The 56,989-nt window shown below is 50.8% G+C and carries 54 protein-coding genes, 1 tRNA gene and 3 pseudogenes (1 of these 58 cut by a window edge); 28 read left to right on the top strand and 30 right to left on the bottom strand.

What is annotated here, in order from left to right; translation table 11 throughout:
* Positions 1–138, bottom strand: part of the annotated coding region (locus tag HMPREF1028_RS07045) for an IS5/IS1182 family transposase (protein ID WP_009312135.1) (this coding region is incomplete at its 3' end). 263 nt of the annotated region lie to the left of the window's left edge; 138 of its 401 annotated nt are in view.
* Positions 139–220: 82 nt separating this feature from the next.
* Positions 221–1,393, bottom strand: a complete 1,173-nt coding sequence (locus HMPREF1028_RS07040; RefSeq protein ID WP_009312134.1) for an alpha-hydroxy acid oxidase — start codon at positions 1,391–1,393, stop codon at positions 221–223.
* A gap of 352 nt (positions 1,394–1,745) precedes the next feature.
* Between HMPREF1028_RS07040 and iscR the strand changes: the two genes are divergently transcribed.
* From iscR to iscA, 8 genes are all read left to right on the top strand, one after another.
* On the top strand, positions 1,746–2,192 hold the full coding sequence (iscR, locus tag HMPREF1028_RS07035; RefSeq protein ID WP_003764827.1) for a Fe-S cluster assembly transcriptional regulator IscR: 447 nt from the start codon (positions 1,746–1,748) through the stop codon (positions 2,190–2,192).
* A gap of 29 nt (positions 2,193–2,221) precedes the next feature.
* Positions 2,222–3,436: an IscS subfamily cysteine desulfurase gene (locus tag HMPREF1028_RS07030; RefSeq protein ID WP_009312133.1), complete on the top strand. Its 1,215-nt coding sequence runs from the start codon at positions 2,222–2,224 to the stop codon at positions 3,434–3,436.
* A 73-nt stretch (positions 3,437–3,509) separates the two neighbouring features.
* On the top strand, positions 3,510–3,965 hold the full coding sequence (locus tag HMPREF1028_RS07025; RefSeq protein WP_009312132.1) for a hypothetical protein: 456 nt from the start codon (positions 3,510–3,512) through the stop codon (positions 3,963–3,965).
* A 161-nt stretch (positions 3,966–4,126) separates the two neighbouring features.
* Positions 4,127–4,732, top strand: a complete 606-nt coding sequence (locus tag HMPREF1028_RS07020; RefSeq protein WP_036529409.1) for a hypothetical protein — start codon at positions 4,127–4,129, stop codon at positions 4,730–4,732.
* A gap of 177 nt (positions 4,733–4,909) precedes the next feature.
* A complete protein-coding gene (locus tag HMPREF1028_RS15710) occupies positions 4,910–5,038 on the top strand; it encodes a hypothetical protein (protein ID WP_002234986.1) in 129 nt (42 codons plus the stop codon).
* Positions 5,039–5,107: 69 nt separating this feature from the next.
* On the top strand, positions 5,108–5,494 hold the full coding sequence (gene iscU / locus HMPREF1028_RS07015) for a Fe-S cluster assembly scaffold IscU (protein ID WP_003674559.1): 387 nt from the start codon (positions 5,108–5,110) through the stop codon (positions 5,492–5,494).
* A gap of 266 nt (positions 5,495–5,760) precedes the next feature.
* The gene (locus tag HMPREF1028_RS07010) at positions 5,761–6,009 is read left to right on the top strand and encodes a recombinase RecA (RefSeq protein WP_003779183.1); all 249 of its coding nucleotides are present in this window, start codon (positions 5,761–5,763) and stop codon (positions 6,007–6,009) included.
* A gap of 672 nt (positions 6,010–6,681) precedes the next feature.
* Positions 6,682–7,002: an iron-sulfur cluster assembly protein IscA gene (iscA, locus tag HMPREF1028_RS07005; protein WP_009312130.1), complete on the top strand. Its 321-nt coding sequence runs from the start codon at positions 6,682–6,684 to the stop codon at positions 7,000–7,002.
* Here iscA and HMPREF1028_RS13565 read toward each other — a convergent pair.
* Complete coding sequence (locus HMPREF1028_RS13565; RefSeq protein WP_009312129.1) at positions 6,962–7,183, bottom strand: alternative ribosome-rescue factor A; 222 nt, start codon at positions 7,181–7,183, stop codon at positions 6,962–6,964. The two genes, iscA and HMPREF1028_RS13565, sit on opposite strands and share 41 nt — an antisense overlap.
* Before the next feature lie 82 nt (positions 7,184–7,265).
* Here HMPREF1028_RS13565 and hscB point away from each other — a divergent pair, with 82 nt between their 5' ends.
* Positions 7,266–7,772 (top strand): Fe-S protein assembly co-chaperone HscB, encoded by a 507-nt coding sequence (hscB, locus tag HMPREF1028_RS07000; protein WP_009312128.1) that lies wholly within the window; start codon positions 7,266–7,268, stop codon positions 7,770–7,772.
* A 109-nt stretch (positions 7,773–7,881) separates the two neighbouring features.
* Here the strand turns inward: hscB and waaF are convergent, their stop codons facing one another.
* Both waaF and HMPREF1028_RS15505 read right to left on the bottom strand, forming a co-directional pair.
* Positions 7,882–8,907 carry a lipopolysaccharide heptosyltransferase II gene (gene waaF / locus HMPREF1028_RS06995; protein WP_009312127.1) on the bottom strand — a complete coding sequence of 342 codons (1,026 nt, stop codon included), beginning with the start codon at positions 8,905–8,907 and terminating at the stop codon, positions 7,882–7,884.
* Between the two features lie 271 nt (positions 8,908–9,178).
* A pseudogene (locus tag HMPREF1028_RS15505) lies at positions 9,179–9,241 on the bottom strand (transposase); the annotation flags it as partial.
* A gap of 47 nt (positions 9,242–9,288) precedes the next feature.
* On the opposite strand from HMPREF1028_RS15505, the gene HMPREF1028_RS06990 reads away from it, so the two are divergent.
* On the top strand, positions 9,289–9,717 hold the full coding sequence (locus HMPREF1028_RS06990; protein ID WP_036529403.1) for a hypothetical protein: 429 nt from the start codon (positions 9,289–9,291) through the stop codon (positions 9,715–9,717).
* Positions 9,718–9,724: 7 nt separating this feature from the next.
* Here the strand turns inward: HMPREF1028_RS06990 and HMPREF1028_RS14690 are convergent.
* The 11 genes and pseudogenes from HMPREF1028_RS14690 to HMPREF1028_RS06945 form a co-directional block, all read right to left on the bottom strand.
* A pseudogene (locus tag HMPREF1028_RS14690) lies at positions 9,725–9,830 on the bottom strand (IS5/IS1182 family transposase); the annotation flags it as partial.
* Between the two features lie 94 nt (positions 9,831–9,924).
* The gene (locus HMPREF1028_RS06985) at positions 9,925–10,389 is read right to left on the bottom strand and encodes a low molecular weight protein-tyrosine-phosphatase (RefSeq protein ID WP_009312125.1); all 465 of its coding nucleotides are present in this window, start codon (positions 10,387–10,389) and stop codon (positions 9,925–9,927) included.
* Positions 10,390–10,396: 7 nt separating this feature from the next.
* Positions 10,397–11,497: a hypothetical protein gene (locus HMPREF1028_RS06980; RefSeq protein ID WP_009312124.1), complete on the bottom strand. Its 1,101-nt coding sequence runs from the start codon at positions 11,495–11,497 to the stop codon at positions 10,397–10,399.
* A gap of 156 nt (positions 11,498–11,653) precedes the next feature.
* The gene (locus tag HMPREF1028_RS06975; RefSeq protein ID WP_009312123.1) at positions 11,654–12,514 is read right to left on the bottom strand and encodes an ABC transporter ATP-binding protein; all 861 of its coding nucleotides are present in this window, start codon (positions 12,512–12,514) and stop codon (positions 11,654–11,656) included.
* Positions 12,501–13,364, bottom strand: a complete 864-nt coding sequence (locus HMPREF1028_RS06970; RefSeq protein ID WP_009312122.1) for an SDR family oxidoreductase — start codon at positions 13,362–13,364, stop codon at positions 12,501–12,503. Before HMPREF1028_RS06970 ends, HMPREF1028_RS06975 begins: the two co-directional genes overlap by 14 nt.
* Before the next feature lie 211 nt (positions 13,365–13,575).
* The gene (locus HMPREF1028_RS06965; RefSeq protein WP_009312121.1) at positions 13,576–14,865 is read right to left on the bottom strand and encodes a ferric reductase-like transmembrane domain-containing protein; all 1,290 of its coding nucleotides are present in this window, start codon (positions 14,863–14,865) and stop codon (positions 13,576–13,578) included.
* 154 nt (positions 14,866–15,019) lie between these two features.
* Positions 15,020–16,099, bottom strand: a complete 1,080-nt coding sequence (locus HMPREF1028_RS06960) for a hypothetical protein (RefSeq protein WP_009312120.1) — start codon at positions 16,097–16,099, stop codon at positions 15,020–15,022.
* 21 nt (positions 16,100–16,120) lie between these two features.
* A complete protein-coding gene (locus HMPREF1028_RS06955) occupies positions 16,121–16,567 on the bottom strand; it encodes a hypothetical protein (RefSeq protein ID WP_009312119.1) in 447 nt (148 codons plus the stop codon).
* 15 nt (positions 16,568–16,582) lie between these two features.
* Positions 16,583–16,693, bottom strand: a pseudogene (locus tag HMPREF1028_RS14685) (IS5/IS1182 family transposase); the annotation flags it as partial.
* 58 nt (positions 16,694–16,751) lie between these two features.
* The gene (gene tehA, locus HMPREF1028_RS06950; RefSeq protein ID WP_009312118.1) at positions 16,752–17,693 is read right to left on the bottom strand and encodes a dicarboxylate transporter/tellurite-resistance protein TehA; all 942 of its coding nucleotides are present in this window, start codon (positions 17,691–17,693) and stop codon (positions 16,752–16,754) included.
* 383 nt (positions 17,694–18,076) lie between these two features.
* Positions 18,077–18,982 (bottom strand): LysR family transcriptional regulator, encoded by a 906-nt coding sequence (locus HMPREF1028_RS06945; protein WP_009312117.1) that lies wholly within the window; start codon positions 18,980–18,982, stop codon positions 18,077–18,079.
* Positions 18,983–19,147: 165 nt separating this feature from the next.
* Between HMPREF1028_RS06945 and HMPREF1028_RS06940 the strand changes: the two genes are divergently transcribed.
* Positions 19,148–20,296 carry an alpha/beta hydrolase gene (locus HMPREF1028_RS06940; protein ID WP_009312116.1) on the top strand — a complete coding sequence of 383 codons (1,149 nt, stop codon included), beginning with the start codon at positions 19,148–19,150 and terminating at the stop codon, positions 20,294–20,296.
* Between the two features lie 133 nt (positions 20,297–20,429).
* Here the strand turns inward: HMPREF1028_RS06940 and HMPREF1028_RS06935 are convergent, their stop codons facing one another.
* From HMPREF1028_RS06935 to tgt, 8 genes are all read right to left on the bottom strand, one after another.
* Positions 20,430–21,179 carry a class I SAM-dependent methyltransferase gene (locus tag HMPREF1028_RS06935; RefSeq protein ID WP_009312115.1) on the bottom strand — a complete coding sequence of 250 codons (750 nt, stop codon included), beginning with the start codon at positions 21,177–21,179 and terminating at the stop codon, positions 20,430–20,432.
* A 220-nt stretch (positions 21,180–21,399) separates the two neighbouring features.
* Positions 21,400–21,648, bottom strand: coding sequence for a CsbD family protein (locus HMPREF1028_RS06930; RefSeq protein ID WP_009312114.1), 249 nt, complete (start codon positions 21,646–21,648; stop codon positions 21,400–21,402).
* 128 nt (positions 21,649–21,776) lie between these two features.
* On the bottom strand, positions 21,777–23,306 hold the full coding sequence (locus tag HMPREF1028_RS06925) for an ABC transporter permease/substrate-binding protein (protein WP_009312113.1): 1,530 nt from the start codon (positions 23,304–23,306) through the stop codon (positions 21,777–21,779).
* Between the two features lie 112 nt (positions 23,307–23,418).
* Positions 23,419–25,137 carry an arginine--tRNA ligase gene (argS, locus tag HMPREF1028_RS06920; protein ID WP_009312112.1) on the bottom strand — a complete coding sequence of 573 codons (1,719 nt, stop codon included), beginning with the start codon at positions 25,135–25,137 and terminating at the stop codon, positions 23,419–23,421.
* 141 nt (positions 25,138–25,278) lie between these two features.
* Positions 25,279–25,959 carry an excalibur calcium-binding domain-containing protein gene (locus HMPREF1028_RS06915; RefSeq protein ID WP_003757775.1) on the bottom strand — a complete coding sequence of 227 codons (681 nt, stop codon included), beginning with the start codon at positions 25,957–25,959 and terminating at the stop codon, positions 25,279–25,281.
* Positions 25,960–26,163: 204 nt separating this feature from the next.
* Entirely contained in the window at positions 26,164–26,901 is a 738-nt protein-coding gene (locus HMPREF1028_RS06910) for a toxin-antitoxin system YwqK family antitoxin (RefSeq protein ID WP_003757777.1), read from the bottom strand.
* 446 nt (positions 26,902–27,347) lie between these two features.
* Positions 27,348–28,247 carry a 50S ribosomal protein L3 N(5)-glutamine methyltransferase gene (prmB, locus tag HMPREF1028_RS06905; protein WP_009312111.1) on the bottom strand — a complete coding sequence of 300 codons (900 nt, stop codon included), beginning with the start codon at positions 28,245–28,247 and terminating at the stop codon, positions 27,348–27,350.
* 115 nt (positions 28,248–28,362) lie between these two features.
* Entirely contained in the window at positions 28,363–29,478 is a 1,116-nt protein-coding gene (gene tgt / locus HMPREF1028_RS06900) for a tRNA guanosine(34) transglycosylase Tgt (RefSeq protein ID WP_009312110.1), read from the bottom strand.
* Between the two features lie 256 nt (positions 29,479–29,734).
* On the opposite strand from tgt, the gene HMPREF1028_RS06895 reads away from it, so the two are divergent.
* The 9 genes from HMPREF1028_RS06895 to HMPREF1028_RS06855 all read left to right on the top strand — a co-directional run bounded on the left by HMPREF1028_RS06895 (position 29,735) and on the right by HMPREF1028_RS06855 (position 37,434).
* A tRNA-Val gene (locus HMPREF1028_RS06895) sits at positions 29,735–29,811 on the top strand.
* A gap of 53 nt (positions 29,812–29,864) precedes the next feature.
* Complete coding sequence (gene thrS, locus HMPREF1028_RS06890) at positions 29,865–31,778, top strand: threonine--tRNA ligase (RefSeq protein WP_009312109.1); 1,914 nt, start codon at positions 29,865–29,867, stop codon at positions 31,776–31,778.
* Positions 31,779–31,795: 17 nt separating this feature from the next.
* Entirely contained in the window at positions 31,796–32,317 is a 522-nt protein-coding gene (gene infC / locus HMPREF1028_RS06885; protein ID WP_074895063.1) for a translation initiation factor IF-3, read from the top strand.
* Between the two features lie 146 nt (positions 32,318–32,463).
* Complete coding sequence (gene rpmI, locus HMPREF1028_RS06880) at positions 32,464–32,661, top strand: 50S ribosomal protein L35 (RefSeq protein ID WP_002232040.1); 198 nt, start codon at positions 32,464–32,466, stop codon at positions 32,659–32,661.
* A gap of 12 nt (positions 32,662–32,673) precedes the next feature.
* Complete coding sequence (gene rplT, locus HMPREF1028_RS06875) at positions 32,674–33,033, top strand: 50S ribosomal protein L20 (protein WP_002214103.1); 360 nt, start codon at positions 32,674–32,676, stop codon at positions 33,031–33,033.
* A 247-nt stretch (positions 33,034–33,280) separates the two neighbouring features.
* Positions 33,281–34,273, top strand: a complete 993-nt coding sequence (gene pheS / locus HMPREF1028_RS06870; RefSeq protein WP_036529398.1) for a phenylalanine--tRNA ligase subunit alpha — start codon at positions 33,281–33,283, stop codon at positions 34,271–34,273.
* A gap of 123 nt (positions 34,274–34,396) precedes the next feature.
* On the top strand, positions 34,397–36,760 hold the full coding sequence (gene pheT / locus HMPREF1028_RS06865; protein ID WP_009312107.1) for a phenylalanine--tRNA ligase subunit beta: 2,364 nt from the start codon (positions 34,397–34,399) through the stop codon (positions 36,758–36,760).
* A 73-nt stretch (positions 36,761–36,833) separates the two neighbouring features.
* On the top strand, positions 36,834–37,136 hold the full coding sequence (locus HMPREF1028_RS06860) for an integration host factor subunit alpha (protein WP_003675494.1): 303 nt from the start codon (positions 36,834–36,836) through the stop codon (positions 37,134–37,136).
* Positions 37,120–37,434 carry a hypothetical protein gene (locus tag HMPREF1028_RS06855; RefSeq protein WP_009312106.1) on the top strand — a complete coding sequence of 105 codons (315 nt, stop codon included), beginning with the start codon at positions 37,120–37,122 and terminating at the stop codon, positions 37,432–37,434. Before HMPREF1028_RS06860 ends, HMPREF1028_RS06855 begins: the two co-directional genes overlap by 17 nt.
* 469 nt (positions 37,435–37,903) lie before the next feature.
* Here the strand turns inward: HMPREF1028_RS06855 and HMPREF1028_RS06850 are convergent, their stop codons facing one another.
* The 3 genes from HMPREF1028_RS06850 to HMPREF1028_RS06840 all read right to left on the bottom strand — a co-directional run bounded on the left by HMPREF1028_RS06850 (position 37,904) and on the right by HMPREF1028_RS06840 (position 40,680).
* Positions 37,904–38,272, bottom strand: a complete 369-nt coding sequence (locus tag HMPREF1028_RS06850; RefSeq protein ID WP_009312105.1) for a hypothetical protein — start codon at positions 38,270–38,272, stop codon at positions 37,904–37,906.
* 199 nt (positions 38,273–38,471) lie between these two features.
* Positions 38,472–38,843 (bottom strand): hypothetical protein, encoded by a 372-nt coding sequence (locus tag HMPREF1028_RS06845; protein ID WP_036529395.1) that lies wholly within the window; start codon positions 38,841–38,843, stop codon positions 38,472–38,474.
* A 400-nt stretch (positions 38,844–39,243) separates the two neighbouring features.
* Positions 39,244–40,680, bottom strand: a complete 1,437-nt coding sequence (locus HMPREF1028_RS06840; RefSeq protein WP_009312104.1) for an NAD-dependent succinate-semialdehyde dehydrogenase — start codon at positions 40,678–40,680, stop codon at positions 39,244–39,246.
* Positions 40,681–41,180: 500 nt separating this feature from the next.
* Between HMPREF1028_RS06840 and HMPREF1028_RS06835 the strand changes: the two genes are divergently transcribed.
* The 5 genes from HMPREF1028_RS06835 to rpoD all read left to right on the top strand — a co-directional run bounded on the left by HMPREF1028_RS06835 (position 41,181) and on the right by rpoD (position 51,498).
* Positions 41,181–44,450 (top strand): TonB-dependent receptor, encoded by a 3,270-nt coding sequence (locus HMPREF1028_RS06835; protein WP_009312103.1) that lies wholly within the window; start codon positions 41,181–41,183, stop codon positions 44,448–44,450.
* A 200-nt stretch (positions 44,451–44,650) separates the two neighbouring features.
* Entirely contained in the window at positions 44,651–45,535 is an 885-nt protein-coding gene (locus tag HMPREF1028_RS06830) for a Slam-dependent surface lipoprotein (RefSeq protein WP_009312102.1), read from the top strand.
* A gap of 325 nt (positions 45,536–45,860) precedes the next feature.
* The gene (locus HMPREF1028_RS06825; RefSeq protein ID WP_009312101.1) at positions 45,861–47,327 is read left to right on the top strand and encodes a surface lipoprotein assembly modifier; all 1,467 of its coding nucleotides are present in this window, start codon (positions 45,861–45,863) and stop codon (positions 47,325–47,327) included.
* A 225-nt stretch (positions 47,328–47,552) separates the two neighbouring features.
* A complete protein-coding gene (dnaG, locus tag HMPREF1028_RS06820; RefSeq protein ID WP_009312100.1) occupies positions 47,553–49,325 on the top strand; it encodes a DNA primase in 1,773 nt (590 codons plus the stop codon).
* Positions 49,326–49,548: 223 nt separating this feature from the next.
* Positions 49,549–51,498, top strand: a complete 1,950-nt coding sequence (gene rpoD / locus HMPREF1028_RS06815) for an RNA polymerase sigma factor RpoD (RefSeq protein ID WP_009312099.1) — start codon at positions 49,549–49,551, stop codon at positions 51,496–51,498.
* A 667-nt stretch (positions 51,499–52,165) separates the two neighbouring features.
* Here the strand turns inward: rpoD and HMPREF1028_RS06810 are convergent.
* Positions 52,166–52,717: an NAD(P)H-dependent oxidoreductase gene (locus tag HMPREF1028_RS06810; protein ID WP_009312098.1), complete on the bottom strand. Its 552-nt coding sequence runs from the start codon at positions 52,715–52,717 to the stop codon at positions 52,166–52,168.
* A 93-nt stretch (positions 52,718–52,810) separates the two neighbouring features.
* On the opposite strand from HMPREF1028_RS06810, the gene HMPREF1028_RS06805 reads away from it, so the two are divergent.
* Positions 52,811–53,185 carry a helix-turn-helix domain-containing protein gene (locus HMPREF1028_RS06805; RefSeq protein ID WP_009312096.1) on the top strand — a complete coding sequence of 125 codons (375 nt, stop codon included), beginning with the start codon at positions 52,811–52,813 and terminating at the stop codon, positions 53,183–53,185.
* Between the two features lie 265 nt (positions 53,186–53,450).
* Here the strand turns inward: HMPREF1028_RS06805 and truB are convergent, their stop codons facing one another.
* Both truB and rbfA read right to left on the bottom strand, forming a co-directional pair.
* Positions 53,451–54,365, bottom strand: coding sequence for a tRNA pseudouridine(55) synthase TruB (gene truB, locus HMPREF1028_RS06800; RefSeq protein ID WP_009312094.1), 915 nt, complete (start codon positions 54,363–54,365; stop codon positions 53,451–53,453).
* A 106-nt stretch (positions 54,366–54,471) separates the two neighbouring features.
* Positions 54,472–54,843 carry a 30S ribosome-binding factor RbfA gene (rbfA, locus tag HMPREF1028_RS06795; protein WP_003685554.1) on the bottom strand — a complete coding sequence of 124 codons (372 nt, stop codon included), beginning with the start codon at positions 54,841–54,843 and terminating at the stop codon, positions 54,472–54,474.
* Between the two features lie 118 nt (positions 54,844–54,961).
* Here rbfA and HMPREF1028_RS06790 point away from each other — a divergent pair, with 118 nt between their 5' ends.
* Positions 54,962–56,002 carry a Gfo/Idh/MocA family oxidoreductase gene (locus tag HMPREF1028_RS06790; RefSeq protein WP_009312090.1) on the top strand — a complete coding sequence of 347 codons (1,041 nt, stop codon included), beginning with the start codon at positions 54,962–54,964 and terminating at the stop codon, positions 56,000–56,002.
* A 162-nt stretch (positions 56,003–56,164) separates the two neighbouring features.
* A complete protein-coding gene (gene upp, locus HMPREF1028_RS06785; protein WP_003744890.1) occupies positions 56,165–56,791 on the top strand; it encodes a uracil phosphoribosyltransferase in 627 nt (208 codons plus the stop codon).
* Positions 56,792–56,989 lie beyond the last annotated feature (198 nt).

The raw sequence follows: 56,989 nt of genomic DNA, 5'->3' as shown, positions 1-56,989 counted from the left end.
GAGGTAACGGGTTCTTTGACGATTCAGGTATTGTTCGATCGGTTGCCAATCAATCACCTGATCCAACTTCAATAGCGGGAAGCGGTCGATGTGTTTGGCGATCATGGCTTGTGCGGTTTGCCGGAAGAAGGTGCTCATGAGAAATCCCCTAAATGTCTTGATGGGAATTTAGGGGATTTTGGGGAATTTTGCAAAGGTCTCGACCTTTTTGTATGAAACATCAGAATTTGTCATCAGGCCAGCGCGTGCTTTGTAGGATGCTGGCGTCGACGTCCTGAATATTGCGGTGACCGGTAAACGCCATGGATATGTCCATTTCCTTATACAGGATTTCCAGCGCGCGGGTAACGCCTTCTTCGCCGTATGCGCCCAAGCCGTAGAGGAACGCGCGGCCTATCATCGTGCCTTTCGCGCCCAAGGCCCATGCTTTGAGGATGTCCTGACCGCTGCGGATACCGCTGTCCATCCAGACTTCGATGTCGCTGCCGACTGCGCTGACGATGTCGGGCAAGGCTTTGATGGAGGATACGGTATCGTCGAGCTGGCGGCCGCCGTGGTTGGAAACGACCAATGCGTCCGCGCCGCTTTTCGCTGCTTTTTCCGCATCTTCAGGTTCCATAATCCCTTTGATAATCAGCTTGCCGCCCCACAAATCTTTAATTCGGGCAACATCGTCCCAGCTCAGGCGCGGGTCGAATTGTTCGGAAGTCCACGAAGACAGCGAAGACAAATCGCCGACGTTTTTGGCGTGTCCGACGATATTGCGGAACGTGCGGCGTTCCGTGTTCAGCATTTTCATGCACCATTCGGGCTTGGTCGCCAGATTGATTAAATTGGCGATGGTCGGTTTCGGCGGCGCGGACAGGCCATTTTTGATGTCTTTGTGGCGTTGCCCCAAAACCTGCAAATCGGCGGTCAATACCAATGCCGAACACTTGGCATCTTTCGCGCGCTTAATCAGGTTTTCCATAAACTCGCGGTCGCGCATCACATAAAGCTGAAACCAAAACGGCGCGCTGGTGTTTTCGGCAACGTCTTCAATCGAGCAGATGGACATGGTCGAGAGCGTAAAAGGAATGCCAAACTTCTCCGCCGCACGCGCCGCCAAAATTTCGCCGTCGGCGTGTGCCATGCCGGTAAAGCCCGTCGGCGCAATCGCCACCGGCATCTTCACATCCTGACCGATCATTTTAGTCTCTAAACTGCGGCCTTCCATATTGACCAATACCTTTTGGCGGAAGCGGATGTCTTTGAAATCCGAAGTGTTTTCGCGGTAGGTGGTTTCCGTCCAAGAACCTGAATCGATGTAATCGTAAAACATGCGCGGCATCTTGCGCTTGGCGACAAGGCGCAGGTCTTCGATACAGGTCATTTTGCTCAAATCGCGTTTCATTGTTGATTGCCTCTGTTAAGGGGTTGCTTATGGCTTGGGTCGTCTGAAACGGGCAGGGCGGTTTCAGACGACCTTTTGCAATACCATAATGATTTAGTATGAATTAGATAATCTATATCAATCGCAATTATAAAGCAAATGGTTTTAACCCCGCCAAAAGCAGGGTAATAGCACTTTTCAGACGACCTCGGATTCAAGTTTCAGATAAAAAAAGAGAAATCTTCAGGCAGATAAAAATCCATTCGCCCAGCCATTTAAACAAACAATCGGAAGACGCCCGAATATACTTGACTGAATCACTCAGATATTAGACAATCGCACCACTATAAAAAAGCCGACACAGGCACCTACCATGAGACTGACCACAAAAGGGCGTTTTGCCGTTACTGCCATGATCGATTTGGCGATGAACGCGCAAACCGGCGCTGTCAAACTCAGCGCCATCAGCGAACGCCAAAGCATTTCGCTTTCCTATCTCGAACAACTATTCAGCAAACTGCGGCGCGCCGGGCTGGTCGAAAGCCTACGCGGCCCCGGCGGCGGCTACATCCTCGCCGCCCCTCCCGCACAAATCAATATCGCCCAAATCATTTCCGCCGCCGAAGACAAGCTGGACGCCACCCAATGCAGCAGCAAAGCCAACTGCCACCACGGTGCGCCTTGCCTGACGCACGACCTTTGGGAAAACCTGAACAAAACCATCAACGATTACCTCAGCAGCGTTACCCTACAAAGCATCATCGAACAGAAAAACAGCGATGACGGCAGCCACGTCATCCAATTTACACATATCCATTAAGTACATTACAGAAAAAGAAAGAGCAAACCATGACCGTCAAAACCCCCGTTTATCTCGACTACGCCGCCACCACTCCTGTTGACAAACGCGTTGCCGAAAAAATGATTCCCTATCTGACCGAAACCTTCGGCAACCCCGCCTCCAACAGCCACGCATTCGGCTGGGAAGCAGAAGAAGCTGTCGAAAAAGCCCGCGCCGACATCGCCGCCCTGATTAACGCCGATCCCAAAGAAATCGTCTTCACCAGTGGCGCGACCGAGTCCGACAACCTCGCCATCAAAGGCGCGGCAAACTTCTACAAAACCAAAGGCAAACACCTCATCACCGTCAAAACCGAACACAAAGCCGTGCTCGACACCATGCGCGAACTCGAACGCCAAGGCTTTGAAGTAACTTACCTCGGCGTACAAGAAAACGGTTTGATTGATTTGGAAGAACTCAAAGCCGCCATCCGCGACGACACCATCCTGATTTCCGTAATGTGGGTGAACAACGAAATCGGCGTCGTGCAAGATATTCCCGCCATCGGCGAAATCTGCCGCGAACGCAAAATCATTTTCCACGTCGATGCCGCCCAAGCCTGCGGCAAAGTGCCTGTCGATGTCGAAGCCGCCAAAATCGACCTGCTGTCCATGTCCGGCCACAAAGTGTACGGCCCCAAAGGCATCGGCGCACTGTACGTCCGCCGCAAACCCCGCGTCCGCCTCGAAGCCCAAATGCACGGCGGCGGACACGAACGCGGCTTCCGCAGCGGCACCCTGCCGACCCACCAAATCGTCGGCATGGGCGAAGCCTTCCGCATCGCCAAAGAAGAACTCGAGCAAGACATGGCGCACTACCGCAAACTGCGCGACATCTTCCTCAAAGGCATCGAAGGCATCGAAGAAGTCTATATCAACGGCGACCTCGAACACCGCGCCCCGAACAATCTGAACGTCAGCTTCAACTTCGTCGAAGGCGAAAGCCTGATTATGGCGGTAAAAGAACTCGCCGTATCCAGCGGCTCCGCCTGCACCTCCGCTTCGCTCGAACCCAGCTACGTCCTGCGCGCGCTCGGCCGCAACGACGAACTGGCGCACTCATCCCTGCGCATCACCTTCGGCCGCATGACCACCGAAGAAGAAGTACAGTTTGCCGCAGAACTGATCAAATCCAAAATCGGCAAACTGCGCGAACTGTCGCCACTGTGGGAAATGTTCAAAGACGGGATTGATTTGAACTCGATTGAATGGGCGGCGCATTGATTTAGTGGTTTTCAGGCTGCCTAGAATCAATTAATTAGCCTACAATTAATTTTCATGTAATTTGGAGTGAATAATGCAAACTTACGACTTATATAAACTACCAAGAAAAAATAATTTTCCTAGTGATATGTATATGTGGATAGCTCATAGGAGCAGTTTAATAGATTTGGACATAAATAAAGCTAACTCATGGGTTAAAGGCAATGATTTGTCCAATGCGATACATATAGCTATTTATGCTAATGAAGATCATATTTCTTCTTTACAAAAATCTCTTGAGAATTTTGCTACTAAAAAAGAATTTGCACATATATGGAATGGCAGCTCTCAGTCTTTACATCCCTTTTCTCAGAATTCCCCATTAAAAATATATGGTGGGGAATTTTCTCAAGGTATTCCATTCAATAAGATAATAAGTGATCCTTTTAATGTGGGAGTTGATGTTATTAAAAGTAATATTGAGACGATCACAAATGGTGAAATGTTAGGAAGTTTGCAATTAGGTAGTGTACGTACTGTAAGTATTTAACTTGCAAAAGCAGCAAGTGTAGGTTGGGTTGAAAACCAATAAGCCTATCAATCTGCCCGAAATGTTGGGTAACAACCCAACCTACTTAATAAATAGAAAAAGGTCGTCTGAAAATCCCCAAAGACCTTATCAGACGACCTTCTTCCAGAAAAATACTAAAAATGACTATAAAAAATAAAACACGCTACTTACTTTCTTGTCTGATGCTATGTTCTGCCCCGCTGGTTTCAGCACAGACACAACCCGATTGGTCAACTATATTTAAATCATTTGAAAATGGCTGCCAATTCGATAAACGTTTGGTAAACCTGTTGGAGTCATTTAGTGATGTAAGCCACGACTGGAGTGATAAGGACTCTAAATATCAAAACCTGCGGTTGAATTATCCCAATAGAGTCAATCTGTCAAAGGCTTACCGTGATCTTGCGCACCCGCCGATGACTTTGCACCGCGCAGAGTTTAGTGAAGATGGAGAACAGTTCATTCTTGATCAAACCCGTTTGAAACTCAGCGGTACTTACTATGGCTTGCCTGTGGTTCATATCAGCCAGACATTCCAATTAGAAACTGCAGGTTACAGCTACACCCGTTTGTTGTTGGATGTACCGCCGGAACAGGCACGCAAAGTGTTAAAAGGCAAGTACCGCCCTGTTCGAAAATACAGTTTGATTTTAGAAGAATACGAAACCCTGCAAGCAAAACTGAAACCGATTAATGTTAACGGGAAAACACAAACAATTTTGGAATGTGCTTTTGTAAATGGCTGATGAAAAATTGTAATAGCAAGCGTAGGTTGGGTTGAAAACCCAACAAGCCTATCAATCTACCCGAAATGTTGGGTTTAATAACCCAACCTACCTATAAATAAAAAGGTCGTCTGAAATCCATAAAAGACCTTTTCAGACGACCTAAAAGCCACCACATTAAAATCAAGGATACAACCCATGAACGAACAAGATTTAGATTTGGACAATCTCGATAACCTGCTTGAAGATTTTGACGGCGTTACCGTGGAAGGCGGCGTCGATTCGGAAAACGATGACGGCTGCGAAGGCGGCGCGTGCAAAATCTAAACTTCAGGCCGTTTGAAAATCGGCAAACAAACCACTGAAACCATTAAAAAACATTAAGGAAACCACATCATGGCATACAGCGATAAAGTAATTGACCACTATGAAAACCCCCGCAACGTCGGTACTTTCGACAAAAACGACGAGTCTGTCGGCACCGGTATGGTCGGCGCGCCGGCCTGCGGCGACGTCATGCGCCTGCAAATCAAAGTGAACGACGAAGGCATCATCGAAGATGCGAAATTTAAAACTTACGGCTGCGGCTCCGCCATCGCTTCGTCCAGCCTGATTACCGAGTGGGTCAAAGGCAAAAGCCTGGATGACGCGCTGGCAATCAAAAACAGCGAAATTGCTGAAGAATTGGAACTGCCGCCTGTGAAAATCCACTGCTCCATTTTGGCTGAAGATGCGGTAAAAGCGGCTGTTGCCGACTACCGCAAACGTCAGGAAAACAAATAATCCGATTAGTGGGTGCTTTGTCGGTAGACATTCATAGGACTCCTGAAAGTCTTAGGGTTTCCGGAAAAAGTAAACTCGAAGGCTTGTTCCCTTCTCACTCAGAGGAGGAAGACAAGGACACAGAAACCTAATCCTTTTAAAGTTGCCGCCAAATTTGGGACTACCTGCCAATCTATCCCCTCTCCCTGCGGGAGAGGGTTAGGGAGAGGGCGATAAGCCATAGGCTTATATTTAGTCGATACGTCTGCAAAATCGAAGGAGACGAAATGCCTTTTACCGATGAAGAAGCCCAATCCCTGCTTGCCGTCAAAGGCATAGGTAAAACCGTATTGCAGCGTTTGCAGCAAATGGGTTTGGATGATGTTGCCACGCTGGCGGCAGCGGATTTGGACGATGTTTTGGAACAGGGCGCGAAATTGACCGGCTCGACCTGTTGGAAAAACAGTCCGCAGGCTCGGGCAGCCATGCAGGCTGCCGTTGCTTGGGCGCAGCAGCGACAGGCAACGGAAAATTGAACAAGGTTAGATAAATGGGTAAATGCGGTATCGCGAAAATACTGTTTTACGCATATAGTTTGATACTGCTGGTCGGATATGCTTTATTTGCGGTGGTGAATTACTATCCTCCTGCACAAAGCATTGTTTTAAAAGAAGGTGCACGGGTAAAATTATCCTATGTTGCGCTCCAAAACAGTCAACCGCCCCTTATCACGATTGAGCGTGAATCCGGGCAGGCGAAACTGCATGCGGCAAGTGTGGAATCCTCGCCTGACGACATTACTTATCAGGTCTATACGCTACAAAGCACAAGCAAAAGAACAGCACATGCGCGGCGGCGGATAGATATCCGCTGTTTGGACTGCGCGGATACGCCGATTGGGTTAAACCATATCGAAGTGGAAATCTTGTCTTTGCGTCCTGAGATACGGGGCGAAATTGCACGGGTATATTTAGCCTCTCGGACTGGATTGGATTCTGCATTTCGTACGCCGCTTAACCGTGGATTGGACAGGCAGTATTTATGGCTGGCTCAGTCTGTTAGCACTCTTCCCCGTTTGGCTGGGTGTTTGGCTGATTTGGGCTGTGTTGCTGTATCGTCAGCGGCGCCGCAGGTTGCCAAAAAGTTAACTCAAGTTTCAGACGACCTGAAAACAAGTATTTTCAATCTATATAAAAAGGACAAATATTTTGATTACCATCACAGAAAACGCAGCCAAATACATCAACAACTACCTGACCAAGCGCGGCAAAGGCTTGGGCGTGCGCTTGGGTGTGAAAACCAGCGGCTGCTCGGGCATGGCATACAACCTTGAATTTGTCGATGAAGCGAACGAGGACGACTTGGTTTTCGAAGAACACGGCGCGCGCGTTTATATCGACCCGAAAAGCTTGGTTTATCTGGACGGCACGCAAGTCGATTACACCAAAGAAGGCTTGCAGGAAGGTTTCAAATTTGAAAACCCGAATGTCAAAGACTCTTGCGGCTGTGGCGAGAGCTTCCACGTTTAAGATATAAAAACGGCGGGACAGTATCAAAACCGTCCCGCCATTTTTTCGCTTCCTGTCTGTTGTAGCTGCCTTTGCCTTTTCTTTTCCGTTCGACCTTGTGTCGGAATAAATCGGATTTCACTAAGGCTTTTAAGGCATTGTCGCGTATTTTGCCTTTATTGTGTTGCACTTTACTGCTCATATTCAGTCCTTTTGGTTAAGAATCAGCGGATTATAAGGCAAAATCAGGTTTCTGCCGAAAATTTCACATTAATTATCCCGCCATGTCCCAATATTTCACACTCTTCCAGCTTGAACCCGCTTTCGATATCGACGCCGAAAGCTTGGAGCAAACCTACCGCGCTTTGGCTGCCCGTTTCCATCCCGATAAATTCGCTTCAGCCTCCGCTTTTGAGCAAAAGCAGGCAGTGATGATGTCTTCCACCATCAACGATGCCTACCGTACCTTGAAAAATCCCATTGACCGCGCCGCGTATCTGCTGAAAACGTTGGGCATAGACGCCGATGCGCCGGAGCATACCTCTTTTGCTCCTGAATTTCTCATGCAGCAAATGGAATGGCGCGAAACGCTGATGGATGCGCAAATGGAGCAAAACAACGAAGCCCTGCGCGCGTTGGATCAAGAAATCAGCCGCGAGCAAGACAAGCTGTATCAAGATTTGCGGACGGCCTTTGCAGCGAAAGACCACGAATCCGCCGCCCAATGGGTGCGCCACGGCAGGTTTTTAAACAAACTGCGCAACGAAATCGCCACCGCGTTGCAAGATTAAATACCCAGATTTTGAGCATCTGAAAGGTCGTCTGAAAACCGGAATAAGGTTTCAGACGACCTTTTGTCGTATGGTTTTGTTGCAGATTTAGAATTTGTCGGTTGATGGCTTATTCAGATTCCGTTTGCGCCAATTCCTCCGCTGCTTTTTGAACCATGTCCGGCGTGAGTTTGTTCAGGCAGTCGGTGTGTCCCAACGGGCATTCGCGTTTGAAGCAGGGCGAGCATTCGAGGTGCAGGCTGACGATTTTGGCTTTTTGGCTCAAGGGTGGGGTGTGATCGGGGCTGGACGAGCCGTAGGCAGCGACGAGTTTGCGGTCGAGGGCGGCGGCGAGGTGCATCAGGCCGCTGTCGTTGCAGACGACGGTGTCGGCGCAGGAGAGCAGGTCAATCGCTTCGGAAAGGTTGGTTTTGCCGCAAAGGTTGGTACAGAGGTCGTCTGAAAGTCGGTTGATTTCTTCGGCGATGTCGAAATCTTTTTGCGAGCCGAACAGCCAAACCTGCCAGCCTTCCGCCAGATAGCGGCGGCCGAGTTCAGCGAAATGGCGCGCGGGCCAGCGTTTGGCGGGGCCGTATTCCGCGCCCGGACAGAAGGCGAGAACGGGTTTGTCGGTGTTCAATCCGTATTTGGCAAGCGCGGCGGCGCGGCTTTCGGGGGAAATGGTGAAACGCGGGTTATCGGAATGTCCGTTAAAGTCCGCCTGCGTCGGGTGGGCGAGGGCGGTGTAGCGGTCGACCATCAGGGGCAGGGCGGCTTTGTCGAGTTTGCGGATGTCGTTCAATAAAAAATAACGCGATTCGCCGACGTAGCCGGTGCGCTGCTTGATGCCGGTGGCGAAGGCGATGAGGGCGGATTTGAGCGAACCGGGCAGGACGATGACTTGGTCGTAACCCTGTTTGCCCAGTTCGCGCCCGATGCGCCAGCGTTTTTTCAGCTCCAACGCGCCGTGTCCGAACGGGTTTTCAATAACGCGGCTGATTTCGGGCATGCGCTCGAATACCGCCATCGACCATTTGGGCGCAAATGCGTCTATGGTGCAACCGGGATGGAGTTCGTGCAGGCGGCGGTAAAGCGGCTGGGTCATGACGCAATCGCCGATCCAGCTCGGGGTGATGATGAGGATTTTTTTGGACATGGTGGTAGGGTAGGTTTGTATTGCGCGATATTGTATAGGAAACCAAGGCGCATGGGGTTGGCGAGTGCGGTTTGATGGTGTTGTTGTGCAAAAGACCGAGGGGTCGTCTGAAAAGGCAGGTTGAAATCAGTGGCGTCATGTTGACTGAATAAGGGTTTTGAATAAAAATCGAACCCTTATAGTGGATTAACTTTAAACCGGTACGGCGTTGCCTCGCCTTAGCTCAAAGAGAACGATTCTCTAAGGTGCTGAAGCACCAAGTGAATCGGTTCCGTACTATCTGTACTGTCTGCGGCTTCGTCGCCTTGTCCTGATTTAAATTTAATCCACTATAATATCAATGGGCTTGAAAGTGCCGCTCTGAGGAGGTTTGGACGTATCGTGTTTTTTCAATTTCAAAACAGGCAACAGCGGATTTTTTCTTTGTTGAGCGCGGCTGTTGTGATTGTCATCGTTATGACCTTATGGTCTTATGCTTGGGCGCAATATTTTGATTTAGGGGCGAATGAACCGAAGGAGGCGCTTGAGATGGCCGGGTTTGGTTTGTTGGTGCAATTTTTCCTATGCCTGCCTTATCTTTATTTCAAGAGATATATTCTTACCACTCTTTTGGCGACATCGATTCTTAATGGCGCCTATTTGTTTTTGTATTGGAGCAATTCGACGCCGCTTTGCTGCGGTGATATGGGGCAAGGCTTGATGTCTATGCTGTTTATGTTTGTTTCGGGTGTATATTTCGTTGTCTCCTGTTTGGTGATTATTGCGTGTTTGCATGCTAAAAAGGTCAGGAAAATCGGACAGCCCTCATAATTCGGCATAGATATAGTGGATTAACTTTAAACCAGTACGGCGTTGCCTTGCCGTACTATCTGTACTGTCTGCGGCTTCGTCGCCTTGTCCTGATTTAAATTTAATCCACTATAAAGATAGGGAAAAAGGTCGTCTGAAACCCAAATTTGAGGTTTCAGACGACCTTTTTTACTGCGTTGCGTTCAACTTTAAACGCTGTCAACCGATTCAAACCAAACCCAGCTTTTTCAGCAGCGCGGTGCTGCCTGCATCCACAAGCCTGAAGGTTTCGTCAAAGTCGCCGGTGTACCACGGGTCGGGGACGTGGCGGTAGCCGCTTTCGGGGATGAGGTCGGTGAGTTTGAAGATTTTGTCGGGGTGTTTGCCGAACATTTTTTCCAGTTCGGCAAGGTTGTTGTCGTCCATGGCGATGATGAAGTCGAATTCATCGAAATCTTCGGAACGCACTTTGCTGCTGGTAAAACCTTGGTAGTCGATGCCGTGGGCGGCGAGGATTTTGCGCGTGCCTTGGTGCATGTTTTCGCCGTCGTGCCAGCCGGATGTGCCAGCGCTGTCGGTGCGGACGCGGTGGGCTACGCCTGCTTCGCGGGCGCGGTGGCGCAGGACGTATTCCGCCATGGGGGAGCGGCAGATGTTGCCGAGGCAGACGAAGAGTACGGAATGGTTTTTCATAGGCGGTTTAGGCGTGTTCGGAGAAGAATGGGTTGTGTCCGTCCAGGGACAGGGATTGCGCGTAGGTCGGCAGGTCGGCATTTTCCGGCAAAACGTCGTGCAGAATGCGGATATGCTCGACGCGGCATTCTGCCATCAGGTCGAGGAAGTTGTGTTGGATGACGGCGATGTTGTCGGAAGACGAAAGGTTCCACACGAACACTTGCGGGACGACTTCAAACGCGCTGTCGGTCGCGTTGAAGCCGAACAGAATCTGTCCGCCCACCCTTGCGGCGATGACGACGCCGACGCGCGGACTCTGCATACGGATGGCGCGGATGGCGTTGGTGGCGAACACGTCCATCGCCATGCGCTGACGGGTGTGGCTGCCGTCGGTCAGGGCTTGGAGCGGGGTGTTCGGAGACAGCGGGTTAGTGAAGAGGGTAACGCCGACTGCGGCAAGGCTTTCCTGCCAAACCTGCATCAGCGGCAGGCCAGCCTGTTGCAGGTTGACGCCCAAGGCGGTTTGCAGGTTTTTGTCGCCGTAGCCCAGCGCGTAAACGACGTGGACGGACTGCCCTTCGGGGCAGATCAGCGGTTTGTCTTCAAAGGTTTGCAGGAACGCGGCGGCGGATTCGCTGTTTTGTTTCGCATTCCACCACTGTTCGGGCGTGATGCCGCTTAGGTCGTCTGAATGAGCGAGGAAGGGCAGCCATTGGGTGTTTTGCGTTAAAGCGCGCAAGTGGGGATAGTTGGACAGGCAGGCGGTCAGTGCTTCGGTAGGCAGCGTCAGGGGCAGCGTGCGCTCCTGTTTGCAGCCGGCGACGATGACGACGGGCAGGGCAAACCATTGGGCTTCGTCGTCGTTTTCGGCGGATAAGACTTGGTTGATACTCTGCATCAGCGCGTTGTAAGTCTCTACATCGGGCGCCATGGTCATGGCGACGGACAAGTTGACGTAGTAGTTTTGATGAAGCTGGCTGCGGATTTCGGTTTGCAACTGCCCCACGGCGATCTTGCGGGTCGCGGCGGTCGTGCCGTGTGCGAGCAGGGAGGCGTTTATCAGTAAATGGTTTTTAACCGGAGTCTGCGGATAAGGGCGTGTGTCGTGGAGGATGAAGGTATTCATATGGATATAAATCGGTGGTTGTCCGGACAGCTCGGATTATAACAATATCAGGATACGGATTGGGAAAAGGTCGTCTGAAAACGACGTTTCGGCAGCGTTCAAACAAATATCGCAAGCTGCCTCAAACCATTTTTACGTTTTCAGACGACCCTTTTTCTAATTTTCTTCGCTTCCTTCTTTTGCCCAGTGTTCCCTTACCCGCGCTTTGCCGTCCGCGTCCAAACGGCGGTAAAGGTTGATAACTTCGTCAGCAGAGGCGGTATTTTCGGACTGAGCCGCGCCGAACAGGGAGCGCACATAATCATCCGCCGGATGGTTTTGAATATCCTGCGGCGTATCGACCTGCACCAGCCTGCCTTGTTGCATCACGCCGATGCGGCAGGCGAGCTTGGCGGCTTCGTTCATGTCGTGGGTAACGAAAACGATGGTGGTGCCGAGTTTTTTATGAATCAGGGAAACCGTTTCCTGAAGGGAAGCCCGGGCGAGCGGGTCGAGGGCGGAAAAGGGTTCGTCCATCAACAAGATGTCGGGTTTGGCGGCGATGGCGCGCAGGATGCCGATGCGCTGCTGTTCGCCTCCGGAGAGTTCGTGCGGATAGCGGTTTAGGTAGGTTTCGGGCGGCATGCCGACCAGCTCGAGCAGTTCGTTCACGCGCGATGTGCGCTTCGGTTTGTCCCAGCCCAAAATGTCGGGCATCAGCTCGATGTTTTGCCGCACGGTCATGGTGGGGAACAGGGCGATTTGTTGCAGCACATAACCGATGCGGTGGCGCAGCCCGCGGATGTCGTAATCTTTGATACGCCTGCCGTTGAAATAAACATCGCCGTCGGTCGGCTCGGTCAATGCATTAATCATGCGCAGCGTAGTGGATTTGCCGCTGCCCGAACCGCCCACCAACACGAAAAACTCGCCTTGGTAAATGGTGAGGTTCAGTTCGTTCACGGCGGTGTGGCTGTCGTAGCGTTTGCTGACGTTTTTGAATTCGATTAAGGGGGTGTTGTGTTCAGGCTGCATCATAAATGTCCTTTACAACTTCGACAAAGCGGCGCGGCTCACGTTCCAACAATTTCGGCAGGTCGTCTGAAACGGCGGCAAGTTCGCCTTTGGCAATGGCGGTGTAGGTGGAAACCCATGCTTCAATCTGCCAGTCGGGCGCGTCAGGGTACGCGGCTTTGCGGCTGGCGAAGGCTTCTTCTAGGGTTTCGTTGTGGTAGAGGTGTGGTTTGCCGGTAATTTCGGTTAGGACGGCGGCTATTTCAGCGAAGTTTAATGATTGGGAACCTGTCAGCGTGTAGGTCTGATTGTCGTGGCGGTGGTTGTCGCATGCGATGTCGGCGATGACGTTTGCCGCCGCTTGGGCGACATCGCGCTGCGAAACGCAGGCAACGCGCCCGTCGTCGGCTGGGCCTGCGATGATGCCGTCTGCGTTGGCAATCGTTGCCATCATCTCACTGTAAAAATTGTCGCGCAGAAAGGTGTAGCGCATATTGGTTTGTCGGATCGCATTTTCAGTAACCGCATGGGTGCGCGCCAGTGTGAAGGTGCTGTCCAACGCCGCCTGTGCAAAAGAGAGATAAACCATATGTTGCACGCCCGCTTCCGAAGCAGCCTGCACCAAAGTCAAATGCTCTTGTTCGCGCGTCGGGCTCTCGGCAGCGGACACCATAAACAGCACCTCCACCCCGTTTAACGCCTGCTTGGCAAGCTCCAAATCGTCATAGGCAAACCGCCGCGCTTCGCAGTTCGGCAGGGCGGGCGCTTTGGTGGGGTTGCGCAGCGGCAGAATCAGCGGCAGTCCGCGTGTGTTCAGATGACGGGCGACCATGCCTCCGATGTTGCCGCTGGCGCCGGTGATGGCGATGTTCATGGGGAACTCCTTGGGAAGTGGAGGAAAATAATAGGGGAAGGGTAGCTGAAAAAGTGGCTTTAGGGTAGACGGATTTTCAGACGACCTTTTAGAAGTAGTAAAGGTCGTCTGAAAAGCAAAAAACAGTCCACAACTTCGTTTTGAAGGTGTGGACTATTTTGTTTGGGCTAGGTTAGGGCTGTATTTCACGCTGCCCTATATTTGCAACTGTTTAGCGGAATTCGAAGAATTCCAAATGTTGCGACCGCGTTTTCAGGCTGCCTGAGATGCTGCGAGTGAAATTGCGGCTGCCGCAGAGCCACAGGCTGCGGTTTGCGCTATCGCGGACGGTTTGACCGATATGTTCGGCGCTGAGCCTTTGGGTTTCGGAAGGGATATAGTGGAAATTGACATTGGCTTGTTGCGCTAAATTTTGCCAGTGGGCTAATGTTTCGGCAGGCAGGTTTCTATCGGCATGGAACCAGTCTGTCGGCTGGGTGGCGGGCTGTTTGGCCAGTTCATTGAGTCGTGCGAGAAATGGGGTAAAACCGATACCGTTGCTGACCCAGATTTGCGCTTGTCCATCGGAAAAGTCGAATCGTCCGTATGCGCCGTCGATTTGCACGGTGTCGCCGATATTCAGGCGCTGCGGCAGGCGGCGGGTGTAGTCGCCCAAGTCTTTGATCACGAGCGTGAGCTGTTGGTTATCAGGCTGCCAGTCGGAGGCGATGGTAAAGGGGTGGCTTTCTCCGTGTGCGCGTAAAAAGAGGAATTGTCCTGCGCGGTGTCCTTGCCATTTTGGGGCATTCAGGGTCAGGGAAAGTAGGTTGCCGTTTTGATTTAGGGAGGATACGGTGGCGTTTTGCGGATTGCCGATGCGCTTGAACAGGGCAATCAGCGAGCAGGCGATGCCTGCAAGTAAGGCTGCGATGAGCAGCCATCCCAGCGGTTGCGACCAATAGGCAAAATTTGCCAGTACGATGGTGTGCCACACGAGCGCGAGATAAACGGGGACGATAAGTATGTGGAGTTTGGCAAACCAGCGGTAGGGTATACGTTTGATGAGGGCGGCGACAAGCAGGACGAGGGCGACATAAAAAGCAATTTCGCCAACTTCTTCGGCAAAGTGGCGTTGGGTAGCCAGCCAATCTTTTAACGTCAATATTTCCTGCATCGGCGGGCGTGGCGGACGTTTTCCGTCAATCAGACCAAGTTCGATAAGCCATTTGGGGAATTGTTTGCAGGTCCAATGCAGGATGCTGCCTGAAAGGGCAATGATGCCGAGCCATTTATGCAGGCGGTACATTTTGTCCAGCCCGCCAAGCGGGGTTTCCAGTATTTTGGGGCGCACGGCAAGTATCAGGCAGGCACTCATGGCCAGTATGCTGATGGTGCCGGTTAGTTGTAGCAATAGGTTGCGTACGGGAAATACGCCCCACTGGTCTGGAAATGATGTAGCAAGCAGCCATAAAGCGAATATGCCGCCGAAAAATATGGCTAAGGTAAATTTAATGTTTTTCATGGTAGTGGTCCTTACGGATGGGAATATGAAGCGGTCTGCGCCGTTTGTGGGGATTGTATGTGGGGAAAATTAGGTGGAAATTATTGGTGTGGGTCAGGGTGGGAAGGGTTTACCTGTTGAGGTCGTCTGAAAAGTTTAAAACAACCTGACCTTTTCAGACGACCTGAAAAGCAGCAACCCGTTTCATTGGCCATGATTCCGTTGTCCAAACGCGTTCAAATTCTTCGGCGAAACCGTGTTGTGCGGCGTAGGTTTGCAATTGTTGCAGCCAGGTTTTCGGGGCGATGTCGGCGGCGGCGCGGGTGGTGTGCAGCAGGTAGGGGCGGGTATCGAAAGCTTGGACGATGTGTTGGCTGACGGCGTTTAGGGCTTGGGGATTGTGGTCGGTTTGTCGGGCAATTTTTTCGTATTGCGACAGGGCGGCGGTTTTTGCGGTTTCGTGTTCAGCGACGGTTTGGGGGCTGTGTCGGGCGGTGGTAGCTTGGATGGTAATCAGGGGCAGCAGTTGCCCTTCGGTAAGCGCGGCAGCGAGGCGCAGGTGTCCGTCTAAAATCAGCCAGCGGTCGGACAGGGCGGTGAGTTCGTACACCAAGACGGGCGGTAGTTGGTTTTGCCGTGCACGTTTGCGCCAATATTTCAGACGGCCGTCTTCGGCGTGGTGGATTTTCAGGGCAATGAAGCGTTCGGCTTGGGTATAAAAATTGTTGTCCAGCGCGTCGAAACGGCTGCCTGAAAACAGCCATTGGGCGTAGTTTTCGTCGGTTTCAGGCTGCCCTACGGCGGTGTCGTGCCAGCATTCGCCCCATTGCGGCGGCAGGGGTTGGGCGGGGCGGTAGTCGAAGTGCCATTCGCCGATGCCGAGCAGCCCTGCGTTGTGGGTGGCGAGTTGTTCGATGAAATATTTGTTCCAAAACAGGCCTCGCTTTGCGGCGGGTTGGCGGGCGATGTGTTCGTTTACGCGGCTGCCGATGTGCCCGACGGGCTGGTATGTCTGCCAGCTTTCGGCGTAGCTGCGGATGAGGTAAACGTCGTATAAATCGTGGCTGAAGAACGACCAGAACACGGGTTCATCGTTGTAAGTCAGGCTGAGGCTGATACCGTCGGGTGTGTGGAGTTTCAGACGACCTTGCGTTTGACGGTCGATATGCAGGGCAAGGCTGTTTGGGGAGGTGGGATGGTGGGTCAGGCTGCCGCTGTATTGTTCCAGCGCGGCGGTTAGCGATCGGTAGTGCATGGGGTGTCCTTTGTAAGGCGTTCAGCGATAACTGATGACAATCATCGTACTGCCGTCTTTATTGTGGTAATACGCGCCCGCATTGCCCCAGGTGAATTGACGGCATTTGCCGGATAACGATGCTTTAATGGAACAAGGGGCATCGCCCAGTTGTTTATCCAGCCATCGATCAAACTGTTTTCTACGTTGCAATTCGTGCTTCTCCGACCATGCTGCCCAGCTATTGTCCTCGCCTATCGGGCAGAAGAATATGGATAAGCGCTCCAGCCGTTGCTGCTCGAATTGGACGGTAAGGGTGTATTGTTCGGACTGTTTGGTAAATGACAAACTGAAAAAGGTTATTCCCGCTTGCAGATGATTCGGGCTGGATTTTGGGAAGGATGCAATCCAGTCATCAAGCGTGGTGAGTGCGCCAATAATGTTGCCGTCCGGTAGGGTGATGCTGCCGTTTTCAGGGTTTATCTTCATCGGTTTGAATTCTCAAATGTATAGTGGATTAACTTTAAACCAGTACGGCGTTACCTCGCCTTGCCGTACTATCTGTACTGTCTGCGGCTTCGTCGCCTTGTCCTGATTTAAATTTAATCCACTATAGTTTTCAGACGACCTAAGGCCATGTTCGTTTTATCACGCCTTTAAGCCGCACGATTTTTCATTTCACCCACAACCGTCCCTGTCTCGCTAAATTCAAAGTCGCCAGCAACAGTAACATCACCAAGCCGGAGCCTGCGGTGGCGAGGAAATAGCCTAAAAACAGTAAACGCTGTTCGGCGATCAAATGGAAGCCGCAGCCTGTCATTGCCGCCAAACCGAATGAGAAACCCCAAAAGCTGGGGCTGAAACCCTGTTCCAGCATCCAAGGCAGAAGGCGCAGCAGCAACAGGAATTGCAGGCAGCCGTAGCCGATTAAAAGCAGCGAGAAGGTATCGATGTGCCCGCCCGATACGGCAAAATAGGTGCCACAGCCGACAAAAGCGGGCGCAAGTTGAATGCCGACAATACCGCGCACAGGGGCGTTGACGGGTGTACCGGTGCGCAAACGGCTCAATATGGCGGCTTCCAAGCTAAGCCATGAAAACAGTCCCGCGCCCAAAAACAGCCAAGCGTAATCCGATAAACCCAATGCCGCCATTGCGGTCGCGCTGACAAAATTGGTGGCAACGGTGGGCAGGTAAACAATCGGCGTGGTGGCATCAAGGGTATGGACGCCGCGCCACAAGCCGCCTGCACGGTACATGGCAAATGCTAACTGTCCCGCCGTTCCCAGCAAAATCAACCCTTTTGCCAGTAGCGTTTGATAGGGTGAGGCTGCCAAACCCGCCAGCATCGTGGTAATCGGAATCGCACTGATGAAACAGCATTGCACCAAATCCTGCAAATCCTGCAAAAATTCGGGGCGGAAAAAACGGATTTTGATGATGTAGGCAATGACCAGCAGCAGCCAAAGCGCAAAGGCGGCAGCTAACAGCGTTTCCGCAGCCCAAGTCGGCAAAAGCCCGATATGCGCGCCGTAACGCCACGACAAACCGAGCGCGAAAAGCCCCAACGGCATGCTGAAATAGCTGAGGGGGACGGGAAATTTTTTGGTACTCATATTGTGATGTGTGTTTTAAGGAAAGGCGGTAGTATAGCCGATTCAAATCGGTAAGCGCAGCTTGGGTTGAGGCCCGATAAAGACGTTAAATCTGTCTGAAGTATCGGGTTTCAGCATGAGCCGTATCAGGTAGGGATATGCTGATGTTTGAGTTTATAAATTCGGCTTTCAGACGACCTGAAAGTAAGCGGAAACAGACAATATAGTGGATTAACTTTAAATCAGGACAAGGCGACGAAGCCGCAGACAGTACAGATAGTACGGAACCGATTCACTTGGTGCTTCAGCACCTTAGAGAATCGTTCTCTTTGAGCTAAGGCGAGGCAACGCCGTACTGGTTTAAAGTTAATCCACTATAAATGTCGCTTGAGCCTTCTTGGTTATCAGGCAGCCTCTTTATCATACATTTCCCGCAACACCTCCGTCAGCCAGTCGAACACCTTTAATACGCGCCCGGAAGTTACTGTGCGTTGCGGGCGGTAGATGTAGAGTTGCCACGAGCGGCGCGGGATTTCGGGAAAGAGTTCTAGCAGTTCGCCGTTTTGCAGGTGGATTAGGCACAGATGTTCCGGGATATAGGCGGCAACGCTGCCTGCCAGTGCGGCGGCGAGTTCGTTGGCAGGGTCGTCTGTGATGAAACGGATGTTTTTTGGAAAAACGTGCATTTCTGCGTTGAGCGGCCAGCCCCACGGGCGGTTGGTGTTGGCGTTAATGAGCGACGATGCGGGGAAACGGCCGGTTAATTCGTCTAGGTTTTGCGGCGTGCCGTGGCGGGCGAGATAGGCGGGGGAGGCGACGATTTTGTCGGTGGTGTCGCAGATTTTGCGGACAATCATCAAATCTTCTGCCTGTGTCCCGATGCGGATGCCGATGTCGAGTTGGTTTTCCACCGCGTTAAGTTTGGCGTCGTTGCTGCGCCAATCGATATAAAGTTCGGGATAGTCGGCGCATTTTTCCAGCAGGCGGGCGAGTATGCGGCCGTTATCGTTCCACTGCGGTACGGTAATGCGGACGATGCCGCGTATCTCGTCTTTTTCTTTGGCGGCAGAAAACAGGTTTTCGCTGTCGGCAAGGAGCTGCTGGGCGCGCGGCAGGAAGGCTGCGCCAAACTCGGTCAGGTGGATATTGCGTGTGTTGCGGGTAAAAAGCTGTTCGCCGAGGTGTTGTTCCAATTCGGCAATCACGCGCGTTACCACCTGCGGCGAAACGGACAGGCGCAGCGCGGTTTCGCGGAATTGCAGGGTCTCGGCGGCGGAGCAGAAGTATTTTAGGGCGTTAAGTTTGTCCATTTTGATTTCAAGAGATTGGTTCAGGTCGTCTGAAAACCTTTTCAGGCAGCCTGCACCTTAATTGTTCCATATTCTAGAATTAACAATTCAGATTTTATTCATTGTTTGCCAAACAGTCCATCCCTATAATGCACTCATTCGATAAACAAATCACAGAGCAACCCCATGAAAAATCAAGTTAAAAAATCATTCCTGAAAACTGCTGCCGCAGCCGCCGTTGCATTGACTTTGTCCGGCTCTGCGCTGGCAGATGTGTCCATTACCCCGATGAAAGGAGTTCAAACTATGCAGCTTACCCAAGAATGGGACAAAATTTTCCCCCAGTCCAATAAAGTGGAACACCACAAAGTAACATTCAAAAACCGCTACGGCATCACATTGGTTGGCGATTTGTATGTGCCGAAAAACATCCGTTCAGGCCAGAAACTGCCCGCAATTGCGGTAGCCGGTGCGTTCGGTGCGGTGAAGGAGCAATCCAGCGGTCTATATGCCCAAGCGATGGCAGAACGCGGTTTTGTAACCTTGGCATTTGACGGTTCGTTCACCGGCGAATCGGGCGGCGAGCCGCGCAATATCGCATCGCCCGAAATCAATACCGAAGACTTTTCCGCTGCCGTTGATTTCCTCGGCCTGCAAAACTTCGTGAACCGCGAACAAATAGGCATCTTGGGCATTTGCGGTTGGGGCGGCATGGCGTTGAACGCCGCTGTGGGCGATACCCGCATCAAAGCCGTCGCCACCAGCACCATGTACGACATGACCCGCGTGATGGCCAACGGCTACGAAATCAACATGAAGCAGAACGCACAAGGCGGCTACGACCGCGCCCAGCCGCAAATGGATGCCGAAGCGCGCTACCAAACGAAAGTACAACTGAACAACGGCCGCTGGGAAGCAGCGCAAAACGGTTACGCCACTCTTGCGCCCGCCAACAATCTTGACCCCAAAGACATTACCGCCGACACGCCGAAATTTATCGCCGAATACGCCGATTTCTACCGCACCAAACGCGGCTTCCATCCCCGCGCGGTAAACTCCAATCCGCAAGGTTCTTGGGCGACCACCGTGCCGCTGGCGTTCATCAATATGCCCATCCTGCAACGTGCCGGCGAATTGCGCACCCCCGCTTTAATTGTACACGGTGAAAAAGCACACTCACGCTACTTCAGCGAAGACGCGTTCAAATCTCTGGGCAGCAAAAACAAAGAGCTATACATCGTGCCGGGTGCGAACCACACGGATTTGTATGACAACACCCGAGGCAAGATTCCGTTTGATAAGTTTGAGCAGTTCTTTAAAGCAAATCTGCATTAAGGTCGTCTGAAAGGCTACCTGAGAGCGTAAAAGCAGCCTGCACTTTTTTGTAACGAGTGCAGGCTGCTTTTTATTTTTCAGACGACCTTTTCAGATTTCGAGGTCGTCTGAAAAAGCAAATGCGGCGGCTGTATCAAACAGGTTTGCGGAAGGTAATGCAGTAAAAGCGGTTGTTCCACAGCAGCCGCGTTTTCTTTTCCTGCACGGTTTCGGGGATGCAGTTTTCGATTTGTGTCAGATCGAAATCGGTGTCTTGGAAGTAGTTCCGCGTGAATAGGCTTTTTTTGTATTGTTGTTGGATGAAGTCGGTGGTTTCGTCTGCAATCATGATTTTGGTGCCGGGCTTGGCGACGCGCAGCATTTCGTTGATGGCTCTTTGCTTGTCGCTGAAAAAATTGATGCCGCCCACATGGAATACGACGTCGAACATATTGTCGGCAAAGGGTAAGTCTTCGGCGTTGCAGTGTACCAAATCCAAGCCTGCCGCTTTTTTCCGCCATACGTTGCGGCAGCGTTCCAACATGCCGAGCGATAGGTCAGCGCCGGTTAAATCCAGCGCGGCGGGGTCGATGTCGGCGGGCAGGTGGTTTAAATCGGTACCTGTGCCGATGGAGACGTAGAGCGCGGTGCAATCCTGCCGCCATTCCAGTTCGTCCATCAGGCTGCGCCGTGTCTCGTTGATGCTGTTGCCGTATCTGAGGCGGGCTATCCAGCGTTCGCCGAAATCGTACCAACGGGCGAGGCGGTTGTACATGTTCATGTATTTGGCGTTGTCGCCCGTTACGTTGTCGGAGTCGAGGCACAACAAGATGCCGTCTTGTTCGGGCGGAAGCGGGTTTTGTAAGGCGGGTTTGAGCTTTTGGATGAGCTTGGCGGAAGGCATGGTGCTTCTCCTGTTGAGGGTTGAGCGATGCGTATCTTGAGTCGGGATTCGACAAGGCCGTTAAAACATTGGATTCATCTGTCCAACTTATCCGGCGGGGTCGTCTGAAAGCTTGATTGTGGTGAACAGGCAATTTTAGGGTGGCTGCGCTGTCTGAAATAAAGGCCGTCTGAAATCGTGTTTCAAACGGCCTTTTGACATAGTTTAAGACAAGAGGGGATTAGAACTTGCTTTTGATGTCGTCAATCAGGTTTTCGGCTTTTTCTTTTGCCTCGCTAACCAGATGTTCTGCTTCTTCTTTGCCTTTTTTCAATACGTCGCTTGCTTTTTCCTCAATGTCGGCGGCAACTTCTTTGACTTTGCCGATGCCTTGTTGGATCACGCCTTCTGCTTGGAGTTTGGGATCGTCTAAGAGTTCTCCGGCTTTCTCTTTTACATTACCGCTGATTTGGTCTAATTTACCGCTCATGGTTTATTTCCTTGATGTTTATGTTGATCGAGAACCCACTATAGTCTAATCGGGAGCGTGTTGCAACTTGAGAGGTCGTCTGAAAATCTGTTTCAACAAAATGAAAACCGTTTTTCAGACGACCTGAATCATTTGCCCTTATCGTTTATCAAACCGTTTTTCTGTAAATAATCCCGCGCTACGTCCGCCGGTTTTTCTCCGCCCACTTTCACGCGGTAGTTCATTTCGGTCATTTCGGCTTCGCTGATTCTGCCTGCCAGTTTGTTCAATGCGTTCACGATGTCGGGATGCTGTTCGGCAAACTCGGTTTTCATCAGCGGCGCGCCTTGGTAGGAGGGAAAAAGGGCGATGTCGTCTGAAAGGACGGCGAGGCGGTATTGTTTGAGGTCGCTGTCGGTGGAATAGGCCTCGACGAGGTCGATTTTGCCGTTTAGGAGGGCGGTGTAGCGCAGGGCGGGTTCGAGCGTCGAGAGGTGGCTAAATTGTATACCGTGTTGTTGCAAACCTTTGTAGCCGTCGGCGCGGTCGGTAAATTCGAGGGTAAAACCGGCGCGGATTTGGTTTTGCACGCGTTTGAGGTCGGATATTTTGTGCAGGTTGTGCGCGGCGGCGTAGTCCTGGCTGACGGCGAGGGCGTAGGTGTTTTGGTATGCCATCGGCGGCAGAAATGTCAGCCGGTGTTGTCGGGCGAGCAGGTCTTTGGCGGTTTGGTAGGTCTGTTCGGGAGAAAGGCGGCGGTTTTGCTGTTCGGCAGGGACTTTGACCAGACTTTCGAGGACGGTACCGGTAAATTCGGGGTAGATGTCGATTTCGCTGCTGTTTAATGCGTTGAACAGGAATGAAGTTTTGCCGAAATTGGGTTTGAGCATCACTTGCGCGCGCGGATTATTTTCTTCAATCAACTGTTTGTACATATTGATGAGAATGTCGGGTTCGCTGCCGAGCTTGCCTGCGATGGTGATTTTTTGTGCGGATGGGTTCGTTTGAAAAATTGGTGCCAAACCAATGGCGATAAGGATGGCAAGCAGGGCGGCGGTAATCGGCATTTTGTGTTTCGATTTTTGCAGTATGCCGATGCCGCCGCTGACCAATACGGCGAGCAGGGCGGACAGCAGCGCGCCGGTAAACGTCATCGCCATGTTGTTGCGGTCGATGCCGAGCAAAATCAGGTTGCCCAAGCCGCCTGCGCCGATAAGCGCGGCGAGTGTTGCCGTGCCGATAATCAATACGGACGCGGTACGGATGCCGGAAATCATGGCGGGCAGCGCCATCGGCAATTCAATGCGCCACAACGCCTGCCATCGGGACAAGCCGAACGCGGTGTGCGCTTCTTTGATGGCGGGGTCGATTTGGCTCAAACCGAGATAGGTGTTCTGAAAAATCGGCAACAGGGCGTAGAGCGTCAGCGCAATCAAAACCGGCGGCGAACCGATGCCGACAAAGGGAATCAGCAAGCCGAGCAGCGCGAGGGACGGGATAGTTTGCAGGATATTGGTTACCTGCAAAACGCCTTCCGCCCAACGCCGTTTGTCCGCCAGCCACACGGCGAGCGGCACGGCCAGCGCAACGGCGCAAAGCAGGGCAATCAGGGAGAGGCGGAGGTGTTCAAGCGTCGCCTGCCACAGTTCGGCTGGCGGGACGGGGAGGAAATCGGGCATAAAGAATTGTCGGAATTGAAAATATTTCCGACAGTATAGCGTAAGGGGCAAAGAAGAGAAAAAGGTCGTCTGAAAATCCGTTTTCAGACGACCTTGGCTTATGGAAAATGCCTTACATCACGTCCAACACATCAATGCCCAGCAAATCCAAGCCTTGTTTCAGCGTGTCGCCGGTGAGCTTCGCCAGTTGCAGGCGGCTGTTGCGGGTTGCGCCTTCGGCTTTGAGTATCGGGCAGGCTTCGTAGAAGCGGCTGAACAGGGTGGCGGTTTGGTAGAGGTAGGCGGCGAGGTAGTGCGGATACGCCGTGTCCGCCACGCTTTGCAGCACGTCTTCGAATTTCAGAAGCTCGGCGGCAAGCTGTTTTTCCAGCGGTTCGGTCAAAACGGTGGGTGCGGTTGCATCCCATTCGCCGGCTTTGCGGAATACGCTCTGTACGCGGGTGTAGGCGTATTGCAGGTAGGGGGCGGTGTTGCCTTCAAACGAGAGCATGGCGTCCCAGTCGAACACATAATCGCTGGTGCGGTTTTTGCTCAAATCAGCGTATTTGACTGCGCCGATGCCGACGGTTTTGCCGATTTTAGCGGCTTCGTCCGCGCCCAATTCGGGATTTTTTTCTTTCACCAAAGCGGTGGCGCGCTCGACGGCTTCGGTCAGCAGGTCAACCAGTTTTACGGTGTCGCCGCTGCGCGTTTTGAACGGTTTGCCGTCTTTGCCCATCATGGTGCCGAAGCCGATAAACTCGGCTTTTGCATCTTCCGGCAGATAGCCTGCTTTGCGGGAAGTGGTGAAAAGTTGTTCGAAGTGCAGGGCTTGGCGGTGGTCGACGACGTAGAGCAGGCGGTCGGCTTTCAGACGACCTATGCGGTAGCGCAGGCACGCCAAATCGGTGGAGGCGTAGAGGAAGCCGCCACCTTGTTTTTGCACGATAAATGCGGCGGGTTCGCCTTCTTTGTTTTTAAACTCGTCCAAGAACACGACTTTCGCGCCGTCGTCTTCGACCGCCAGACCTTTTTGAACCAAATCATCGACCACGGGCTGCAAATCGTCGTTGTATTTCGATTCGCCCGCCACGTCTTCGGGGCGCAGCTTCAAGCCCAGCGTGTCGTAAACGGCTTGGGCGTGCGAGAGCGAAATATCGACAAACTGTTTCCACAACGCCAACACGGTTTCATCGCCGCCTTGCAGCTTCACAACGTATTCGCGCGCGGTGTCGGCAAAGGCGGGGTCTTCGTCAAAGCGCACTTTGGCGGCGCGGTAAAACTGCTCCAAATCCGCCAACTCAAACGCGGCATTATCTTTTTGCTGCTCAACCAAATAAGCAACCAACATGCCGAATTGCGTACCCCAGTCGCCGACGTGGTTTTGGCGGATGACGGTGTTGCCCATAAATTCCAATACGCGCGAAATGCTGTCGCCGATGATGCTGGAACGCAGATGGCCGACGTGCATTTCCTTTGCCAGATTGGGCGAGGAATAGTCGATGACGACGGTTTGCGGTTTGTCGGTTTCCGCTATGCCGAAACGCGTGTCATTCAAAGCCGCATGAATGTTCTGGGCGAGAAATTCGGGGCGCAGACGCAGGTTGATAAAGCCGGGGCCGGCCACTTCCGCGCTTTCAATCACGGCGTTGTCCGCCAATGCTTCGACGACCTTTTGCGCCAATTCGCGCGGATTTTGTTTGGCTTTTTTCGCCGCACCCATCACGCCGTTGATTTGGAAATCGCCGTGTTCGGCGTTTTTGGTCGGCTGCAAAACAACGGGGCTGTCGGCGATGCCTGCGGCGGCAAAGGCGGCGGTGGCTTCGCGTTCGACGGTTTGATGTAGGTTCATGAAGATCGGTCTTTCGGTTAAATTCAAATCAGGCGGTATTTTAAAAGAATTTGGGGTGTTGAAACAGGGCTAAGGTGAAAGGTCGTCTGAAAACCTTGGATTTGGGTTTTCAGACGACCTTTTGCGCAGAGAAGAGATAGGTTAATGCCAACGGCTGTCGTTTTCACATGGAATGCCGTCATGATCACCGTCCATTTTGGTATTCGGACAGAATTTAACGAAGAATTCTGCCTCACTTAAGGAAGTCATTTGGGAACAATATTGACGACCATCGCATTTGAATTCGTTTTTTGATGTTGAAGAGACAGAGGAGTGATCAGATTTTTGGGTGTCCGTAGATTTATGTTTAGCATTTGTACGACCACGGCTGTTGACCGCATCCAACCACTCTTCGCGTTCGGCTTTTATTTTGGCTGCAACTTCTTCCACCATCGTCTTCGGCGGTGCGGCCGCTGCCGCTTGTGCCTGTTGCTGGTATTTCTGCCAGTAATCCCAGCCGAACCATCCGCCGGCGGCAAGCAGGGCGATGATGGGGATAATCAGCAAGAGCTTGGAAAAGGTTTTTTTATACGGCTCAGGTTCGGTGTCGAAAAAGTCGAATTCATCGACACAGTCAAGGGAGAAGCAGATATTTTCGGCTTCGTCGCGTCCGCGTCTGCCTTTGACAATGTCGAATGAGACGCGTTGGCCTTCGGCAGGCGGACGTGTCAGTGTGGTAAAGGCGGAAAGCGGGGCGAACACTTCTGTACCCATGCTTTCTTCGCGGATGGCTCCAAATTGGCGGTTGTCATTCCAGCGTGTAATCGTACCGTAATAGCGCATATTTTTATGTAATTTGAATAGTTGTTGTTTGGGTTGTATTTTAAACGAAATCTGTAAAGGAACAAGGGGAGCGGTTGATATTTAAATGTAAATTCTATGCCATCGGGAACGGCAGGTTTCAGACGACCCCTGTCAGGCCGGCATGATTCGGTAAGGAGAGTGATGTTTTAAACAAAAAAGGAAACATATCGTTTCCCTTTTCTGTTATTCAATAACGTAACCTTCTTTATCCCAATTTGTCTTTTTCACTATTTGGTCGTTGGCGTAAACCGTTTCGGACTTTTTGGCTCCGTCGTCATACCATTCCAAGACAACGCCGTTGCGTTTGCCGTTGGTAATGGTAATTTCAGAAAGGGCGCGGCCGTTTTCGTCCCAACTCATGATTTCGGTCGGTTTGTCGTTGACCATGGTCATTTCGGTTTTCGGGCTGCCGTTGGGATACCATTGCTTCCAGTAGCCGTTTGCCTTGTCGTGTTTGAACTGGATTTCGCTTTCTTTCGTGCCGTTGCGGTAATAGCGTGAGCCGACGCCTTCGCTCAAGCCGTTCAGATAGGGCATGACTGCCGATTTTTTACCGTTGGGGTACCAGTTGGTCCATTCGCCGTTCGGCTTGCCGTTGCGGTAGCTGCCGATCATTTTCTTTTGCCCGTTGAAATGCCAGAGTGTCAAAGTACCGTTGTTGAGGACGGGAACGAAGGTTTTGATCTGCGCCGCCGGTATTTCATACGGGTCGGAATATTTTTTCATGGACGGATAGTAAAAGTCCTGCACTTGCGCTACGCCGGATTCGACGGTGTATTGGCGGACGTAAGCTACCGATGACATTGTGGCGGTAATTTTGCCGTTTTGATTGAAATAAACGGAATGGGTTTGTGCCGAAGCTTGAAGCGACGCGCCAAGCAGGATGCAGGCGGTCAGGCTGTTTGTCCAAAAGTGGTTCATTGTCTGGTTGTTCCGATGTGGCGGAGATGTAAATAATAGGTATTTAGTTGAGTCGTCAAGTCGATAATATTTGAATAAAGCATATTCCGGCTGTTATTCGTCATTATAATCCATCAGGTCATGCGGGTTAAATATAATATTTTTATGAATGCTTATTTAAATACAGACAATAAATATAAGAAATGGTTCCGATTGGAATATTGATTTTGTGTGTAGGGAGGTCGTCTGAAAACAGATTAAACGGATATGTTCAACGTTAATAATATAGTGGATTAACTTTAAACCAGTACGGCGTTGCCTCGCCTTGCCGTACTGTCTGCGGCTTCGTCGCCTTGTCCTGATTTAAAGTTAATCCACTATAATGGTTTGGGGCGAGCACAATCATGAAAATACGGCCGAAAACCTATATGCAGAAGATTTTCGGCCGTATCAAAATCAGCAAGGGATTATTCCAATCCCAGCAATTGCTCTCGGGTCAGCAAGAATACGAATCCGTCGCCGCCGCTGGTTTCCAGCCAAGTGAACGGCAGCTCGGGATAGGCGGCTTCCAATACGTCGCGGTTGTGTCCGATTTCGACCAACAATACGCCTTTGGGATTGAGGTATTTGGCGGCGTGCAGCAGGATTTGACGGGTGGCGTCCAAACCGTCTTCGCCGCTGCCCAAGGCGAGTTCGGGTTCGTGCAGGTATTCGTCTGGCAGCATATCGACTGATTCGGCATCGACATAGGGCGGGTTGGAAACGATCAGGTCGTATGTGCCTTCCAAACCTTCGAACAAATCGGTGTGAATCAGGTTGATGCGCTCTTCCAATCCATAATCTTCGATGTTGATGGCGGCTACTTCCAGCGCATCCAAGCTCAAATCGACGGCGTCAATTTCAGCGGCGGGGTAGTGGTGTGCCATTTGAATGGCGAGGCAGCCGCTGCCGGTACACAAATCCAATGCGCGGTGAACCAATTCGGGGTGTTCTATCCATGGGGTAAGGCTGTCGCCGAGCAGTTCGTAAATAAACGAACGCGGTACGATAACGCGTTCGTCAACATAAAAATCGAAATCGCCTTGCCATGCCTGATGTGTGAGGTAGGCTGCGGGGATGTGTTCGACTGCGCGGCGTTCCAGTACTGCCAACACTTCTTCTTTCTCGCTTTGCAGCAGCTTGGCGTCAAGGTAAGGTTCCAGCGTGTCCAGCGGTAGGTTGAGGGTGTGCAGGATGAGGTAGGCGGCTTCGTCGTGCGCGTTGTCCGAGCCATGCCCGAAAAACAAACCGGCATCGTTGAAACGGCTGACGGCGAAACGCAGGATGTCGCGGACGGTGGTCAATTCTTGGGCTGCTTGGGTAAACATATCGCACTCTCAAATAATGTAAATTAATGTTTGCATTATAACAGCAAGGTCGTCTGAAAACGGTGTTTACTTGAATATAACGTTTTCAGACGACCTCGATAAACATGGTTCAATCTCAATCCACCCCGCGAGCGCGGTTTTCATGGAATTGCGCCTGCCAATCGGCAAATTTCCCTTGCTCGATGGCTTCGCGCATTTCCGCCATGATGACTTGGTAGAAATGCAGGTTGTGGATGGTGTTGAGTTGCGCGCCCAAGATTTCGCCGGCGCGGTGCAGGTGGTGCAGGTAGGCGCGGCTGAAGTTTTGGCAGGCGTAGCAGGTGCAGCTTTCGTCTATCGGGCGTTTGTCGAGCTTGTGTTTGGCGTTTTTGATTTTCAAATCGCCGAAACGGGTGAACAGCCAGCCGTTGCGCGCATTGCGGGTGGGCATGACGCAGTCGAACATGTCCACGCCGTGCGCCACGCCGTAAACGAGGTCTTCGGGTGTGCCGACGCCCATCAGGTAATGCGGTTTATGTTCGGGCAACATCGGTCCGACGGCGCGCAACATGCGGTACATTTCGGGTTTGGGTTCGCCGACAGACAGCCCGCCGATGGCAAGCCCGGGGAAGTCGAATTGTTCCAAGCCGCGCAGCGATTCTTCGCGCAAATTCTCATACATCGCGCCTTGCACGATGCCGAACAGTGCATTCGGGTTCTTCAAATCTTCAAAGGCTTTTTTGCTGCGTTCTGCCCAACGCAGGCTCATTTGCAGGGATTTTTGCGCCTGTTCGTGCGTTGCTTCGCCCGGTGTGCATTCGTCCAACTGCATCACAATGTCGGAATTGAGTACGGTTTGGATTTTCATGGAGATTTCGGGCGAGAGGAAGAGTCTGTCGCCGTTGATCGGGCTTTGGAAGGTACAGCCTTCTTCAGTGAGTTTGCGCATATCGGAGAGCGAAAAAACCTGAAAACCGCCCGAGTCGGTCAAAATCGGTTTGTCCCAGCCGATAAAATCGTGCAGGCCGCCGAATTGTTCGATGACTTCCAAACCGGGACGCAGCCATAAATGGTAAGTGTTGCCCAAAATAATTTGTGCCTTGATATCGTGCAGGTTTTGCGGATTCATTGCCTTAACCGAGCCGTAAGTGCCAACCGGCATGAATACGGGTGTTTCGATTTTGCCGTGGTTCAGTTCCAGCGTGCCGCGTCGGGCATGACCGTCTTTTTTATGTAAGGTAAATTTGAGCATAGGTTGTATCTATAAATGTAGAAAACGGCGTGCGAAGCCGCCGTGCAGTCAAACGATTGAGGTAAAAACGCGATTATAAAGGATTTTCATCGCAATAGCGGTGTTTGAATATTTCAGACGACCTTATTCGTATCGAGATGTTCACTGTTGAAAATGTTTCAAAAAAATCACAATGTTCCGACAATGTCGTCTGAAACCTTGTTTTCATGCTTGCCATTGCGTCAAAGTATCGTCTATAATCTGAACCCTATTAAACAGGCACGTAGCTCAGTTGGTTAGAGCACCACCTTGACATGGTGGGGGTCGTTGGTTCGAATCCAATCGTGCCTACCAAATTTCCCAAACGGCATTTATGCCGTTATTTTTTAATGTTTTGGAGCTTTTTGATGTTGAACATTACCTTGCCGGACGGCTCAGTCCGCCAATACGAATCGCCCGTTACCGTGGCACAGATTGCCGCGTCTATCGGAGCAGGTTTGGCGAAGGCGACGGTGGCGGGTAAGGTAAACGGCAAATTGGTCGATGCGTGCGATCCGATTACCGAAGATTCAACCGTCCAAATCATTACCCCGAAAGACCAAGAAGGCGTTGAAATCATCCGTCACTCTTGCGCCCACCTTGTCGGTCACGCAGTCAAGCAGCTCTATCCTAATGCAAAAATGGTTATCGGCCCCGTCATTGAAGAGGGCTTTTATTACGATATCGCAACGGAAAAACCGTTTACGCCTGAGGATGTTGCCGCTATCGAAGCGCGTATGAAAGAATTGATTGCTCAGGATTATGATGTAATCAAAATCATGACTCCGCGCGCCGAAACCATCAAAATTTTCCAAGATCGCGGCGAAGAATATAAACTGCGCCTGATTGAAGATATGCCCGAAGTTGAAGCAATGGGTATGTATCATCATCAGGAATATGTTGATATGTGCCGCGGTCCGCACGTTCCGAACACACGCTTCCTGAAAAACTTCAAGCTGACCAAGCTGGCAGGTGCATACTGGCGTGGCGACAGCAATAATGAAATGCTGCAACGTATTTACGGCACCGCTTGGGCGACAAAAGACGAATTAAAAGCCTATATCCAGCGTATTGAAGAAGCAGAAAAACGTGACCACCGCAAATTAGGCAAGCAACTGGATTTGTTCCACTTGCAGGACGAAGCACCGGGTATGGTGTTTTGGCATCCCAAAGGTTGGGCTTTGTGGCAGACCATTGAGCAGCATATGCGCAAAGAGCTGAATGCCGCCGGTTACAAGGAAGTCAAAACTCCTCAAATCATGGATAAAACCTTTTGGGAAAAATCCGGTCACTGGGATAACTACAAAGACAATATGTTCGTAACCAGTTCGGAAAAGCGCGAATACGCGGTTAAACCGATGAACTGCCCGGGACATGTTCAGATTTTCAATAACGGTCTGCGCTCGTACCGCGATTTGCCAATGCGTTTAGCAGAATTTGGTTCTTGCCATCGCAACGAGCCGAGCGGTGCATTACATGGACTGATGCGTGTCCGCGGTTTTGTACAAGACGATGCGCATATTTTCTGTACCGAAGATCAAATCGTCAGCGAAGCGCGGGCATTCAATGAATTGCTGGTTCGTATTTACAAGCAATTCGGTTTCCATGATGTGTCCGTCAAACTTTCACTACGTCCTGAGAAGCGCGCCGGTTCAGACGACGTATGGGATAAGGCAGAACAAGGTTTGCGCGAAGCATTGACTGCTTGCGGCGTGGAATGGGACGAATTGCCGGGTGAAGGTGCGTTCTACGGACCTAAAATCGAATATCACGTCAAAGACGCATTGGGACGTTCTTGGCAGTGTGGTACGCTGCAGCTGGATTTTGTGTTGCCGGAACGCTTGGATGCAGAATATGTAACCGAAAATAATGACCGCGCCCGTCCGGTAATGTTGCACCGCGCCATTTTGGGTTCTTTGGAACGATTTATCGGTATTTTGATTGAAAACCATGCAGGTTCTTTCCCATTGTGGTTGGCGCCGGTTCAAATGGTGATTATGAATATCACCGAAAATCAAGCAGATTACTGCCGTGAAGTGGCTGCCAAATTGCAGGTTGCTGGCTTCCGTGTAGAGCTGGATTTGCGTAACGAAAAAATCGGTTACAAAATCCGTGATAACAGCCAATACCGCTTCCCTTATCAAATCGTTGTCGGCGATAAAGAGAAGCAAGAAAACAAAGTGGCCGTGCGCCGCAAAGCAGAAGACTTGGGTTCTTTGGATTTGGATGATTTCATTGCACAACTGCAGCAAGAAATCTCAGACGCCCTTGTCAACCATTAATTTTTATAGGAGTATTCATCATCGCTCAAGAACGCGAAGCACGAATCAATGGCGAAATTACCGCTAAAGAAGTGCGTTTAATCAGTGAGTCAGGCGAACAGCTTGGTGTTGTATCGGTTCGTGAAGCTTTGGCCATGGCCGAAGAGCAGGATGTGGATTTGGTAGAGATTTCCCCTACTGCCAAACCGCCTGTGTGCAAACTGATGGATTACGGTAAATATAAATACCAACAAGCCAAGAAACGCGACGAAGCCAAGAAAAACCAGAAGCAGGTACAAATTAAGGAAATCAAATTCCGTCCGGGTACCGATGAAGGCGATTATCAAATCAAAATGCGCAACATCAACCGCTTCTTGGCTGACGGCGATAAAGTCAAAGTCACGCTTCGTTTCCGCGGGCGTGAAATGGCTCACCAGCAACTCGGGGCGCAACTTTTAGAGCGCGTGAAAGAGGATTTGGCGGAAGTGGCTCAAATCGAATCCTTCCCTAAAATGGAAGGCCGTCAAATGGTGATGATGATTGCACCGAAGAAAAAATAAAGTTATAATTTTCAGCTTACTCCGATTGCCGCTTCGGAGTAAGCTTTTGATTGGCGGCAAAAACCGTGGCATTTTGGGTTCAAGTGTTTGAAACCAATGTTTTAAAACCCCCTGATGCCTTATCTAATAACGAATGGAGTTTTCCCATGCCTAAAATGAAAACCAAGTCTAGCGCGAAAAAACGCTTCAAAGTACTGGGTAACGGCGGTGTAAAACGCGCTCATGCGTTCAAACGCCACATCTTGACTAAAAAGACCACTAAAAACAAACGCCAACTGCGCGGTACCTCTATGGTAAACGATCGCGATTTGGCTTCTGTTGCTAAAATGTTACCCTACGCTTAAGGAGTTTAGAATATGCCACGCGTAAAACGCGGTGTAACCGCTCGTGCCCGTCACCAAAAAATCTTCGCGTTAGCCAAAGGCTACCGCGGTCGTCGTAAAAACGTATACCGCGTTGCCAAGCAAGCGGTAATGAAAGCCGGTCAATACGCATACCGTGACCGTCGTCAACGCAAACGCCAATTCCGTCAATTGTGGATTGTCCGTATCAATGCAGGTGCTCGTGAAAACGGTCTGTCTTACAGCAAATTTATGAACGGTCTGAAACGCGCCTCTATCGAAATCGACCGCAAAGTATTGGCTGATCTGGCTGTGTTCGATAAAGCCGCTTTTGCACAATTGGTTGAGAAAGCCAAAGCTGCTTTGGCTGCTTAATCCAAAAAAATTTGAAAAGGAAGCTACGGCTTCCTTTTTTCTTTGTTTGAAGAAAGTCTATGTGATTGATTTTCTTTCTTTAAAGCCTATTTTTTTGAATTGATTTGCGCTAAAATACGCCGATTCTATCAAACGGATTGGCCGTAAACGATACAAGGTCGTCTGAAAAGTTTGGCAACACCAAACCATACAGGCGGCCTCATTGTTTCAGACGACCCATCATCAACCGACAGACGATAAAACCACTATGGAAAATGTAAACCGTATCGTTGCAGAAGGCATTGCCGCCGTAGAAGCAGCGCAAGACTTCAACGCTCTAGAACAAATCAAAGCCCGTTATCTTGGTAAAACCGGCGAATTGACCGGACTTCTGAAAACCTTAGGTCAAATGTCGCCTGAAGAGCGCAAAACCATAGGTGCGCATATCAATGAGTGCAAAAACCAGTTTCAGACGACCTTTAACAATAAACGCGATGCCCTCAACGAAGCCAAACTTCAAGCCCAGCTTGCCGCCGAAGCACTCGATATTACCCTGCCCGGACGCGCGCAGGAAAATGGCGGTCTTCATCCCGTAACTCTGACCTTGCAGCGCGTGGTCGAACTCTTTCACGGCATGGGTTTTGAAGTGGCAGACGGCCCGGAAATCGAAGACGATTTCCACAACTTCCAAGCTCTGAACATTCCCGCAAACCATCCGGCACGCGCCATGCAGGATACGTTCTACGTTGAAAACGGCGATGTTTTGCGCACGCACACTTCCCCGATTCAAATCCGCTATATGCTCGACAAAAAAGAGCCGCCTATCCGCATTATTGCCCCCGGCCGCGTTTACCGTGTGGACAGCGATGCTACGCACTCGCCTATGTTCCACCAAGCTGAAGGTCTGTGGGTGGAAGAGGGTGTAACTTTCGCCGATTTGAAAGCCGTGTTTACCGATTTTATCCGCCGCTTTTTTGAACGCGATGATTTGCAAGTACGTTTCCGTCCGTCTTTCTTCCCGTTTACCGAACCGTCTGCCGAAATCGACATCATGGGCGAAAACGGCAAATGGCTGGAAGTCGGCGGCTGCGGCATGGTGCATCCCAATGTATTGAAAAACGTGAATATCGACCCCGAGAAATACACCGGTTTCGCCTTCGGCATCGGCCTCGACCGTTTTGCCATGTTGCGTTACAACGTGAATGATTTGCGGCTGTTTTTCGATAACGATTTGAACTTTTTGAAGCAGTTTGCGAAATGATTGTGCAGGCTGCCTAAAAGAAACTGCTCTAACAAAGTTAAAAAGCAGCCTACACTCCCAAGCAAACAGGTCGTCTGAAAATAAAATCTGATAAAAAGTTAATTAGTTGATTGAGAACATAACATGCAATTCTCCTACTCATGGCTGAAAACCCAAGCCGATACCGAACTTTCCGCCGATAAGCTGGAACATCTGTTAACCATGTCCGGCTTGGAAGTGGAAGAAGCCGAGACTGCCGCGCCTGCGTTTACAGGCGTGGTGATTGCCGAAGTGAAATCCGTTGAAAAACATCCTGATGCCGACCGTTTGAACGTTACCCAAGTCGATGCGGGTACAGGTGAGTTGGTGCAGATTGTGTGCGGTGCGCCGAATGTCAAAGCGGGCGTCAAAGTGCCGTGTTCGTTGCCGGGTGCGGTGTTGCCGGGCAATTTCAAAATCAAGCCGACCAAGATGCGCGGCGTGGTGTCGAACGGGATGTTGTGTTCCACCGATGAACTCGGTCTGCCTGACGACGGCGTGAACGGTCTGCACATTTTGCCGCAAGACGCGCCCGTCGGTGCAAACATCCGCGAATATCTGGATTTGGACGATACGGTGTTCACGCTGAAAATCACGCCGAACCGTGCCGACTGCCTGAGCATCAAAGGCATTGCGCGCGAAGTATCCGCGCTGACGGGTTGCGCGTTCAAGCAGCCTGTAATCCATGCCGCGCCAATCACGGGTAGCCGCAAACAGCCCGTGCAGATTGATGCGCCTACCGATTGCGGCCGCTTTATCAGCCGCGTGATTGAAAACGTGAACGCGCGCGCCGCTACGCCGGATTGGATGAAGCAGCGTTTGGAGCGCAGCGGTATCCGCAGTATTTCCGCTCTGGTGGACATTGGCAATTATGTGATGCTGGAAATTGGTCAGCCGATGCATGTTTTTGATGCCGACAAACTTTCAGGCAGCCTGCACATCCGCCGTGCGCGCGAAGGCGAAACGCTGGAATGCCTGAACGAGAAAACCGTCTCTCTGTCTGAAAACACGCTGGTAGTCGCTGATGAAAAAGGCGCGTTGAGTTTGGCGGGACTGATGGGCGGCGCGGCAAGCGCGGTTTCAGACGACACGCAAAATATCGTGCTGGAAGCGGCTTGGTTTGCGCCTGAAATCATCGCCGGAAAATCGCGCCAATACGGTTTTGGTTCGGATTCGTCGTTCCGCTTTGAGCGCGGCGTGGATTACCGTTTGCAGGCCGATGCCATCGAACGCGCTAGCGAATTGGTTTTGCAAATCTGCGGCGGTGCGGCAGGCGAAATGGTGGAAGCGCAGGGTGAATTGCCCGAAGCCAAGCAGGTCGAATTGCGTTTGGGTCGTCTGAAAACCGTGTTGGGCGTGGACATTCCTGCCGAACAGGTGGAAACCATTTTGCAGCACTTGGGCCTGCAACCTGAAAAAACGGCGGAAGGCTTCCGTGTTACCGCGCCGAGCTTCCGTTTCGACATCGAAATCGAAGCTGATTTGATTGAAGAAATCGGCCGCGTTTACGGCTATGAAAATATCCCCGACGATTACACGTCAGGTCGTCTGAAAATGTTGGCGCTGCCCGAAACACGCCGTCCGCGTTTTGCCGTTTATAACGAAATGGCGGCGCGCGGCTACCGCGAAGTGGTCAGCTACGCCTTCGTTGACGAGCAGTGGGAACACGACTTTGCCGCCAACGCCAACCCCATCCGCCTGCAAAATCCGCTGGCGGCGCAATATGCCGTGATGCGTTCCACGCTCATCGGCGGTTTGGTGGAAATTTTGCAAAACAATCTAAATCGCAAGCAAAACCGCGTGCGCGTGTTTGAAATCGCCCGCGTGTTCAGCAAGGATTCAGACGGCCAGTTTGTACAAAACGAACGCATCGGTGGCCTGTGGTACGGTGCGGCGATGCCCGAACAATGGGGCGAGAAAACGCGCAACGCGGATTTTTACGATATTAAGGCCGATGTAGAAAATCTGTTGAAAAACAAAGCGGTTGAGTTTGTCAAAACCGAACATCCCGCGCTGCATCCCGGCCGAGCCGCCAATATCGTTTCAGACGGCCAAGTCATCGGCTTTGTTGGCGAATTGCATCCGAAATGGCTACAAAAATACGACTTGCCGCAAGCAACGCTGGTATTTGAAATCGATATGGCAGCCGTATTGGAACGCGAAAAAACGCGTTATCAGGCAGTATCGAAATTTCAGCCGGTGCGCAGGGATTTGGCTTTTGTGATGCCTGAAACCATGACCCATGATGATTTGTTGGCCGCCTTGAACGGCGCGGCAAACAAGTTGGTACAGGAAATCAGCGTGTTTGACGTGTATCGAGGTACGGGCCTGCCTGAAGGGATGAAGAGCATGGCGGTTAAGGTGATTTTGCAGGATATGGAAAACACGCTGACGGATGAAACAGTCGAGCCGGTTATCGGAAAACTGATTGACGCGGCAACTGCTGCGGGAGCGCAACTTCGCAGTTAAAAAATAAATATTCGCTTGAATTTTAAATAGAAATTGGTAATAATCTGCACCTATTACAACAGAAGGTAATAATATGACACTAACTAAAGCCGAATTGGCCGATATTTTGGTAGATAAAGTCAGCAATGTAACCAAAAACGATGCCAAAGAAATCGTCGAACTCTTTTTTGAAGAAATCCGCAGCACTTTGGCACGCGGCGAAGAAATCAAAATTTCCGGTTTCGGTAATTTTCAGTTGCGCGACAAACCGCAACGTCCCGGCCGTAATCCGAAAACCGGCGAAGAAGTACCGATTACCGCCCGCCGCGTAGTCACTTTCCATGCCAGCCAAAAACTCAAAGGCATGGTGGAGCATTACTATGACAAACAACGCTAATCCCGTTATTCCTGCAAAACGTTATTTCTCGCTGGACGAAATGTGCGAACTGGTGCAAATCAGCCCGTCACAATTTGCCCAGTGGCAACATGAGAACGGTATCGTTGTCGGTTACGGCGGCGATCGTTACACCCGTTCCGATGTGGTGAAACTGATGAAGCTGAAAGATACCTTTGCGCCTTATGTCGACCGCTTCAGCCGTGATTCTTTGGATGCAAACGGTCATCCTGCTGCAAAGGCAGAAGAGGTTAGGAATAGCCTGAATCAAATCTTGGCAGATTTGGAAGCGCATTCATAATCGCCATTTCGTATTTCTGCGAAAAATAAAAAAACCGACCTTTGAGAGGTTGGTTTTTTATTGATGATGAAAAGTTTAACAATATATTTTTATGCCAATTTATAGTGGATTAAATTTAAATCAGAACAAGGCGACGAAGCCGCAGACAGTACAGATAGTACGGAACCGATTCACTTGGTGCTTCAGCACCTTAGAGAATCGTTCTCTTTGAGCTAAGGCGAGGCAACGTCGTACTGGTTTAAAGTTAATCCACTATATCATCTTCCGTTTTTTCTGTTGCATGAACAATCGAACGGGACGACTGCCATTAGTAAAAAGGTCGTCTGAAAACTTTCAGACGACCTTTGAGAAAGTTAGGTGTCCAATTCAAACTACGCCTGTTATGTAAATAACACAGTGCTTTCTTGAAATATGAACAATCCTTTCTTTGAGAAAAACCATCTAAACTAAACCTTCAGATAACCTTAACTTATTCTTTGACTTTTATCTGATAAAATTCTTTCTGGTCCATACTTTCAAACCAGCCTACTGCTCCTCTTACATAATAAGATATTTCAATCTTAATATCCTGTTTGGTCTGTGGAGTTCCAGAAATATTCAATTTGTTATACCACATATTGGTAGGCTTTACAGTCAATCCCGAATTCGGAGGATCCATTTTCACCCTGAAATAATCGGGATAAGCAGCATATTTAGTTCTTAATTCTATGAAATATGGCTTATTTAATTCTGCATCCGGTAATACCTGAACTTTATGTTTACCGGCAAAACAACCGGATAATGCTATTACAGCCGAAAAGATAAATACTTTCCTTATCATACTTAAAATAAGCTCCATAATTTACTGATATTTCAAAAAATTCTAAAATCGATTGCTCCAAAGCTGGCTTTGGGAAATTTTTCAGACGACCTTTGAGAAAGTTAGGTTTTCAATTCAATCTACGTCTGTTATGTAAACAACACAGTACTTTCTTGAAATATGAACAATCCTTTCTTAGGGGAAAGCTGTCTAAACTAAACTTTCAGATAACCTTAACTTATTCTTTAACTTTTATCTGATAAAATTTCTTCTGAGCCTTACTTTCAAACCATCCTACTTCACCTCTTACATAATAAGATATTTCAATCGTAATATTCTGCTTGGTTATTGGAGTTCCAGAAATATGAACCGTATCATACCACTCATCGGTGGGTTTTACAGTCAACCCTGAATTTAGAGGATCCATTTTCACCCTGAAATTATCGGGATAAGCAGCATATTTAGTTACATTTAATTCTGTGAAATATGGCTTATTTAATTCTGCGTCCGGTAATACCTGAACTTTATGTTTACCGGCAAAACAACCGGATAATGCTATTACAGCCGAAAAGATAAATACTTTCCTTATCATACTTAAAATAAGCTCCATAATTTACTGATATTTCACAAAATTCTAAAATCGATTGCTCCAAAGCTGGCTTTGGGAAATTTTTCAGACGACCTTATGAGAAAGTTAGGTTTTCAATTTACGTTTATTTTCTCTAAGTAAACAGATTTTAAATTTACTATTTCTTTTAACTTGTTGTATTGGTTAATTATCCTGCCCATTCGCGGGCTACATAAAAGACTTTCCCATACTATCCAGTGAACCTTAAAGTTTGGTGTCGTTGCCCCAGCAAAATATTTGGCGAACTTATCAGTTGCACGATACGTTAGTCTTATATCGCGTATTTGTTGATTTCCGCCAATTTTTTCAGAGTGCTGCTGCAAAGATAGGGGGAGATTATCTTGCTGAAGTTACGTTTTCAGACGACCTCCTGAGACCAAACTCAATCCGCCACATCGATACACAAATATTTCAATTCCAAATATTCGTCCGCACCGTATTTGCTGCCTTCGCGTCCCAGCCCGCTGCGTTTCACGCCGCCGAACGGTGCCGCTTCATTGCTGATTAAGCCGGTATTGATGCCGACCATGCCGTATTCCAAAGCTTCGCCGACGCGCCATTGTCGGGCAGCGTCGGAGGTGAAGAGGTAAGCCGCCAAACCGTATTCCGTATCGTTGGCGGCCGCGATGACTTCGGCTTCGGTTTCAAAGCGGAATACGGGGCACAACGGCCCGAAGGTTTCTTCGCGCGCCACCGCCATTTGCGCCGTTACGCCGCTTAAGACAGTCGGTTCGAAAAACGTTCCGCCCAACGCGCTGCGTTTGCCGCCGGTCAGGCAGACCGCGCCTTTGGAGAGCGCATCGGCGATGTGCTGCTCGACTTTTTCCACCGCTTTTTCCTCAATCAGCGGCCCTTGGTTCACGCCTTCATCCAAGCCGTTGCCCAATTTGAGCGCGGCTACTTTTTCGCTTAATTTGCGGCAAAATTCGTCGTAAATGCCCGATTGAGCGTACACGCGGTTGGTGCAGACGCAGGTCTGGCCGCTGTTGCGGAACTTGCTGGCCAGCGCGCCTTCGACGGCTTTGTCCAAATCAGCATCGTCAAACACGATAAACGGCGCGTTGCCGCCCAGTTCCAAACTGAGTTTTTTAATGTCCGCCGCGCTGTCGGCAAAAATTTTCGCACCGACTTCGGTCGAGCCGGTGAAGCTGATTTTGCGCACGGTCGGGTTCGTGGCAAATTCATGGCTGATTTCCGAAGCGCGGCCGCTGACGACGGGAAGCAAATCCTGCGGCACGCCCGCTTCGTAAGCCAATAGCGCCAGCGCATACGCGCTCAGAGGCGTGAGCGACGCAGGTTTGACTATCATCGCGCAGCCCACCGCCAAAGCAGGCGCGGCCTTGCGCGCAATCATCGCGGACGGGAAGTTCCACGGCGTAATCGCAGCGGTAACGCCGACGGGCTGTTTCAACACGACCAGTTTTTGCGACGCTTTCACGCTTGTCAGCACATCGCCGTCAATCCGCCGCGCCTCTTCGGCAAACCAGCGCACAAACGAAGCCGCATAATCGATTTCGCCGCGCGCCTCGGTCAGGCTTTTGCCCTGTTCCATCGTCATGATGCGCGCCAGTTCTTCTTTGTTTTCCTTGATCAAAAAATACCAACGCCACAACACATCGGCGCGTTCCAACGCGGTTTTTGCCGCCCATAATTTTTGTGCAGCCTCCGCCTTTTGAATCAGTAGTTTGAGGTCGTCTGAACGAGTCGTGCGGACAAACGCCAAAGTCTCGCCCGTCGCCGGATTATCGACTTTGATGCTGGCTGGAATCGGAAGAAAAGAAATATCGGGATGGTTTAACAATGATGCAAAAGAGTTCATGCCTGCCCTCGTGTGTATAGATGATGGATGGAGGTCATTATTCTCTTCATAGGGGAAAAGCGCAAACTGATTGGGTAGTTTGAGCCACATGAGAAGAAGAACCAAAAATAGGTAGCTAAAAAGGTCGTCTGAAAATGCCTTATGGGCTTGGTTAGGACTTTTCGTTTGAATGGTAAGAAAGTGTTTTGACCGGCTGATAAGACATATTCAGGCAATTTTTATTTTTGAATTTCTTGTTTGCCTATATGGGTTATATAGAAATGGAATATTTTCATGTTAAACAATGGAATAAGTTTTTAAATCATTTTAACTATTGAATGCGGATATATCTGGCAAATGTTTGCATGCGCTTAAAAACTTGTTAAAATCTCAAAAAAATATACAAATAATAATCAAAATCATTAAATATTATTCAATCTGTTTGCGGCAAAACCTTTCCGAGGTCGTCTGAAAACTTTCAGACGACGCTGTCTGACATTCCGCCATACAAGGAATCCGTTATGAAGCCAGCCAAAGTCAACACACTTGCCGCCTGCATCGCAGCCATCGGTTTCTCTCCCATCATTTATGCTGCCGATAATACACCGACCGTGATTCTCGATACCGTTACCGTCAAAGGCACACGCAATAAAGACGAAATCGGTAAAAACCGGGTTTATTCCCGCGAAATCGTCAATCTTTACAAGAGCAAAAACGAAGTCGAAACCTTCAAAGGCAACACCGTGTCCGACCTTTTGAGCGGTATGTCCGGCGTGTACAGCGGCGACGCGCGCAACAGCGGCGCGTTGGATCCCAATATACGCGGCGTACAGGGGCAGGGACGGATTCCCGTTACCATCGACGGCACTGAGCAGGCGATTACCGTCTGGCGCGGCTACGCAGGCGCAAACAACCGCAACTACGTCGACCCCAACATCATCAGCAGCGTTTCCATCGAAAAAGGCCCCTCGTTCAGCCGCGATATGAAAAGCGGCATAGGCGGCTCCGTCGCCCTGAAAACCATCGATGCCGACGATATTGTCCCCGAAGGGCAGAAATACGGATTTGAAGTGAAGGCGGAGGCTTCCAACAATTCCATCAAGAGGCGTGAGAATGCTTATGAACATTCAGTCGATTATCGAACCTTGCCTGTTCCCGCAGTAGCGACGGGCGGTATTTGGCGTTCGTTTTTTGACGATACCGACCGAATCGACCAGCGTTTCAACGGACGCAATAAATTTGGGGAGGATAAAGCCTACCGCATTGCCGCTGCCACCAAGCAGGACAATTTCGATGCCATGCTCGCCTATGCCTACCGCAGTAAAGGCAATTATTTTTCCGGCAAAAAAGGGGCGGAACGCTACGGCTATATCGGTCCTTGGACACAAGAAACTTTAGACGAATTAAAACGTCGTCAAGAAGAAGCCGCTGCCAAGGGCGAGAAATTTTACGGCAGTGAAAACATGCTGGGCGCACCCGATATTTCAAAAATCGGACTTTTCTACCATCCGGGCGGGGAAGTCAGCAATACCTCACTCGAAACCAAATCATGGGTAGGTAAAACCACCTTCCGTCTGCCGAACCGCCAAACGCTCAAATTCGGCCTGCGCCATACCGATTCCACGTTCGGCGAAATCATGCCTTCGCGTATTATCGGCCCCATCAGTTGGGATGCGTCCGTCCTCAACAAAATTGCCGAATGGCCGCAGGCATGGGTCAAACAGCGTTCCTACAATATCGACTATTCGTGGAAGCCCGAGGGCAGCCGTTGGATAGATTTCGATGCCACGCTTTGGACAACGCGTACCAAATCCAAAACCAATACCGCAGGCGGCTCGCCCGGCGATACCGTTTATGAGGACAACAAATTTCAAATAGCATGGGACGAATACGACAGATGGCAGAAATACACCCCCGCAGAGCGGCAGGAATTGCTGGATGCAGGCTTTGAAGCCCCCAAACCGCCCAAACCCGAAACGCCCAATACCAACGGACGCTTCAACACCATTGAAGGCAACGCCTATTACGCCCGTAACAACCGTACAGGCTTTCAATTCTCCAACCGTATGAAATTGAGCGACAAACTGTCGTTGACCTTGATGGGCGATTTTCAAAACGAAAAACTGACATCGCGCAATGATTTTTCAGACGAGCTGGAGCGGGGAGGATACGACAAATATCGGGAAGAACTCGAAAACAGCACCATCAGGGCAAATTATGAATTGAACCAATACGGTGTACCTCGAAACGGCAAGCGGCGAGAATACAATCTGGGCTTTAATTTCCGCTACGAACCCTTCCGCTGGCTGACTTTGACGGCAGGCGGGCGATATACCAATTTCCAACTTCAGGATAAAAGCAGACGTTTGGAAAGCGGCACGAATAAGACCGGCGATCCGTTAGAAATGAACAGGGGGATAAAATATTCGATCGGCAGGGTTGCCACGCCGCAAGAATACGCGGATTACAAGGCAATTGACGATGCTTTGGCAAATGGCAGTCTTGATTATGCTTTATATATGGCGGACGAATATTCAGAACAAAGAAAAAAACATAAACAAATTAGCCTGACTTCGTTTCAAGTCAATTCGCAATATATTCCGACTTTGACAGATGATCGCGAAACATGGGTCAATCCTAATGAAAAGGTGGATTTCTATTGGTTGAAAGACGATAAAGGTCGTCTGAATATGCAGGATCATCCCCTTACCAATGGCAGCATTCCTGATTTGCACACCAAAGTTGCCAATCCTGTATATGACCCGTCTATTCCAGACAGTCCGCAATTTGTACCTAAATACTACGCAGCCAGTGCAAGTGTTTACACAACGCCAATGACCGAAGCCGAAAGACAGAGGGCAATGAAGCAGAAGGGCAGCGGTTGGGTGCCTGCATTTTCTGCCACCATCAATTTTACTGATTACAGCCGCGCCTATTTGCGCTATACCGAAACCCTGCGCTACCCCAGCATTTTTGAAGGGACTTACGGCTTTTCTACCGCCGCCGGCTCATTCAACCGCATGGGCTATGGCTGGCGGCCCGAACACGCCAAAAACTGGGAAGTGGGCTATATTCATGATTTAACGGGGCTGTTACCGAAAATGAAAAAAGCGGATTTCCGCGTCAATTACTTCCATAACAAGACCGAAAACGTTATCGATAGGGACAGCAATCTCGAATTCGAACAATTCGACAGACAAATCCGCAGTGGTGTCGAGCTGTCCACCCGCTTCGATACCGGACGCGTCTTCGGCAGCCTGAACGTATTCCGCAGCCTGGAAAACAAAATGTGCGACGAAAATTTCACTTGGACATCCGCAACAGAGGGCATGGTTGATTCAAGCTATTTTGTGAAAAACGGTAAGACTATGAATCGTCCTGTCTGCAACCACGGCGGCTTGACCGATTCGGGCTATCTGGCAAGCGCACTTCAACCACGCTGGTCAATTGATGCCGAATTGGGCAGACGTTTCCTTGCCAACAAACTGGAAACAGGCGTGCGCCTCCATTACCACAGCCGCGTCTATGAAAACCGCAACGATGCTTGGCAGCCATTCTACGATGTGCGCAATAAATATCTGAATGACAATATGAAGCCCCCGCATAACGATATGCGCTGGCAGCCTGTCGCCGTATGGGATGCCTACCTGCGCTACAAAATCGGCAAAAACCTGACTGCCGAACTGGTGGGCAGCAACCTGACCAACCGCTACTACCTCGACCCGATGAGCCGTTCTTACCTGCCTGCACCGGGCAGAACCATCAGGGTAGGGATTACGGGCAAGTTCTAAAATAGTTTCTAAATACAATTATCAAAACTCTAATATTGGTGAAGTGTAAATTTTCAGAAATGATAATAATTTATGTTTCTATTTAATAAAAATAGGAATATACTTACCTTACTTTTCCAAGAGGGCGGATTTGTAAGTTTGATTCAGATTCTTCTTGAGAAAGTTCGTTGATTTTGTAAAACTTTATTTTGGAGTGAATTATGAAACTCGTAAAAACCGTTGCGGTATTGAGTGTTGCGTTTGCCGCTTCTTCTGTGTTTGCACTGCCTAAAGGTTTTCAAGCCAACCCGACTGGTGCGACGACCAAATCGATTCAAGCCGAAGGGGTAAAGCATATTGGTGTTACTCTTGAAAACGAAGGTGAGCATAAAGGTAAAGCTTCCATTTTTGTTAGCGATACCAAGGCTGTCTCAGGAACTCCAGAGAAAGGTATTGCCAATAACAAGCCTGTTTCTTTTGCCAAAATTGATGCGACGGCAAACAAATTCTTTGTCAGAACCTTGGCTAGAGGTGTTTTGGGTAAAGACAAAAACGGTGTTACAGTTGCCAATCTGTATCGGATGACCGGTGCATGGCATCTGATTCCCAAAATGCCCGACCATTCCCATTTGGGCCGTCTGTCTTATTCCAAAGTCGGTAATATGGATGTTTACTTCGGCGACTGGTCTGCTGTTCCTTCCGGTGCGGCTGTTGGTACAAAAGGTACGAATTACACTGCCTTCTATAGCGGCACGGGTCGAACCACCAATCTGCCGACTACGGGTACTGCCACTTATACGGTTAAGGGTATCAACCAATATCATACGCAAAATACAGCCCTCTTAAACGGTACGTTGAAAGCTGATTTCGGTAAGCGAACGCTGAACGGCGAAATGAAACGTACGGGTCTGATAGTTACTGTTAACAATGCCGCCATCAATACGGCTCAGGCTTCATTTGAAGGTAAAGCTACGGCAAACAAAGTGGCCGGTACGACCCGTGGTCATTTCTTCGGCAACCAAGGCGCGGCGATTGCGGGTGTGGCTGAGTTTGATCGAAACCCTGCCTATAACACTGCCTTTGGCGGTACGAAAACCGGCAAATAATGAATCATAATGCGATAAGGCGGACGGTTTTTGTCGTTTCCCATTCCGTCCGCCTATAAAACACAAATCCGACACACAATGCACATCGTACAGGGCCGTTCGGAAATATCGGGCTTCGCAATGCGTTTAAGCCGGTATTATCCGAACGGCCCGTGAGTTTGAAGGCGTGCTGTTTCGATGAATTCGAGAAGCTCATTTTCAGACGACCCGGCAGGGGCTTTTATGCAAATAAACAATGCTCTTGCCCGGTAAAGATGAAATGTCAGTTTTTCTTTGAAAAGGTCGTCTGAAAAACAAAGCCGCCCGATACACAGGAAAGAATTTTATGAAACGCCTTTTGCTCCTTCCTTTTTTTATCAGCCTGCTGCCCCACGCGTTTGCCGACGACAGGGAAGACCGCTTCATGCAGCTCAAACAGGGAACGGAACTCCGCCGCGCGCAGCAGGAAAGGAACGAAGCGGACAATACGGCGGTTGAGTTCGGCGCAGGAGAAGTGCAGGACGGCGAAGATTTGGCGTTGTCGCTGATGAAGGCGGTCAACGCGCAAAACGAAGAGGAAACGGCGCGGCTGTTGGACATTTACCGCCGTCAGGATGATTCCGACCCCGATATAGTGCTGTTTGCCGAGGCTAATCAGGCAGTGTTCCGCGACGATTTGAAGGCCGCGCTGGCGAAATACCGCGAACTTTACCGCAAAAATCCCGAATTTCTGCGCGGCCGCCTGGATTTGGCGCGGCTGCTGTTTATAGACAAACAAAACAAAGAATCGGCGGCATTGTTCGACGGCATCGATATTCCCGAAGTGCCCGCCGTCAATGAGAAAATCAAAGTGTTTGCCGACGCTTTGAAGAAACGCGATGCGTGGAGCGGTTCGGTTTCGTTCGGCGCGGGTTACGACACCAACTTAAACCAGTCGTCGGGCGCGACGGTTGTCCGCAATCAGACAAGCTGCGGTTTCGATTCGAACGGGCAGCCGATTTTGGACGGCGACGGAATGCTGTCCTGCCGCAACGAACAGCTTGACGCCTACGCGCCCGATGCGTTGAAAAACCGGATGTGGGTATATGAAGCCAACTTAAGCAGACGCATATCGCTCAACGGCCACCACGGCCTGCAACTGGGCGGCTACGCATGGGGTCGGCTCTATCCCGGCAACAAGGAATACGGCGAACACAATATCAACGTCAGCCCCGCTTACAGTTTTCAGAGCAAAGACCATTCCTTCAGTATCGGCCCGCAGGTGCAATACGAATGGTCGGGCGGCAAACTGCGCGATAGCAGTGCCGGCATCAGCACGGCATACAGCCGTACCTTTTCCGACCAAGCCTCGCTGGGCGTGCAGCTCGACCACAAATACGACCGCTACCGCGGTGAATTAAAACATTTCAACGGCCCGCAGACGCTTCTGTTCACCACCGCCATCTACGCCCTGCCGAAAGACTGGCTGGTATTCGGCGGCTACGACTACCTGCGCAAAAACAGCCGCGAAAAAGTGGATTCCTACCGTAGGCACGGTCTGCGTGCGGGTGTCAACAAGCGTTTTGAATCCGGTATCGACGCCACCTTTCAGGCAATCTGGCGCAAAACAGCCTATCAGGACTACCATGCCTGGCTGGAAACCCGCCGCCATGATTTCGAACGCACCTATCAGTTGGACATCAAATTTGACCGTCCGTCCTTTCGCGGCATCACGCCCGTTTTCAGCATCAAACACACCGACAACAAAAGCTCGTCCTGGCTGAACCGCTACAAACGCAACGAATTTACCGTCAAAGCAGAATACAGGTTTTAAGCACCCGAGGTCGTCTGAAAACGAATTTTCAGACGACCTCGAAGGTTTATGTTGGATAAGCTGTCCGCTAAGGAGTCGGTTTTGTAAGAGTGCTATTTTTATCCTGAATACACGTTATAATACGAACCTTGTTTTCAAACCGATTCGAGATTCCGTTTTCAGACGACCTTTAAGATAAAAGGTCGTCTGAAAACGTTTGTCCCGTCCATACGCATCCGCCGAACTATGATTCCATCCGATTTCATTGACGAGCTTCTGGCCAAAGTCGATATTGTCGATATTATCGACGAGCAGGTTCCGCTGAAGAAGGGCGGGGCGAACTATATGGCTTGTTGTCCGTTCCATAAGGAAAAGACACCGTCGTTTTCAGTCAGTCCGACGAAGCAGTTTTATCATTGTTTCAGTTGCGGGGCGCATGGTTCGGCGATTGGTTTTGTGATGGAACATCAGGGGCTGTCGTTTCCGGAGGCGGTGCAGTTTCTGGCTGACCGCGTGGGCATGGCTGTGCCTAAAGTGCGCGGGCAGAACGACAATCCTGAAGTCCGTGCCGAACGTAAGAAAAAACAGCAGACGCTGGAGGAAACGACGGCTGCGGCGGCTGATTTTTATGCGCAACAGTTGAAATTTAATCCGGCGGCGAAGGCTTATTTGGACAAACGCGGCTTGAGCGCGGAAGTCATCGCGCATTATGGTTTGGGCTACGCGCCCGACGGCTGGCAGCCTTTGGCGCAAGTGTTCCAACCGTACCCGAATACTGCGTTGGTGGATACGGGGATGGTGATTGACAATGAGGGGCGGCATTACGACCGCTTCCGTCATCGGATTATGTTCCCCATCCGCAATCCGCGCGGGCAGGTCATCGGTTTCGGCGGCAGGGTGTTGGACGACTCGAAGCCGAAATATTTGAATTCGCCTGATACACCTTTGTTTGATAAAGGGAAAAATCTTTACGGCTTGTATGAAGGTCGTGCTGCGGTCAAGGAAGCAGGGCGGATTTTGGTGGTCGAAGGTTATATGGACGTGGTCGCGCTGGCGCAGTTCGGCGTGGGCTACGGCGTGGCGGCTTTGGGCACGGCGACGACGGCGGAACACGTCAAAATCCTGATGCGTCAGGCGGACAGTATTTATTTCTGTTTCGACGGCGACAGCGCGGGGCGGAAGGCGGCTTGGCGCGCGCTGGAAAACGCGTTGCCGCAGTTGAAAGACGATAAATCGCTGCATTTTTTATTCCTGCCGGAAGAACACGACCCCGACAGCTACATCCGCGCCTACGGCAAAGCGCAATTTGAAGACGCGCTGTTGAATCAAAGCAAGCCTTTGTCGGAATATTTTTGGGAGCATCTTTCAGACGACCTCAATCTCAATACGCAGGAAGGTAAGGCGGAATTGGTGAAAACCAGTTCGCCGCTTTTGGCGCAAATCACCGCGCCGGCATTGGCTTATCTGTTGAAACAACGGCTTAGCGAGCTGGTCGGCATCGATCCCGACAATCTCGCCCAACTGCTGGGGCAGGAAGCGCCGAAGCGGCACGTCAAACAAAAAAGCTACAAACTGCCTCCGATTTCCGTCAAACAACCTGTCATGCTGACGCTGGTGCAACGGCAAATCCGCAGCCTCTTGATAAATCCGGATTGGGCTGCATATATAGACCTGCCCGATTATGTGGCATTGGACGGCGATTTCGCCTGCCTTGCCAATCTCGCCGAAACCATTAAAAGCCATGCCGCCGTACCTGCTACCGCGCAGGTTTTAGAGTATATGCGCGGTTCTCCTTACGAAGAAACCGTGAACCAAATCTTCCAATCGACACTCTATTCTGAAGAAATGGAAGGCGGAGGCGAAGAAGACCGCGAGAACTTCCAAATCGGCATGAAGAAACTCCTTAACGAGTTGAAATACCAACAAATCGAAACCCTCAAGCAGAAAAGCCTGCAATCGGGTTTGAATGAAAATGAAAAAAAACTCTTGCTGTCGCTTTTGACGGCAAAGCAAAATTGAACGAACGGCAATCCCTGCCGAATCCAGCAACCTTCAGGCCGTCAGAAAAGCATTGTCCCAAGCTGCGAACATGATGATCCCGCAGAACACCCGTTCCAAAGAGCTTTCAGACGACCTCAGCGTTACAACCCGGCAGATTGAATTTAAATCGGTTGTAACTCTGTTCCGCCTTCAGGTGCATCATGCAAACCGTCGGCACACCATCAGATCAAGAAAGTAATCCATGTCTAAAGACCAAAATCACGAAGACTATCAAGAACAGGACGACAACCGTCCGCTGACCCTCGAAGAGCAGCGCGCCCGCCTGCGCCAGCTCATCATCATGGGTAAGGAACGCGGCTACATCACTTATTCCGAAATCAACGACGCCTTGCCCGACGATATGTCCGATGCGGATCAAATCGACAACATCGTTAGCATGATTTCCGGCTTGGGTATCCAAGTGACCGAGCAGGCTCCTGATGCGGAAGACATTTTGTTGAGCGACAACGCCGCCGCCGTAACCGACGACGATGCCGTTGCCGAAGCCGAAGCCGCCTTGTCCAGCGCGGATTCCGAGTTCGGCAGAACCACCGACCCCGTGCGTATGTATATGCGCGAAATGGGGCAGGTTGACCTGCTGACCCGCGAAGACGAAATCATCATCGCCAAAAAAATCGAAAACGCCCTGAAAAACATGGTGCAGGCGATTTCCGCCTGTCCGGGCTCCATTGCCGAAATCCTCGAGCTGATCGAGCAAATCCGCAAGGATGAAATCCGCGTGGACGAAGTGGTCGAAGCCATCATCGACCCGAACGAAGTGTTGCTCAACGAATTGGGCTTGGGGCACTTGGAAAGCGCGTCAAACGACGACGATTCCGGCAGCAGTGAAGAAGATGAAGCGGATGAAGACGACGATGACGACGATTCCGGCAGCGACTCCGAAGCCATGTCCGCTGCCCATCTTGCCGAATTGAAGCAAAAAGTGCTGGAACACTTCGCCTTCATCGAAAGCGAATACGGCAAGATGATCAAAAAGCTGGAAAAACACGACAGCCGCCACCCAGATTATCTGGCACACCGTGACGCCATCGCCAATAAGCTCTTGGAAGTCCGTTTCGCCACCCGCCAAATCGAAAGCCTCAGCGGCAACCTGCGCAGCCGTGTCGAAAACATCCGCAAGCTCGAACGCGAAATCCGCGACATCTGCCTTGACCGCGTCCATATGGAACGCGACTACTTCATCCAAAACTTCCTGCCCGAAATCACCAACCTGAAATGGGTGGAAGAAGAAGTCGCCAAAGGCAGGGTCTGGAGCGACGCGCTCGACCGCTTCCGCCACGCCATCCTCGAAAAACAAACCGAGTTGGCAAACATGGAAAAAGAAACCCGCATTTCCATCGAAGAGCTGAAAGACATCAACAAAAACATGGTGTTGAGCGAAAAAGAAACCGCAGCCGCCAAGCAGGAAATGATTCAGGCAAACTTGCGTCTGGTGATTTCCATCGCCAAAAAATACACCAACCGCGGTTTGCAGTTCCTTGATTTGATTCAAGAAGGCAACATCGGCTTGATGAAGGCGGTCGACAAGTTCGAATACCGCCGCGGCTACAAATTCTCCACCTACGCGACATGGTGGATCCGCCAAGCGATTACCCGCTCGATTGCCGACCAGGCGCGCACCATCCGTATTCCGGTGCACATGATTGAAACCATCAACAAGATGAACCGCATCTCCCGCCAGTATCTGCAAGAAACCGGCGAAGAGCCCGATTCTGCCAAACTTGCCGAGTTGATGGAAATGCCGGAAGACAAAATCCGCAAAATCATGAAAATCGCCAAAGAACCGATTTCGATGGAAACCCCGATCGGTGACGACGACGATTCGCACTTGGGCGACTTCATCGAGGACGCCAACAACGTTGCCCCTGCAGACGCCGCGATGTACACCAGCCTGCACGAAGTCACCAAAGAAATCCTCGAAAGCCTCACCCCGCGCGAAGCCAAAGTCCTGCGTATGCGCTTCGGTATCGACATGAATACCGACCACACGCTCGAAGAAGTCGGCAAACAGTTTGACGTAACCCGCGAACGTATCCGTCAAATCGAAGCCAAAGCCCTGCGCAAACTGCGTCATCCGACCCGCAGCGACCGCCTCAGAAGCTTCCTCGACAGCGAAGACAGCAAACTGTAAAACAACAACCGCAGGTTTATCCCTGCGGTTTTTTATGGGTAAGAGGTCGTCTGAAACAGGAGTTGTATAGTGGATTAACTTTAAACCAGGATAAGGCGACAAAGCCGCAGACAGTACAGATAGTACGGAACCGATTCACTTGGTGCTTCAGCACCTTAGAGAATCGTTCTCTTTGAGCTAAGGCGAGGCAACGCCGTACTGGTTTAAAGTTAATTCACTATACGTTTTTAGACGACCTGTTTTGCATTCATTACACGGTTGTTTAAAACCCGTAGCGCGGGCTTTGTCCGTGGATAATAGAGAAAGTTTCGGCAGCTTTTTTACTCATCATCTTCATGGGCAAAGCCCACGCTACGAATTTAACAGTAAACCACAGGTTTCATACTTGCGGTTTTTTATAGGTAAGAGGTCGTCTGAAACAGAAGTTGTACGTTTTCAGACGACCTGTTTTGCATTCATTACATTATGGTCGGTTGAAACCCGTAGCGTGGGCTTTGCCCGCGGAGAATAGAGAAAATTTCAGCAGCTTTTTTATTCATCATCTTCGTGGGCAAAGCCCACGCTACAAGGCGGCATCATTCTTGAATGGGTGTGCAATCAAAACATAGTTTGCAAAAAAGGTCGTCTGAAAAACCGGTTTTCCTGTTTTTCAGACGACTTGTATCCTCTAACTTTTTTTGTCCAATTTCCGCAATAATGTTACCAATCCTTCCGCGCAATCCTCTGCTTTGCTTTGGATTTCTTCACGGCTGTATAAGGCGGGCGATGTGCCGTGGAAATAGAACGGGTCGATGTAGCGCATCTGCGTAAAATAGGCGGTCTGTTCCAGGTTTTTGCAGAATTCGTACACACGGAAATGCGCGTCCCCATCTGCGCGGTAGTCTTGTTCGGGCGAACCGACCGTTATGCTGGCGACGAAGTTTTTGCCTTTCAGTTTGTCCCCGCCCGTGCCGTAGGCAAAGCCGTAAGTAAACACGGAGTCGAAATATTGCTTTAGAATTGCGGGCATGTTGTACCAGTACAGCGGATATTGGAATAAGACGGTTTGATGGCGCAACAGAGCCTGTTGTTCGGCGGCGGCATCGATGCGGTAGTCGGGATAAAGTGCGGCGATGTCGCGGATTTCAACGTCTAAACCGCTGCGGGTCAGATGTCCGATGACGGCTTTATTGGCGACGGATTGGGCGAAATTAGGATGTGCGAGGATGACGAGTGCCATGTTTCATTCCTTATCAGGATGTTGGAGATGATAGGATTTTAGGCAGCTTCAAAACCTGCAATCAATAACTATCCGTTTGAATAGGTGTATCGGATGAAGACAGAGTGTCAAAGCGAGTGTTTCAGTTTCGGCGGCAAAATCTATCCTTGTCCGCTCAGTGTGGCGATGGATTTGGTTGGTGGGAAATGGAAGGCGGTCATCCTTTATCATTTGCAGGACGGTGTGAAACGCTTCGGCGAATTGCACGGCAGCCTGCACGGGGTAACTGAAGCCGTATTAAGCCGTCAGCTCAAGCAGTTGGAACAAGGCGGGCTGGTCTCGCGCGAAGTATTCGGCAACAGGCCGCCGTTGAGGGCGGAATATGCGCTGACCGATTTCGGCAGAAGTTTCCTGCCTGTTTTGGAGAGGCTGACCGAATGGGGAAACCGTGCGGTCTTGGAGTATGGGGAAATGGTAGTCCGTGAATAAGGCGGAAAAAGCGTTTTATAGTTGATTAACTTTAAACCAGGACGGCGTTGTCTCGCCTTAGCTCAAAGAGAACGATTCTCTAAGGTGCTATTGCAAAAGGTCGTCTGAAAACTATAGTGGATTAAAATTGCAATGATACGGCGTTGCCAACGCTCTTATGTACTACCCATACACGGCGGGCGTTGCTGCCTTGTCTCATTTTTATTTTAATCCACTATATATTTCAGACGACCTTTTCCATATTTTCGCTTAAGAATCAGATTCTTCATTCTTTCGCCGTGTTCATCAGCCGCAGGGCTTTGAGGCGGCTGATTTCTTTTTGGTATTCCACCAAGCCGATAAATGTTCCGCTTCTGTCGTAAACGCGGATGGGCTGGTCGGCAGAGATGTTTTCGGTAAACTGTGGGCGCTGGCCGCATTTGAGCATGGTTACGGCGCGGTCGTTCAGTTCGATTTTGGGGAAGTGCCGCACTAAAACGTCGCAGGGCAGGAGCAGGGCGTCGCGTTTAGTTTCGTTTAATTCTGCCAAGGCTTCGAGCGTGTGGCTTTCGCGGATGGTGAAACCGGCAGTTTCGGTGCGGCGCAGGGCGGTCAGGTGGGCGAACGTGCCGATGTGTTTGGCGATGTCTTCGCTGAGGGTGCGGATGTAGGTGCCTTTGCTGCAACGTACGTCGATGACGGCTTTGGACGCGTCAAACTCGGTAATATCGATGGCGTAAATGGTGATATCACGCGGTTTGCGTTCGATGACGATGCCTTTTCGGGCGTATTCGTACAGCGGTTTGCCTTCGTGTTTGAGGGCGGAAAACATCGGCGGTACTTGGCGGATGTTGCCTGTCAGGGCTTGGCATGCCGTCTGAAATTCGGCTAAGGAAATATCGGCGCGGGCAGTGGCGATGATTTCACCTTCTGCATCGCCGGTGCTGCTGGCTTCGCCGAGTTTCAGCGTGGCGGTGTAGGCTTTATCGGCATCCAGCAGGTATTGGGCGAACTTGGTCGCTTCGCCGAAGCAGACGGGCAAAAGTCCGGTTGCCAAAGGATCGAGTACGCCGGTATGCCCCGCTTTCTCGGCGTTGTAGAGACGGCGGGTTTTTTGCAGGGCGGTGTTGCTGGAAAGTCCTTCGGGCTTGTCGAGCAGGAGGACGCCGTTGACGGGGCGTTTGGCGGGTTTGGCGGTCATGATGGGGAAGGGTAAGTGGCAGTTGTATGGGTGGGAAAGATTGCAAAAGGTCGTCTGAAAACAGGTTCGCGCTTTGACTGCGGCGTTTTTCAGACGACCTTTACCTTTAATCTTCCACCGGCTTTTCCGCCGCCACTTGGTCAATGAGGCTGGAAATGCTCATGCCGCGTTCGAGCGATTCGTCGTATTTGAAGTGCAGTTCGGGCGTTTTGAAGAGTTTGATGCGTTTGGCCAGCTCGCTGCGCAAGTGGCCTTTGGCGTGTTCCAAGGCTTCTTCGGTAATGTCGCGGGTGCTGTCGTCGAGGACGGTGTAGAACACGGTGGCGTGGCTGTAATCGCGGGTGACTTCGACTTCGTTGATGGTGATGAAGCCTGCGCGCGGGTCTTTCAGGCCGGTGCGGACCAGCTCGGCCAGTTCGCGCATGATTTGTTCTTTGACACGGTCTTGGCGGGCATAGCCGCGTTGCGGTTTTCTCATGGTTTTCCTTAAACGGCGGCGGCCGTTTCAACTTTGTTTTCAGACGGCCTGTGTGAAATAAATGCGGTATTATAACGGATATACGGCAATTTGAGGCCGTCTGAAAAGGAGTTTGGCTATGCAGAAAATCAAAATCGGATTGGCAGGGTTCGGCATGTCGGCGCAGGTGTTCCATCTGCCGTTTTGGCGTGCGGATGCGCAGTTTGAAGTCGTGCGCGTGTTTGAACGCAGCGGCAATAGGGCGCAGGAAGTCCTGCCGCAGGCGCAGACCGTGCGTTCGTTTGAGGAGTTGCTTACCGACGATGTGGATTTGGTGGTCGTGACCACGCCGAACCAGACGCATTTCGATTTTGCCGCTCAGGCTTTGCGTGCGGGTAAAAATGTGGTGGTGGAAAAACCGTTGTGCGCCACGGCGGCGCAAGCTCGTGAATTGGCGGAACTTGCCGAGCGGCAGGGCGTATTGCTGACCGTTTACCAAAACCGCCGTTGGGACAGCGCGCCGCTGACCGCCAAAAAACTGCTTTCAGACGACCTTTTGGGCGAAATTGTGGATGCGGAGTTCCGTTTCGAGCGTTATGCGGCTGCCTTGAACAAAAAACGCTGGAAGGAAACGGGCGAGGCGGGCGTAGGGCTGGTGTACGATTTGGGTTCGCACCTCATGGATATGGCGGTCGATGTTTTCGGGATGCCCGACGAGCTTTATGCCGACGTGCGCTATCAGCATGACGGAGCAGTCAGCGACGATAATTTCTATATCGCGCTTTATTACGCCGACGGCAAAAAAGTCGCCCTGACCGCAAGCAAATATGCCCGCGAACCTTTGCCGTTCATGACCTTGCACGGCAAACGCGGTTCATACGTCAAACAAAACGCCGACAACCAAGAAGCCCTGCTGCTCGGCGGCGCGCAACCCGTCGGGGCGTGGAACCGTGAGCCGCAAGACGAATGGGGCATCCTGCATACGGAAATCGATGGGGTGGTTGTCCGCAAAAAAATCGAAAGCGTCAGCGGCAATTATGCAGCGTTTTATGAAAACCTTTATGACGCACTGCAAGGCAAATCTCCCGCAGCGGTGCAGCCGCGCCAAGTGGCGGAGGTGCTGTGGTTGCTGGAAAAAGTATATGAAAGCGCGAAATCAGGATGTAGGGTGAAGGTATAGGGAGCGGTTTAAACCTCCGAAGAGCAGGGCGGGGCAAAACCATTGGGGAAACGTAAGCCTGAAGATCGCAGAAAATAAGCCGCCGTTGCGTATCCTTTATTTTGTTTCGTTATAAAAAAAAGTATAATCACACCCATTCAAAAACAATCCGAGGCCTGCCAAATGAACGTAACCGTTATCAATCACCCCCTTGTCCGCCACAAACTCACGCTCATGCGCGAGGCCGATTGCAGCACTTACAAATTCCGCACCCTCACTACCGAGCTGGCGCGCCTGATGGCTTACGAAGCCAGCCGTGATTTTGAAATTGAAAAATACATTATCGACGGCTGGTGTGGTCAAATCGAAGGCGACCGCATCAAGGGTAAAACCTTGACCGTCGTACCGATTTTGCGTGCCGGTCTGGGTATGCTCGACGGTGTGCTCGACCTGATTCCGACTGCCAAAATCAGCGTGGTCGGATTGCAGCGCGACGAAGAAACGCTCAAACCCGTTTCCTATTTTGAAAAATTCGTGGACAGCATGGACGAACGCCCCGCGCTGATTATCGACCCCATGCTCGCCACCGGCGGCTCTATGGTGGCTACCATCGACCTGTTGAAGGCGAAAGGCTGCAAAAATATCAAGGCGTTGGTACTCGTCGCCGCGCCCGAAGGCGTCAAAGCCGTCAATGAAGCGCATCCCGACGTCACCATCTACACCGCCGCCCTCGACAGCCATCTGAACGAAAACGGCTACATTATCCCCGGCTTGGGCGATGCGGGCGATAAGATTTTCGGTACGCGCTGATTCGTGATTTGAGGTCGTCTGAAACTGAATGTATGGGTTTCAGACGACCTTTTTATAGTGGATTAACTTTAAATCAGGACAAGGTGACGAAGCCGCAGACAGTACAGATAGTACGGAACCGATTCACTTGGTGCTTCAGCACCTTAGAGAATCGTTCTCTTTGAGCTAAGGCGAGGCAACGCCGTACTGGTTTAAAGT

It is taken from the genome of Neisseria sp. GT4A_CT1 (assembly GCF_000227275.1).
GTDB lineage: Bacteria > Pseudomonadota > Gammaproteobacteria > Burkholderiales > Neisseriaceae > Neisseria.
This window is presented reverse-complemented; position numbering and strand designations above follow the sequence as displayed.

Coding starts and splice junctions, on each gene's coding strand:
- HMPREF1028_RS07040 (WP_009312134.1), bottom strand. CDS start 1,393: ATGAAACGCGATTTGAGCAAAATGACCTGTATCGAAGACCTGCGCCTT.
- iscR (WP_003764827.1), top strand. CDS start 1,746: ATGAGACTGACCACAAAAGGGCGTTTTGCCGTTACTGCCATGATCGAT.
- HMPREF1028_RS07030 (WP_009312133.1), top strand. CDS start 2,222: ATGACCGTCAAAACCCCCGTTTATCTCGACTACGCCGCCACCACTCCT.
- HMPREF1028_RS07025 (WP_009312132.1), top strand. CDS start 3,510: ATGCAAACTTACGACTTATATAAACTACCAAGAAAAAATAATTTTCCT.
- HMPREF1028_RS07020 (WP_036529409.1), top strand. CDS start 4,127: ATGACTATAAAAAATAAAACACGCTACTTACTTTCTTGTCTGATGCTA.
- HMPREF1028_RS15710 (WP_002234986.1), top strand. CDS start 4,910: ATGAACGAACAAGATTTAGATTTGGACAATCTCGATAACCTGCTTGAA.
- iscU (WP_003674559.1), top strand. CDS start 5,108: ATGGCATACAGCGATAAAGTAATTGACCACTATGAAAACCCCCGCAAC.
- HMPREF1028_RS07010 (WP_003779183.1), top strand. CDS start 5,761: ATGCCTTTTACCGATGAAGAAGCCCAATCCCTGCTTGCCGTCAAAGGC.
- HMPREF1028_RS13565 (WP_009312129.1), bottom strand. CDS start 7,183: ATGAGCAGTAAAGTGCAACACAATAAAGGCAAAATACGCGACAATGCC.
- hscB (WP_009312128.1), top strand. CDS start 7,266: ATGTCCCAATATTTCACACTCTTCCAGCTTGAACCCGCTTTCGATATC.
- waaF (WP_009312127.1), bottom strand. CDS start 8,907: ATGTCCAAAAAAATCCTCATCATCACCCCGAGCTGGATCGGCGATTGC.
- HMPREF1028_RS06985 (WP_009312125.1), bottom strand. CDS start 10,389: ATGAAAAACCATTCCGTACTCTTCGTCTGCCTCGGCAACATCTGCCGC.
- HMPREF1028_RS06980 (WP_009312124.1), bottom strand. CDS start 11,497: ATGAATACCTTCATCCTCCACGACACACGCCCTTATCCGCAGACTCCG.
- HMPREF1028_RS06975 (WP_009312123.1), bottom strand. CDS start 12,514: ATGATGCAGCCTGAACACAACACCCCCTTAATCGAATTCAAAAACGTC.
- HMPREF1028_RS06970 (WP_009312122.1), bottom strand. CDS start 13,364: ATGAACATCGCCATCACCGGCGCCAGCGGCAACATCGGAGGCATGGTC.
- HMPREF1028_RS06965 (WP_009312121.1), bottom strand. CDS start 14,865: ATGAAAAACATTAAATTTACCTTAGCCATATTTTTCGGCGGCATATTC.
- HMPREF1028_RS06960 (WP_009312120.1), bottom strand. CDS start 16,099: ATGCACTACCGATCGCTAACCGCCGCGCTGGAACAATACAGCGGCAGC.
- HMPREF1028_RS06955 (WP_009312119.1), bottom strand. CDS start 16,567: ATGAAGATAAACCCTGAAAACGGCAGCATCACCCTACCGGACGGCAAC.
- tehA (WP_009312118.1), bottom strand. CDS start 17,693: ATGAGTACCAAAAAATTTCCCGTCCCCCTCAGCTATTTCAGCATGCCG.
- HMPREF1028_RS06945 (WP_009312117.1), bottom strand. CDS start 18,982: ATGGACAAACTTAACGCCCTAAAATACTTCTGCTCCGCCGCCGAGACC.
- HMPREF1028_RS06940 (WP_009312116.1), top strand. CDS start 19,148: ATGAAAAATCAAGTTAAAAAATCATTCCTGAAAACTGCTGCCGCAGCC.
- HMPREF1028_RS06935 (WP_009312115.1), bottom strand. CDS start 21,179: ATGCCTTCCGCCAAGCTCATCCAAAAGCTCAAACCCGCCTTACAAAAC.
- HMPREF1028_RS06930 (WP_009312114.1), bottom strand. CDS start 21,648: ATGAGCGGTAAATTAGACCAAATCAGCGGTAATGTAAAAGAGAAAGCC.
- HMPREF1028_RS06925 (WP_009312113.1), bottom strand. CDS start 23,306: ATGCCCGATTTCCTCCCCGTCCCGCCAGCCGAACTGTGGCAGGCGACG.
- argS (WP_009312112.1), bottom strand. CDS start 25,137: ATGAACCTACATCAAACCGTCGAACGCGAAGCCACCGCCGCCTTTGCC.
- HMPREF1028_RS06915 (WP_003757775.1), bottom strand. CDS start 25,959: ATGCGCTATTACGGTACGATTACACGCTGGAATGACAACCGCCAATTT.
- HMPREF1028_RS06910 (WP_003757777.1), bottom strand. CDS start 26,901: ATGAACCACTTTTGGACAAACAGCCTGACCGCCTGCATCCTGCTTGGC.
- prmB (WP_009312111.1), bottom strand. CDS start 28,247: ATGTTTACCCAAGCAGCCCAAGAATTGACCACCGTCCGCGACATCCTG.
- tgt (WP_009312110.1), bottom strand. CDS start 29,478: ATGCTCAAATTTACCTTACATAAAAAAGACGGTCATGCCCGACGCGGC.
- thrS (WP_009312109.1), top strand. CDS start 29,865: ATGTTGAACATTACCTTGCCGGACGGCTCAGTCCGCCAATACGAATCG.
- rpmI (WP_002232040.1), top strand. CDS start 32,464: ATGCCTAAAATGAAAACCAAGTCTAGCGCGAAAAAACGCTTCAAAGTA.
- rplT (WP_002214103.1), top strand. CDS start 32,674: ATGCCACGCGTAAAACGCGGTGTAACCGCTCGTGCCCGTCACCAAAAA.
- pheS (WP_036529398.1), top strand. CDS start 33,281: ATGGAAAATGTAAACCGTATCGTTGCAGAAGGCATTGCCGCCGTAGAA.
- pheT (WP_009312107.1), top strand. CDS start 34,397: ATGCAATTCTCCTACTCATGGCTGAAAACCCAAGCCGATACCGAACTT.
- HMPREF1028_RS06860 (WP_003675494.1), top strand. CDS start 36,834: ATGACACTAACTAAAGCCGAATTGGCCGATATTTTGGTAGATAAAGTC.
- HMPREF1028_RS06855 (WP_009312106.1), top strand. CDS start 37,120: ATGACAAACAACGCTAATCCCGTTATTCCTGCAAAACGTTATTTCTCG.
- HMPREF1028_RS06850 (WP_009312105.1), bottom strand. CDS start 38,272: ATGGAGCTTATTTTAAGTATGATAAGGAAAGTATTTATCTTTTCGGCT.
- HMPREF1028_RS06845 (WP_036529395.1), bottom strand. CDS start 38,843: ATGGAGCTTATTTTAAGTATGATAAGGAAAGTATTTATCTTTTCGGCT.
- HMPREF1028_RS06840 (WP_009312104.1), bottom strand. CDS start 40,680: ATGAACTCTTTTGCATCATTGTTAAACCATCCCGATATTTCTTTTCTT.
- HMPREF1028_RS06835 (WP_009312103.1), top strand. CDS start 41,181: ATGAAGCCAGCCAAAGTCAACACACTTGCCGCCTGCATCGCAGCCATC.
- HMPREF1028_RS06830 (WP_009312102.1), top strand. CDS start 44,651: ATGAAACTCGTAAAAACCGTTGCGGTATTGAGTGTTGCGTTTGCCGCT.
- HMPREF1028_RS06825 (WP_009312101.1), top strand. CDS start 45,861: ATGAAACGCCTTTTGCTCCTTCCTTTTTTTATCAGCCTGCTGCCCCAC.
- dnaG (WP_009312100.1), top strand. CDS start 47,553: ATGATTCCATCCGATTTCATTGACGAGCTTCTGGCCAAAGTCGATATT.
- rpoD (WP_009312099.1), top strand. CDS start 49,549: ATGTCTAAAGACCAAAATCACGAAGACTATCAAGAACAGGACGACAAC.
- HMPREF1028_RS06810 (WP_009312098.1), bottom strand. CDS start 52,717: ATGGCACTCGTCATCCTCGCACATCCTAATTTCGCCCAATCCGTCGCC.
- HMPREF1028_RS06805 (WP_009312096.1), top strand. CDS start 52,811: ATGAAGACAGAGTGTCAAAGCGAGTGTTTCAGTTTCGGCGGCAAAATC.
- truB (WP_009312094.1), bottom strand. CDS start 54,365: ATGACCGCCAAACCCGCCAAACGCCCCGTCAACGGCGTCCTCCTGCTC.
- rbfA (WP_003685554.1), bottom strand. CDS start 54,843: ATGAGAAAACCGCAACGCGGCTATGCCCGCCAAGACCGTGTCAAAGAA.
- HMPREF1028_RS06790 (WP_009312090.1), top strand. CDS start 54,962: ATGCAGAAAATCAAAATCGGATTGGCAGGGTTCGGCATGTCGGCGCAG.
- upp (WP_003744890.1), top strand. CDS start 56,165: ATGAACGTAACCGTTATCAATCACCCCCTTGTCCGCCACAAACTCACG.